This is a genomic window from Protofrankia sp. Cas3, assembly GCF_963555955.1.
Taxonomy (GTDB): Bacteria; Actinomycetota; Actinomycetes; order Frankiales; family Frankiaceae; genus Protofrankia.
On the sequence record NZ_CAUVXP010000035.1, the window covers coordinates 1 to 41,083 of the forward strand.

General features: G+C 67.9%; 32 protein-coding genes. 14 read left to right on the top strand and 18 right to left on the bottom strand.

What is annotated here, in order from left to right; all coding sequences use genetic code 11:
* A partial coding sequence (locus U9983_RS09265; RefSeq protein ID WP_322753608.1) for an MFS transporter occupies positions 1-695 on the bottom strand: 695 nt, incomplete at its 3' end.
* A 265-nt stretch (positions 696-960) separates the two neighbouring features.
* On the opposite strand from U9983_RS09265, the gene U9983_RS09270 reads away from it, so the two are divergent.
* The gene (locus U9983_RS09270; protein ID WP_322753609.1) at positions 961-2,169 is read left to right on the top strand and encodes an FAD/NAD(P)-binding oxidoreductase; all 1,209 of its coding nucleotides are present in this window, start codon (positions 961-963) and stop codon (positions 2,167-2,169) included.
* 124 nt (positions 2,170-2,293) lie between these two features.
* Here U9983_RS09270 and U9983_RS09275 read toward each other — a convergent pair whose 3' ends face one another.
* Positions 2,294-2,515, bottom strand: coding sequence for a BldC family transcriptional regulator (locus U9983_RS09275; protein ID WP_322753610.1), 222 nt, complete (start codon positions 2,513-2,515; stop codon positions 2,294-2,296).
* 323 nt (positions 2,516-2,838) lie between these two features.
* On the opposite strand from U9983_RS09275, the gene U9983_RS09280 reads away from it, so the two are divergent.
* Positions 2,839-3,393, top strand: coding sequence for a hypothetical protein (locus tag U9983_RS09280; RefSeq protein WP_322753611.1), 555 nt, complete (start codon positions 2,839-2,841; stop codon positions 3,391-3,393).
* A gap of 63 nt (positions 3,394-3,456) precedes the next feature.
* Here U9983_RS09280 and U9983_RS09285 read toward each other — a convergent pair whose 3' ends face one another.
* Together U9983_RS09285 and U9983_RS09290 are read right to left on the bottom strand one after the other, a co-directional pair.
* Positions 3,457-4,662, bottom strand: coding sequence for an ABC transporter substrate-binding protein (locus U9983_RS09285; RefSeq protein ID WP_322753612.1), 1,206 nt, complete (start codon positions 4,660-4,662; stop codon positions 3,457-3,459).
* Positions 4,663-4,846: 184 nt separating this feature from the next.
* Entirely contained in the window at positions 4,847-5,878 is a 1,032-nt protein-coding gene (locus U9983_RS09290) for a hypothetical protein (protein ID WP_322753613.1), read from the bottom strand.
* A 443-nt stretch (positions 5,879-6,321) separates the two neighbouring features.
* Here U9983_RS09290 and U9983_RS09295 point away from each other — a divergent pair, with 443 nt between their 5' ends.
* From U9983_RS09295 to U9983_RS09310, 4 genes are read left to right on the top strand one after another with little or no spacing between them, the layout of a single operon-like run.
* Positions 6,322-7,209, top strand: coding sequence for an alkaline phosphatase family protein (locus tag U9983_RS09295; RefSeq protein WP_322753614.1), 888 nt, complete (start codon positions 6,322-6,324; stop codon positions 7,207-7,209).
* A 6-nt stretch (positions 7,210-7,215) separates the two neighbouring features.
* Positions 7,216-8,649, top strand: coding sequence for an MFS transporter (locus tag U9983_RS09300; protein WP_322753615.1), 1,434 nt, complete (start codon positions 7,216-7,218; stop codon positions 8,647-8,649).
* Complete coding sequence (locus U9983_RS09305) at positions 8,649-9,704, top strand: TolB-like translocation protein (protein WP_322753616.1); 1,056 nt, start codon at positions 8,649-8,651, stop codon at positions 9,702-9,704. The genes U9983_RS09300 and U9983_RS09305 overlap by 1 nt, the downstream gene beginning before the upstream one ends.
* 28 nt (positions 9,705-9,732) lie before the next feature.
* Complete coding sequence (locus U9983_RS09310; RefSeq protein WP_322753617.1) at positions 9,733-11,115, top strand: M20/M25/M40 family metallo-hydrolase; 1,383 nt, start codon at positions 9,733-9,735, stop codon at positions 11,113-11,115.
* Positions 11,116-11,203: 88 nt separating this feature from the next.
* Here U9983_RS09310 and U9983_RS09315 read toward each other — a convergent pair whose 3' ends face one another.
* The 3 genes from U9983_RS09315 to U9983_RS09325 all read right to left on the bottom strand — a co-directional run bounded on the left by U9983_RS09315 (position 11,204) and on the right by U9983_RS09325 (position 15,890).
* Complete coding sequence (locus U9983_RS09315) at positions 11,204-14,590, bottom strand: pyruvate carboxylase (RefSeq protein ID WP_322753632.1); 3,387 nt, start codon at positions 14,588-14,590, stop codon at positions 11,204-11,206.
* Between the two features lie 144 nt (positions 14,591-14,734).
* The gene (locus U9983_RS09320) at positions 14,735-15,421 is read right to left on the bottom strand and encodes a response regulator transcription factor (protein ID WP_322747140.1); all 687 of its coding nucleotides are present in this window, start codon (positions 15,419-15,421) and stop codon (positions 14,735-14,737) included.
* 292 nt (positions 15,422-15,713) lie between these two features.
* Positions 15,714-15,890 (bottom strand): hypothetical protein, encoded by a 177-nt coding sequence (locus U9983_RS09325; protein WP_322747141.1) that lies wholly within the window; start codon positions 15,888-15,890, stop codon positions 15,714-15,716.
* 264 nt (positions 15,891-16,154) lie between these two features.
* On the opposite strand from U9983_RS09325, the gene U9983_RS09330 reads away from it, so the two are divergent.
* Positions 16,155-16,697 carry a hypothetical protein gene (locus tag U9983_RS09330; RefSeq protein WP_322753618.1) on the top strand — a complete coding sequence of 181 codons (543 nt, stop codon included), beginning with the start codon at positions 16,155-16,157 and terminating at the stop codon, positions 16,695-16,697.
* Between the two features lie 69 nt (positions 16,698-16,766).
* Here U9983_RS09330 and U9983_RS09335 read toward each other — a convergent pair whose 3' ends face one another.
* The gene (locus U9983_RS09335; RefSeq protein ID WP_322753619.1) at positions 16,767-17,609 is read right to left on the bottom strand and encodes a rhomboid family intramembrane serine protease; all 843 of its coding nucleotides are present in this window, start codon (positions 17,607-17,609) and stop codon (positions 16,767-16,769) included.
* A gap of 488 nt (positions 17,610-18,097) precedes the next feature.
* Between U9983_RS09335 and U9983_RS09340 the strand changes: the two genes are divergently transcribed.
* The gene (locus tag U9983_RS09340) at positions 18,098-19,717 is read left to right on the top strand and encodes a metallophosphoesterase (protein WP_322753620.1); all 1,620 of its coding nucleotides are present in this window, start codon (positions 18,098-18,100) and stop codon (positions 19,715-19,717) included.
* Positions 19,718-20,021: 304 nt separating this feature from the next.
* Here the strand turns inward: U9983_RS09340 and U9983_RS09345 are convergent, their stop codons facing one another.
* Complete coding sequence (locus U9983_RS09345) at positions 20,022-20,306, bottom strand: GlsB/YeaQ/YmgE family stress response membrane protein (protein WP_322753621.1); 285 nt, start codon at positions 20,304-20,306, stop codon at positions 20,022-20,024.
* Positions 20,307-20,597: 291 nt separating this feature from the next.
* On the opposite strand from U9983_RS09345, the gene bioA reads away from it, so the two are divergent.
* Entirely contained in the window at positions 20,598-21,917 is a 1,320-nt protein-coding gene (gene bioA, locus U9983_RS09350; RefSeq protein WP_322753622.1) for an adenosylmethionine--8-amino-7-oxononanoate transaminase, read from the top strand.
* A gap of 454 nt (positions 21,918-22,371) precedes the next feature.
* Positions 22,372-23,778 (top strand): GGDEF domain-containing protein, encoded by a 1,407-nt coding sequence (locus U9983_RS09355; RefSeq protein ID WP_322753633.1) that lies wholly within the window; start codon positions 22,372-22,374, stop codon positions 23,776-23,778.
* Between the two features lie 82 nt (positions 23,779-23,860).
* Here the strand turns inward: U9983_RS09355 and U9983_RS09360 are convergent, their stop codons facing one another.
* The 5 genes from U9983_RS09360 to U9983_RS09380 all read right to left on the bottom strand — a co-directional run bounded on the left by U9983_RS09360 (position 23,861) and on the right by U9983_RS09380 (position 28,509).
* Positions 23,861-24,688: a bifunctional 5,10-methylenetetrahydrofolate dehydrogenase/5,10-methenyltetrahydrofolate cyclohydrolase gene (locus tag U9983_RS09360; RefSeq protein WP_322753623.1), complete on the bottom strand. Its 828-nt coding sequence runs from the start codon at positions 24,686-24,688 to the stop codon at positions 23,861-23,863.
* Positions 24,685-25,308, bottom strand: a complete 624-nt coding sequence (locus U9983_RS09365; protein ID WP_322753624.1) for a cyclodeaminase/cyclohydrolase family protein — start codon at positions 25,306-25,308, stop codon at positions 24,685-24,687. Before U9983_RS09365 ends, U9983_RS09360 begins: the two co-directional genes overlap by 4 nt.
* Before the next feature lie 268 nt (positions 25,309-25,576).
* Positions 25,577-27,061, bottom strand: a complete 1,485-nt coding sequence (locus U9983_RS09370; RefSeq protein WP_322753625.1) for a class I adenylate-forming enzyme family protein — start codon at positions 27,059-27,061, stop codon at positions 25,577-25,579.
* A 517-nt stretch (positions 27,062-27,578) separates the two neighbouring features.
* On the bottom strand, positions 27,579-27,980 hold the full coding sequence (gene msrB, locus U9983_RS09375; RefSeq protein WP_322753626.1) for a peptide-methionine (R)-S-oxide reductase MsrB: 402 nt from the start codon (positions 27,978-27,980) through the stop codon (positions 27,579-27,581).
* A gap of 22 nt (positions 27,981-28,002) precedes the next feature.
* Positions 28,003-28,509, bottom strand: a complete 507-nt coding sequence (locus U9983_RS09380) for a DUF4267 domain-containing protein (RefSeq protein ID WP_322753627.1) — start codon at positions 28,507-28,509, stop codon at positions 28,003-28,005.
* A gap of 100 nt (positions 28,510-28,609) precedes the next feature.
* Between U9983_RS09380 and U9983_RS09385 the strand changes: the two genes are divergently transcribed.
* Positions 28,610-28,960 (top strand): RNA polymerase-binding protein RbpA, encoded by a 351-nt coding sequence (locus U9983_RS09385; protein ID WP_239310521.1) that lies wholly within the window; start codon positions 28,610-28,612, stop codon positions 28,958-28,960.
* A 132-nt stretch (positions 28,961-29,092) separates the two neighbouring features.
* On the opposite strand, the gene lnt is transcribed toward U9983_RS09385, so the two are convergent.
* The 4 genes from lnt to U9983_RS09405 all read right to left on the bottom strand — a co-directional run bounded on the left by lnt (position 29,093) and on the right by U9983_RS09405 (position 35,417).
* Complete coding sequence (gene lnt, locus U9983_RS09390; RefSeq protein ID WP_322753628.1) at positions 29,093-31,765, bottom strand: apolipoprotein N-acyltransferase; 2,673 nt, start codon at positions 31,763-31,765, stop codon at positions 29,093-29,095.
* Between the two features lie 11 nt (positions 31,766-31,776).
* Positions 31,777-32,313 carry a multidrug efflux SMR transporter gene (locus tag U9983_RS09395; RefSeq protein WP_322753629.1) on the bottom strand — a complete coding sequence of 179 codons (537 nt, stop codon included), beginning with the start codon at positions 32,311-32,313 and terminating at the stop codon, positions 31,777-31,779.
* An 838-nt stretch (positions 32,314-33,151) separates the two neighbouring features.
* A complete protein-coding gene (locus tag U9983_RS09400) occupies positions 33,152-34,873 on the bottom strand; it encodes an amidohydrolase (RefSeq protein WP_416211328.1) in 1,722 nt (573 codons plus the stop codon).
* Positions 34,874-34,976: 103 nt separating this feature from the next.
* Positions 34,977-35,417: an Lrp/AsnC family transcriptional regulator gene (locus U9983_RS09405; RefSeq protein WP_322747803.1), complete on the bottom strand. Its 441-nt coding sequence runs from the start codon at positions 35,415-35,417 to the stop codon at positions 34,977-34,979.
* Between the two features lie 250 nt (positions 35,418-35,667).
* Between U9983_RS09405 and U9983_RS09410 the strand changes: the two genes are divergently transcribed.
* The 3 genes from U9983_RS09410 (at position 35,668) to U9983_RS09420 (ending at position 40,994) form a co-directional block, all read left to right on the top strand.
* Entirely contained in the window at positions 35,668-38,022 is a 2,355-nt protein-coding gene (locus tag U9983_RS09410; RefSeq protein ID WP_322753630.1) for an HAD-IB family hydrolase, read from the top strand.
* Positions 38,019-39,293, top strand: coding sequence for a zinc-dependent alcohol dehydrogenase (locus tag U9983_RS09415; protein ID WP_322753631.1), 1,275 nt, complete (start codon positions 38,019-38,021; stop codon positions 39,291-39,293). The genes U9983_RS09410 and U9983_RS09415 overlap by 4 nt, the downstream gene beginning before the upstream one ends.
* A 141-nt stretch (positions 39,294-39,434) precedes the next feature.
* Positions 39,435-40,994 (top strand): lactate racemase domain-containing protein, encoded by a 1,560-nt coding sequence (locus tag U9983_RS09420; RefSeq protein WP_416210168.1) that lies wholly within the window; start codon positions 39,435-39,437, stop codon positions 40,992-40,994.
* The last annotated feature ends 89 nt before the right edge of the window (positions 40,995-41,083 follow it).

Consider the following 41,083-nt stretch of genomic DNA (forward strand, 5'->3'; position numbering starts at 1 on the left):
ATCAGGAACAGTGACACCCCGCCGACGAGAAGCGCGGCCCCGAGAATGTCCAGGCGTGCGGCACGCTTCTCATAGTCGATCGTCAGAACCCTGTGTATGACGATGAGCGCGATGACGCCGACCGGGATGTTGACGTAGAACACCCAGCGCCAGGACGCCTGGTCGACCAGGAAGCCTCCGATCAGCGGGCCGAGGATGCTGGAGGCACCGAACACCGCTCCGAAGTAGCCCTGGTACCTGCCTCGTTCGCGGGGCGGGATGACGTCGCCGATGATCGCGAGAGCCAGCGAGATCAGTCCACCGGCACCCACGCCCTGCACGCCTCTGAATATGATCAGCTGAAACATGCTCTGGCTGAGCCCGGCCAGGGCTGACCCCAGCAGGAAGATGACGATCGCGATCTGAAAGATCGTTTTTCTGCCGTAGAGATCACCTAGCTTGCCGTACAGCGGGGTGCTCGCCGTTGCGGTCAGCAGGTAGGACGTCACGACCCAGCTGTAGAGGTCGGGGCGGTGGAAGTCCTCGCTGATCCGGGTGAGTGCAGTGGAGATGATCGTCTGATCCAGGGCCGCGAGTAGTACGCCGAGCATCAGGCCGGACATAATGACCATGATTTGCCGGTGCGAGTAGGGGGTGCTGCCTGCGTCCGGCGCCGGCGCTGATGCCGGGGGTGGCGCCTCGATGGTGGCAGTCATGAAGCGCTGACCTTTCCATCTGCGAGTAGCGCATATTTGTTGCCGCATACAAGTTTACCATGGCGACCCGTTCCGGAGCCGTCGCTGATCTGAACCGGGCGCTCTGTTGCCGGTCGGTCTGAGGATCACACTCGGCGGTACGGGCGACGCTGCTATGATCATTGCGGGAAGAGTGATGGCTGCGCCGCACGCGCCTGATCGTCGGCCCGCCCATCATCACCGATCCGGCCTGACCCCACCTGTCGGTGCACAAGGGATGCTGCCCATGGCTACGACCAGCCACCACACCACGCTCATCATCGGCGGGGGAAGTGCCGGAATTTCCGTCGCGGCCCGCCTGCGCCGCGCCGGTAGCGTCGACGTCGGCCTCATCGACCCGGCCGAAACCCACTACTACCAGCCGCTGTGGACCCTCGTCGGGGGCGGGTGCGCACCTCTTGCGAGCAGCGCCCGCCCGCAGGCCGGGGTCATGCCCGCCGGCGTCGCCTGGATCCGCGACCGCGCCGAGACGATCGACACCGACAATCAGATCGTCACCACCGGTGGCGGTGCGCGGATCGGCTATGACCATCTCGTCGTCTGTCCGGGAATCCAACTCGACTGGACGACGATTCCCGGGATGGGGGAGGCCGTCACCACACCGTGGGTGTCGAGTAACTACACCTACGAGCTTGCACCCAAGACCTGGGAGATGATCCGCTCGCTGCGGTCGGGCACCGCGGTGTTCACCATGCCCGCAGGGCCGATCAAGTGCGGCGGCGCTCCCCAGAAGATCGCGTACCTGGCGTGCGACTTCTGGCGCCGGCACGGTGTCCTCGACGACATCCGGGTCGTACTCGTGCTGCCCACCCCCGCCCTGTTCGGTGTGCCGGAGTTCGCCGACGTGCTGGCGACGGTCGTGGCCCGCTATGGCATCGAGGTTCGCCTCAACAGCGAACTCACCGAGGTCGACCCCGAATCGCGCCGTGCTGTCGTCATCGACCATGCCACCGGTGTCACCGACGACATCGGCTATGACCTGATGCATCTCGTCCCCCCGCAGAGCGCACCAGACTGGATCAAGAAAAGTCCGTTGGCGGACCCAACCAGCCTGGCCGGGTATGTCAGTGTCGACAAGCACACGATGCAACACACTCGCTACCCCAACGTGTTCTCCCTCGGGGATGCCAGCAGCTCGCCCAATGCCAAGACCGGCGCGGCCATCCGCAAGCAGGCGCCCGTCGTCGTCGCGAACCTACTGTCGGTCATGAACGGCCAACCCGCCGCGCGACAGTACGACGGGTACGCCTCGTGTCCGCTGACCACTGCACGGAACAAGATGCTGCTGGCCGAGTTCGACTACACCATGCGTCCCCATCCGACGTTTCCTCCATGGTTGGTCAACGCCCAGCGGGAACGTCGCGACATGTGGTACCTCAAGCGCTACGGCCTGCCGCTGATGTACTGGAATCTGCTGCTCAAAGGCCGGGCCTGAAAGGTCACACCGGCCAAAGGCCGCGCGAGGATGGTTTGTTCGCGCGGCCGGAGGCCTGAAAGGTCACACCGGCCAAAGGCCGCGCGAGGATGGTTTGTTCGCGCGGCCTTTGGCCTGACGGCTTCTAGCCCAGGGTGTCTCCGGGCTGGATGCCCGCGAGGAGCGCCCGGACCTCGGCTTCCTGGTAGCGGCGGTGCCCGCCGAGGGTACGGATCGAGGTCAACTTCCCGGCCTTGGCCCAGCGGGTCACCGTCTTGGGGTCCACCCGGAACATGGTGGCTACCTCAGCAGGTGTCAGCAGAGGAGCGGATTGCGGTGTTCGTGTCGTTGCCACGCAGCCTCCCATCACAGAACGTCGATGTGTAATATACACACGGTTCTTCCTTCGAGGGCAATTCGGGCATGGCACGTCGGGGTCATGTGTTGACTAGTCCGGTCGCATCCGCGGAGTTGAAGTTACTCTCTGTAATGACTTCTCCCTTATAATCAACAGTGTTGACGACATTGCGTTCGCTAGTTGATCTTTAACCAACACCCGTCGTCCACAACCACCAACCTGGACCTTCCGTAGGTCAGCCCTTGTTTTGGATCTTTCTTCGACCAATTAACCTACGGTTCATGCAGCTACGACTCAACGCACCAGATGGGAGACCTGTGGGCAGTGCGGCCATGACGGGCACGTCGATGGGTTGGGCCAGCAGGAAACAGGTGCGGATGGTGACGGTTGGTGCCACGCTGGGTCTGGAGCTCCTGCTCGGTGGGTGCGGCAGCGGGTCAACGCCCGCCAGCGCGCCCGCGGCGTCGGTGCCGGTGGCTGGCGCGTCCGCAGCCGCCATGCCCACCAACCTGCCGACCGACCTCGACCTGGCGCCGACGGCGTCCCCGGCGACGACAGCGACCGCAGCTGCCACCGCGACGGCGGGAATCGCCGCACTGCGGGGAACGGTTGTCCCCAAGCACTTCCCGTTCCCCAAGGGGGCGACGCCGACGGTCGTAGCGTCCGGGGGCCTCGGGGCGACCCTTGCGTTGAGCGGTGTGACCGGGGATGAGGCGATCCGCTACTACCGCCAGGCGATGCCCGCTGCCGGCTATACGTTCCAACACCAGGTCAAGTCCGACAGCACGACGGAACTGACCTTCGTGGGATACAACCAGAGCGTCGAAGTCGCATCGAACGGTACCGGCGCCGCCCAGACCGTGACGCTGGTCTTCGCTCCCCAGTGATCGGGTGACGTGACCGATCGCCGCGATGCCCGCGACCGTCGCGGCCAGCCGAGCCGTCAGCGGTCAGCCGAGCCGTGAGCCGCACAGTGGCGTGGGCGGGACGAGTTGGAAGCGTTTCCCGTCCGAACTGACCTGGAGGAAGGTGTAGCAACGGTTGAGTTGACCGAAACCGGCGGTGAAGTCCACGGGAGCGGGCAGCAGTCCGTGCGCGTCATAGTCGTGCACCGCACGCAGGCCGGTGATGAACCGCTGGCGGGTGGGGCAGGGTCCGGCGTCGGCAAGGCCTCGAAGGAACATGTCCGCTGAGATCCAGCCGGAGAGCGCGGCCTGCTGGTTCGGTGGCTGAAGTTGTGGTGCGTAATAGGGCACGGCCTGGAGAAATTCTCGATGTGCGGGTGTGTCGGATTCAAAGGGGGCGTAGTCGACGAAGATGTAGACGCCGGCAAGGGTGGTTCCGAAGAGGCGCAGAACGTTCTGATCATAGCCGGTCGGGGAGAGGATGACCCGTAGGCCGGCCCGGGCGGCCCGGGCAGCCGCGACGACCTGGCCGAAGGACGCGGCGGTCACAGCACCGACGAGGACGTCCGCCCCGCTGTCCCTGATTCGTCCCCCGATGTCGGCGGCGTCGATGGGGCCGGTCACGTCGAGGGTCGCCACGACACGGACACCCGCTGATCGCAGGCTTGCGGTCAGTTCGGCGGCGACGCTCAGCGATGTAGCGGAGAAGGTCGCCTGGGCCACGACCGCGGTGTGACCGCCGTGAGCGGCGACGAAGTCCCCCCAGGTACTGATGGACGTACCGTTGGCAATCAGGTTGGAGTAGCTGAACATGTTGTCATAGATCGTCCAGGGTGTTTCCAGGGACGTGCCGGTGACCGGTATCCCGCGGTCGTGCAGGAATGCAGCCGACCCGCTGGCCACCGAGGTGGACTCGATGATGCCGAAGACATCGTCGGTGTCGACCAGGCTGTGTGCCGCGGCGAGATTGGCAGTCGCTCGGGACTCGTCGTCGCGCCAGGTGTACACCACCTCGCGGCCATTTATTCCACCCGCGTTGTTCGCGACGCCCAGTCGGGCGTCTACACCCGCGCGGAAGGGCAGGAACAGCGAGGCTGCGTTTCCGGTGTCGGGATACAGCATCCCCAACGTGATCTGGTCCTTGGTTACTCCAGGTTCTCGACAATCGGCGGCCGTGGATGGTCTGATCGGTGTATTTTGGCCGTCGCAGGCGGGGATCATGAGTCCGCATGCGAGGTAAAGTCCGGCCATGGCTGTAGCCAGCCGCCTGTACCCGTACCGGTGGCGTGCTGCCAGCCTCGCAGCACGCGGTCCCGCGGCAATTCGCCTCACGCCACCACGCTAAGCGCTTACCGGCGTCAGCCGTGGTGATTAACACGAATGGCACCTCAGCGCTACACCATCCCTTGATCCATGCCCCTGTGGCCGGGCGCTCTCACGCGAAGTTGCACCGTCCACCGCTGCGGCCGAAGCCGGGACGGGCGACGTCGAAATCCAGGTGGTTGTCCGAACCGGTGATTTTACGAAGATCGTATATGCACTGGTGTCCGGTGGCGGTGTCGTCGACGGTGACCCGCTGTGACCCGGCGTACATTGCGCCGCTGGTCCAGCCGGCGCCGCCGCTGCTGTAAGTGACCGCAAAGGAGGAGATCGGGTATCCCGCGGACGAGCGCGCGTCGCCACCGAAGATCATGAACCTGATCTCGTTCTTGGCTGGCAGCGCCCCACCTCTGGTCACGTTACCGGTGATCTGGGCGGTACCCGGGTCCGCGAGGGTGGCGAGGGCGATGGTTCCCACATAGGCGGCGTAGGTCCAGCCGTTCGCCCGGTGGTTGAAGCTGTCGACGTAGAAACGGGAGTGCACGTACTCCTGGTCGCGGGTGACGTCGGGGTAGAACTCCAGCGAGAGCCCGGCTGTGCGCGCGCCCCAGTCCGTCCGCAGCGAGCCGCCCTCGACCAGGTCCGGCTGCGTGTCGGGCATGAAGTAGCCGTGTGGGAAAAGAATGCCGTTGCCAGCGGCGAACCGCGTGTACGTGGCGTAGCTTCCGCGGACCTCGCAGGCATTCACGAAGGTGTCACCGGTGCCCGTCCGCGGATCGAAGTGCTGGCACGGCAGATACGGCTGGGCGGTCGAGCCGAGAACGAGGTCCGCGCCCACCGCGCCCGAGATCGCGACCGGTTGCCCATTGCGGTCGGTGAAACCGCTGAACGGGATGGCGACCCCGAGGCCGCGGGAGGTGTCGCCGCCGTACTGGGTGGAGTCGGCAGCCTGTGCCGGCGTCGGCTGGGCGAGCACGAGCACGGTGATCGTGCTCAGCGTGAGCGCGGCGCTGCGGACTCGGCCCCTGGTAGCGGTGGTGCCCCTGGTAGCGGTGGTGCCCCTGGTAGCGGTGGTCGCGCCGCCGGCCGCTCGACCGGACGCTGGAAAGTATGCCCGCCGGCTGAACGGCTGGCGCAAGCGTGTCATCCTCCACCTTGTCCCTCGGTCGGAATACCGGGTTCGCCGGTGACGAACCGGAAGTCTGTCGGCGAGATTAGGGCGGAGTTGCAAAATCTGTATTCCGCGATGATGAACAACAGGTGCGCGTCGCCTGCTGTGGCGGGAAAAACAGGCAGCTTCGCGTGCTGATGGTAATTGCCGATTCCTGGCGCCATGCTGGCGTGTTGTTTCGATAATCTGAATGAGCTGTCCACGCCTGACCATACATGATCAGGTCATTATAGGTGTTAACCGTGCATACCGGACAGTGGACTATGAGGTCGGTAACAACCGGAACCACATGCCGACACAACTGTTTGCGTGGTCGTCACGTTCGGTCTGCTGACGGGATGGCAACCGCGCGCTTAGTCTGACGCCCGCCCAGTTGACGCCCCTGTGTTGTTCCCCGAGGCATTTTCCGGAGGTCTGCTGTGTCCGTTCCCGCCCGCCTGCGACGCCCGCGCTGGGCGCTGGCAGCGCTCGGTGCCACCGCCGGTCTGACAGCCGCGGCCGTCGGTCTCCTGCCAGCCAGCGCGCAGGCCGCCGCGCTGCCCACACCCGACCATGTGGTCGTGGTGGTGCTGGAGAACCATTCCTACTCGCAGATTATCGGTAGCTCGAGCGCGCCATACATCAACAACACGCTGAAGAGCGGCGGCGCCAACCTCTCGTCCTCGTATGGCATCACCCACCCCAGCCAGCCCAACTACCTTGCGCTCTTCTCCGGCAGCACCCAGGGCATCACCGACGACAGCTGCTACATCCCGCAGTTCAGCAGTGCGGCCAACCTCGGCTCCGAACTCATCGGAGCGGGTCTGACCTGGGGCAGTTACAACGAGGGCCTGCCCTCGCAGGGTTCGACGGTGTGCACCAAGAGCAGCACGAAGTACGCCCGCAAGCACAACCCGTGGTTCGCCTTCAGCAATGTGCCGCTGAACACTGCCTACACGTTCACGCAGTTCCCGACCGACTACACCACGTTGCCGAAGGTCTCGTTCGTCGTTCCGAACCTGTGCAACGACATGCACGACTGCTCGGTCTCCACCGGTGACACGTGGGTGCAGAACAACCTCGGCGCCTACGCCACCTGGGCCAAGACCCACAACAGCCTGCTCGTCCTGACCTTCGACGAGGACAACGGTTCCAGCAGCAACCACATCGCCACCGTTGTCTACGGGCAGCACGTCATCGTGGGCGGCAGCTCGTCGACGACCTACAACCACTACAACGTGCTACGCACGCTGGAGGACCTCAGCGGCCTCACCACCCATGCGGGTAACGCCGCGACCGCATCGGACATCACCGGTATCTGGAACTAGCAGACCGTGTACGTAGCGGACGCCCGTACTGCGTCCGAGTCGTCCGGCCCGGGTCCGCACCCGGGTCGGACCCTCGGCCCGCTGCCCGCCGCCGACACCCGCGCCGTGGCCCGGCCGGCCGCTCGCACCGTGCTGCGGGCGGTGCCGCACACGGTGCTCGTGCTGGGCACGGTCAGTCTCATCACCGATGTCTCCTCGGAGATGGTCACCGCCGTTCTGCCGCTGTACCTGGTGGCCGAGCTGGGTCTGTCCCCGCTGGGCTTCGGTCTGCTCGACGGCGTCTACAACGGGGTCAGCGCACTGGTCCGCCTCGTCGGCGGCCACCTCGCCGACCGTGGCCGGCGGCACAAGACCACCGCGGCGCTCGGGTACGGCCTGTCCGCCCTGTGCAAGCCGGCCCTGCTCGCCGTCCACAGCGTGCCGTTGATCGGTGCTGTACTCGCCGTCGACCGCACGGGCAAGGGCCTGCGCACGGCCCCTCGCGACGCGATGATCTCACTTGCCGCGCCGCCCGAGGCCCAGGGCCGTTCCTTCGGCGTGCACCGGGCCATGGACACCACCGGAGCGCTGCTGGGTCCACTCACGGCTTTTTTCGTCCTGCGGACGGCTGCCGGGGGCTTCGACGCCGTTTTCGTGGTGAGCTTCTGCATCGCCACCATGGGTGTGCTGGTCCTCCTGCTCTTCGCTCCCGGACGCGTCCCGGCGACGGCCCCGCCCAGCGGTGCCGCGGTCGCCCCGGCGCCGGCCACAGGCCGGCCGGCCGCGGCGGCAGCCACGGTGTCCGTGCGCGCGGCGCTCGCTCTGTTGGGCCGACCGCACCTGCGGCGGCTCACCGGCTGCGCGTTTGTACTGGGCCTGGCAACGGTCAGCGACTCCTTTGTCTACCTGCTGCTACAGCGACGTCTGGATCTGTCCGAGCGCTGGTTCCCGCTCCTGCCGCTCGGTACGGCGGGCGCGTTCCTGCTGCTGGCCGTGCCGCTCGGCCACGCCGCCGACCGGTTCGGCCGTTGGCGGGTCTTCCTCGCCGGGCATCTGGGCCTGCTCGTGGCCTACGGGCTGCTGCTCGCGCCGACCCACGCAACGGGAGAGCCGGTCGGGCCGGTGACGGTAGCCGGCCTGGTTGTAGCCGGCCTGCCGGTCGCGGTGCTCGTCCTGCACGGCGCCTTCTACGCCGCGACCGACGGGGTGCTCATGGCGGCCGCGGCCGGCTCGGTGCCGGCCGAGCTGCGCGCCAGCGGCCTGGCGCTGGTACAGACCGGACAGGCCGGCGCCCGCTTCGGGTGTTCGTTGTCGTTCGGCGTGGCCTGGACGGCGTGGGGGAGTCACACCGCACTGATCGTCGCCACGGTGACGCTGGCGACCTGCGTCGCGGCGAGCGCATTCATCCGGCCCATCGCAGTACCCATCGCAGCACCCAATGCGCCACGGGAGACGACCTAGTGACCGTACGTACCCGACTGCTCGTCCTGCTCGGCGCCGTAGGGCTGCTCACCGCCGTCGCCGTGGGCGCGGTGCGCCATGCCGCCGACCGCGGCGACCGCAGGGATCGCACGGCGTCCGGCCCACCGGTGACCGCAGGGCAGGTCACGCTCACCGCAGCGGGTTCGACCCGGGCGCCGATGCTGGTCTTCCGCAACATGGTCTGGGGTCCGCACCGTGACGAGCTGACATCGGTGCCGTCGGCGGACCCGGACGGTCCGCGTACCGCATCCACGGTTCACTGCCTGCGCTTCTACGCCGCGGTCGGGACCGGTATCTGCCTGCAGGCGGTGCACGCCGCGGTGTCGGACACCTTCGCGGCGGTGATACTCGACGCGGGCCTGCGCGAACAGCGGCGTTACTTCCTCGACGGCATCCCCACCCGGGCGCGGGTCTCGCCGAGCGGCCATCTGGTCGCATGGACGGTTTTCGTCAGCGGCGACTCCTACGGGGTCGGGCAGTTCTCCACCCGTACCTCGATCCTGGACACCCGCACCTGGACCCTTCAGCGCACGTTGGAGGACTACCAGGTCGTGAAGGACGGGCATGCCTACCGCAACGCCGACGTCAACTTCTGGGGCGTGACCTTCGCCGACGACGATCACTTCTACGCGACGCTCGCCACCGGCGGGAGCACCTACCTGGTCCGGGGTGACGTCGCGGCCCGCACGCTCACCACTGTGCGTGAGAACGTCGAATGTCCCTCCCTGGCACCGGACGGGACCCGGCTGGCATTCAAGAAACGGGTGCCGGGCCTTCCCGCCGATGCGCCCTGGCGGCTCTACGTCCTCGATCTTTCGACCATGGGCGAGACACCGCTGGCCGAGAACCGGAGTGTCGACGATCAGGCGGTCTGGCTCGACGACGAGACACTCACCTACGCGCTGCCCGGGGACTTCGGCAGCGATATGTGGACGGTTGCGGCCAACGGTGGCGGCAACCCACGGCGGTTGCTGACGGCGGCGATGGCGCCGTCAGTAGTCAACGGTGTTGACGGCAGCTCTCGTCATAATTGATCTTCAACCACACTGGCAGACTGGTCTGATGGCGAGCAATCACCCGGTCTCCAATGACACGACAACCTCCCCGACGTCCCTGTCGACCACATCTGACCTGGTTCCGATACGCAGCGCAATCGCACAGGATGAGGCTGTCGAGATCTGCCGGGACCTGGTGCGGATCGACTCGGTGAACCGGGGCAGTGGTGACGGGAACGAACGGGCCATCGCCGAGTACGTTGCCGCCACACTCGCCGAGGTCGGCCTGCAGACGACCCTGCTGGAATCCGAACCGGGCCGTACCAGCGTCATCGCCAGGGTCGAAGGCCGCGACCCGAGTCGGGCGCCGCTTCTCATCCACGGTCATCTCGACGTGGTGCCGGCGGATCCGGCGGACTGGCGGGTGCACCCCTTCAGCGGCGACATCGTCGACGGGTGCCTGTGGGGGCGGGGCGCTGTCGACATGAAGGACATGGTCGCGATGACGCTCGCGGTCATCCGTGATCTTGTCCGGTCCGGTCGCCGTCCACCGCGTGATCTGGTCCTCGCCTTCGTGGCTGACGAGGAGGCTGGCGGAACCCTGGGCGCCCGCTGGCTGGTCGACAATCACCCACAGCTGTTCGCCGACTGCACCGAGGCGATCAGCGAGGTCGGCGGCTTCTCCTACACGGTCTCCGACGACCTGCGGCTGTACCTCATCGAGACGGCCCAGAAGGGCATCGCCTGGATGAAGCTCACCGTTGCCGGCCGGGTGGGACACGGATCGATGATCAACGATGACAATGCGGTCACGGCGCTGTGTGAGGCGGTCGTGCGCCTGGGCCGCCATCGTTTCCCCGTGGTCCTGACCCCGACCGTGCGCATGTTCCTCGACTCCGTCGGCGACGCGCTCGGCATCGACGTGCACGCCGAGGACCTGGAGACCACGATCGCCAAGTTGGGGCCGATATCGCGCATGATCGGCGCCACCATCCGCAACACGGCGAACCCCACCCAGCTCAACGCCGGTGCGAAGGTCAACGTCATCCCGGGCGAGGCCACCGCCTACGTCGACGGCCGCTTCCTGCCTGGCCAGGAGGAGGAGTTCCTTCGCCAGATCGACGAACTGATCGGCCCGGCGGTCCGCCGTGACTGGGTCGTCTACGACCAGGCACTGGAAACCGGGTTCGACGGACCGCTGGTGGACGCCATGGCCGGCGCGTTGCGGGCCGAGGACCCGGCCGCCCGGGTCGTCCCCTACATGCTCTCGGGAGGCACGGACGCCAAGTCCTTCGCCCGGCTCGGGATCCGATGCTTCGGCTTCTCCCCGCTGCTGCTACCCGCGGACCTCGACTTCGCCGGGATGTTCCACGGTGTGGACGAACGGGTGCCGGTCGAGTCGCTGCGTTTCGGTGTCCGGGTCCTGGACCGCTTCCTCGCAGCCGCATAGGGCAGCGCCATGGGGCAGAGCCCATGGGCCCGCCCGCGCGATCCCGGGCCCGAGCGGTCGATCTCGGGTCCGGGATCGGCGTCCTGCGTCAGCTGCCGGTCGGGTCCGGGGTGACGACGAGCAGCAGGTCGCCGACCTCGACCGAGACACCGGACGAGCGGAGCAGCTCGGTGACGGTTCCCGCGTGTGGGCTGGTGACGGCCGCCTCCATCTTCATGGCCTCGATGGTCGCGAGCCGACCACCCTGGCTGACCCGGTCGCCGGCGGCGACTGCGTAGGTGACCAGGCCGGGTAGCCCCGCGGGGATCTCGGCCGGATCGCCCGGATCGGCACGCCGGGCGGCATTGGACGCCGGCGCGATGGAGTTGTCCCGTACCGACACCGGCCGTGGCGCTCCGTTGACCCGCAGGTAGAGGGTGCGCATACCCGCGTCGTCCGGTCCACCGATGTCGTGCAGCTCGACGATGGTCTCGACACCCGGTTCGACCGTGATGACCACCGGCTTACCCGGGGTGAGGCCGTAGAAGAACTCCTCGGTGGGGATCGCCGAGCTGTTGCCGTACGCGGCCAGGGCCGCGGTGTAGTCCTTCCACGGACCCGGGAACAGCAGCCGGGACAGGGTCTCCCGCCGGCCGGCGCCGGCCAGCGCCGCGGAGTCCGCCGCACTGAGCTCGGCCGCGGGTGCGGCCGGGTGCCGGCCGGCGAGTGCGCGTTCGCGGAACGGCTCGGCGAAACCTGCCGGCGGGGTACCGAGTTCGCCCGCCAGGTAGCCCAGGACGCTCGCCGGCAGGTCGTAGCGTTGGGGGTTGTCCCGCAGCGCGGCGACGTCGATGTCGCCGCTTGCGATGAACAAGGCCAGGTCCCCGACGACCTTGCTGGTCGGAGTGACCTTGATGGGTTTGCCGAGCAGGTCGTTGGCCAGGGCGTAACACTCCTGCACCTGTGACCACTTCGCGCCCAGTCCGAGCGCGATCGCCTGCTGGCGCAGGTTCGTCAGCTGCCCGCCGGGGATCTCATGGCGGTACACCGCGCCGGTCGGCGCCCGCAGGCCCGCCTCGAAGGGCGCGTAGAGATCACGCGCAGCCTCCCAGTACGGCTCCATGGCGGACAGTGCGGCCAGGTCGATCCCGGTCGCGCGCCGGGTGTGGTCGGTGGCGGCGACCAACGCGGACATGTTCGGCTGGCTGGTCCCACCCGACAGCGGCGCGGCCGCAGCGTCGACGGCGTCCGCGCCGGCGTCGGCCGCCGCGAGCAGGGTGGCGAGCTGACCGCCGGCGGTGTCGTGGGTGTGTACCTGGACGGGCAGGTCGAAGTTCGCCCGCAGCGCCGTCACCAGGATGCGCGCCGCGGCCGGTCGCAGGAGCCCCGCCATGTCCTTGACCGCGAGTACGTGGGTGCCGGCGGCTACGAGTTGTTCGGCCAGGCGGAGATAGTAGTCGAGGGTATAGATCGATTCTGCCGGATCCGCCAGGTCACCGGTGTAACACAGCGTGCCCTGGGCGACCGCGCCAGCCTCGATGACCGCGTCGATCGCCGGCCGCATCTGCTCGATGTCGTTCAGCGCGTCGAACACGCGGAAGATGTCGATACCGGTTGTGGCCGCCTCGGCGACGAACGCCCGGACCACGTCATCGGGGTACGGGGTGTAACCGACCGCGTTGCGTCCGCGCAACAGCATCTGCAGGCAGATGTTCGGTACCCGCTCGCGGATGGCGGCGAGACGTTCCCACGGGTCCTCCGCCAGGAACCGCAGCGCCACATCGTAGGTCGCCCCGCCCCAGCACTCCAGGCTCAGCAGCTCGGGGGTGAGCCTGGAGTACGCGGGCGCCGCCGCGAGAATCTCAGTGGTCCGCAGGCGGGTGGCCAGCAGCGACTGATGGGCGTCACGCAAGGTGGTGTCGGTGACCGCGAGCTGCTCGGACGCCCGCAGCCGCGCCGCCCATTCCCGTGGTCCGAGCTCGGCGAGAAGCTGACGGGACCCGGCCGGCGCCATGGCGGGGGGCAACGACGGCAGTACGGTCACCGGGTCGACCAACGCGCCGGCCGGTCGCTTGTGGCCGTTGACGGTGCTGTGCGCGAGCCGGTCCAGCAGGCGGCTGGTCCGGTCGGTTCCGCCGTCACCGACCGACAGCGCGGGCCGGTCGTCCAGGAAGGACGTGGTCACCCGTCCGGCCAGGAAGTCCGGCTCTGCCAGCAACCGGCGCAGGAACGTCAGGTTCGTGCGCACACCGCGGACCCGGAACTCCGCCAGCGCCCGGCGGGCCCGCCCGGTGGCCTGCTCGAAGGTGGCGCCCCGGGTCGTCACCTTGACCAGCAGCGAGTCGAAGTACGGGGTGACCTGCGCACCCTCGTAGGTCGCCCCGTCCAGCCGAACTCCCGGGCCGCCCGGGGACTGGTATCGGGTGATCTTCCCGATGTCCGGGCGGAAGCCGTCCGCCGGGTCCTCGGTGGTCACCCGGCACTGCACCGCGGCCCCGCGGATCGTGATCGATTCCTGGGTGAGGCCCAGGTCGGCCAGAGTCGCACCGGCGGCGATCCGCAGCTGGGCCGCGACCAGATCGACACCGGTGATCTCCTCGGTCACGGTGTGCTCGACCTGGATGCGCGGGTTCATCTCCATGAAGGTGTGTGAGCCGTCGGCCGCGACCAGGAACTCGACCGTGCCCGCATTGACATAGCCGACATGCCGGGCGAACGCGAGCGCATCCACGCACAGCTGGTCACGTACGGCCGGATCGAGCAGCGGCGCGGGCGCCACCTCGACGACCTTCTGATGGCGGCGCTGTACCGAACAGTCCCGTTCATAGAGGTGGACGACTTTTCCGGTCGTGTCGCCGAGAACCTGCACCTCGATGTGGCGGGGCCGGTTCACCGCCTGCTCAAGGAAGATCGTTCCATCGCCGAACGCCGCCGCCGCCTCTCTGATCGCGCTTGCCGCCGCATCGGAGAGATCATCGGCCCGGTGCACCCGGCGTAGCCCACGACCGCCACCACCGGCCGAGGCCTTCACGAACAGTGGGAAGCCCACCGACGCCGCGGCGTCGGCGGCCGCGGCCGGGTCCGTCAGTGGCGCCGAGGCCCGCAGCACCGGCAGGCCCGCGGCTACCGCAGCCTCGCGGGCGGCCACCTTGTCGCCGGTCAGGCGCAGCACGTCCGGCGGGGGACCGACAAAGGTGATGCCGGCCAGCACGCACGCTTCGGCCAGCGCCTCGCTCTCCGACAGGAAGCCGTAGCCCGGGTGCAGCGCGTCCGCGCCGACCCGTTTCGCCACGGCCAGCAGAGCGTCGACATCCAGATATCCCCGGACGGGATGCCCCGGTTCGCCGAGTTCATATGCTTCATCGGCTTTTATCCGGTGTAGCGAACCCACGTCTTCGGGCGTGTAGACGGCGACAGTACGTAGGCCCAGTTCGTTCGCGGCTCGGAAGACACGGACAGCGATCTCGCTGCGGTTCGCGACCAGGACCTTGTTGATCAAAGTGGCACCCCTCCACGACGCGGACTAGCGTCCCCTCACTGGGTCGACCCCGGACGGCTGTCAACCCGGATGAATTGTCGCAGTGTTTTCGGGCACGTGCCGTTGTTGTCTCCGGCGGGCAACCGTGGTCAAGGTGCCGTTCTAGCCGCCGAGCCTGGTGGCGAACACCGCCGCCTGGGTCCGACTCTCCAGCCCGAGCTTGGACAGCAGGCTGGACACGTAGTTCTTCACCGTCTTCTCCGCCAGGAACATGCGGGTGGCGATCTGTCGGTTGGTGAGCCCTTCGGCGATGAGCGCGAGAATGCGACGCTCCTGGTCGGTCAGGCCGGCAAGCCGCCCGCCCTGGTCGGACCCCTGCCGGAGCCGACAGAGTACACGTGGCGTCACTGTGCGGTCCAGCAGCGACTGGCCGGCCGCGACCCGCCGCACGGCGTCCACCAAGGCGGTGCCACGAATCTGTTTGAGCACGTATCCGGCGGCTCCGGCCATGATCGCGGTGAACAGCGCGTCCTCGTCGTCGAACGAAGTGAGGATCAGGCAGCCAATTGTCGGGTCCTGCGAGCGGACCTGCCGGCACACCTCGATCCCGCTGCCGTCCGGTAGACGTGCGTCGAGGATCGCGACGTTGGGCCGCGTCGCGAGGATCGCCTGGTCCGCACCGTCAGCGCGATCGGCTTCGCCGATCACATCGATGTCGCGCTCACCGGCAAGAAGATCGCGTAGCCCGCGTCGGACCAACTCGTGATCATCCAAAAGGAACACCCGGATCGTAGTCGCGTCCGGTGTGATCCCAACCGGCCCGGCCACGTTCGCAGATTTCTCCGACACCGTATTCTCCGCCTGACCGGGGTTGTCTGTCACTACAAGTCACATTATGTAAACAGATTCTAACCGAGTCGGTGGAGCCCGACCCCCCGCTCCCGCCTAATCGGCGGCTGCCGGTTTCCGCGGCAGCGCGTCGTGTGCGGCAGATCTCAGTGCGGCAGCATCCGGTGGTGTCCCGGGTTGCCGGGTCGTCGCTTCGACGACCCGGCAAGACCGTCACCATAATGACCGTCACCAAAAAGACAACGTTAAGTTACATTACGTCGTATCCAACTGACCGGCGAACTGGATGATCTCAGAACTGGACTGTAATGGTTCCGCCGAGTAGTGGGATGGGCCAGAGGATCACCGCCAGGATGAAGGTGACCACCTGGGAGCCGGTATGAACCTCGTAGGTCTTGCTGACTGCGATGACGATGCCTACGACGAGCCAGACCAGGGCGACGATGGGAACCTGTGCACGGGTACGCATAGTGGTCCTTTCTGGGTCAGGGTTCCGACGATGTCCGAGGTGGCGTGGGCGTCATCTCCGGCGCCCACGCCGCGCCGCGTCTCTGATCAGACCGATTAGCGGATCTTTACCCTGGTCGCGGTGTTGAAACACCCCATGAACGGATGTGTCGCCAATGTCTCGTGAGCACCCCGGTGCGGGAAGCGACCAGGGCATCCGGGAAGATGCGCTACCGGATTCCCGCGAGGTTGCTCGCGGCCGCCACGGTCCGGAGATTGTTCACGTGTGAGGGAGGACGTCGCCATGCGGTTGGGTAAGAGCAGTGGGGATTCAAGGCAGGCATCTGTCGAACGGGTTGTCAAGATCCTGGAAGAGTATGTCGGCGGCCTCCCGGTGGCCGGCCCGGACGAGCCGTTCGTGTTTGTCCGGACCTGGACGCTCACGCGGACCGGTTCGGACGCGCCGCTGTCGCAGACATCACCCGCGACAGCACCCGCGGATGTGTCGTTCCAGGTCCGCTGCGCGGTGTCGCAGCGGACCACCGAGGACGACAGCGCGGACGAAGTCGACGACCAGCGGACCTACGAACAGCTCATCGGCGCGGCCCGAGCGCTGGCCGCGAACGGGTTCGGGACCGAGGAGGTCTTCGAGGGCTGGCGGACGGTCGCCCTCGAGGTTGCGTTGCCATCGGTCGCGCGGGCCGCCGAGGCCATCGGCAAGGCAAAGAAGGTCGAGAAAGCGGTGGAAGTGGAAGCTGAGAAGGGCGAGAAGGGCGAGAAGAAGCGGCGGCGTGGACTGCGCCGGCCGGAGCCCGTTTCGGTTTCCTAGCTTTCCCTGAGGCCGCCGGCCGCGCGAGGGGAACGATGATCGCGCGACCGGCGGCTGGCGGGGAACTCGTCAGGACCAGGGCGTCCGGCGGACCCAGCGGTGGTCGGGGGCGTGACGCCGAGGGGGCCCCGCGGCCCGCAGTTCGCGGACGAACGGGAGGACCGCCACGGCGCCGAAGACGAACCCGACCACATGGGCGCCATAGGCCACGCTGCCGCCGTCGGCAACGCCCATCCCGGTGAAGTACACGTACTGCAGCACGAACCAGAAGCCGAGCACGAGCCATGCCGGCAGCCAGAACGGCAGGAAGAACAGGAACGTGACGAGCCCGATGACCCTGGCCCGCGGGAATACCACGAGGTAGGCGCCGAGAACACCGGCGATCGCACCGGACGCGCCGATGAGTGTCGTGGTCGACTCCGGTTCGAACAGTGCGAACCCGTATGCGGCCGTGTAGCCGCACACCACGTAGAAGATCAGATATAGCAATCGTCCCATGCGGTCCTCGATGTTGTTGCCGAAGACGCCAAGGAACAGCATGTTACCGAGCAGGTGCAGCCAGCTTCCGTGTAGGAACATCGACGTCAGTACCGACAGCACCGGTGACTTGACGAACGACGGCGGGGACTCCAGCTCGCAGAGCACCTGACCCTGGGCGTTCCGACCGGGGGAGCGGCCGCTCGGTACCGTCTCAAGGCGCCGGTTCTCCAGCATCTCCACGGGAATCGCTCCCCACTGGTCGAAGAACCGCTGCTGTTCACATACCTTCTGCGCGGCTGACGTGCTGGAGCCGGCAACCGAGGACACGATCGGCTCGAAGAGCACGAAGACGGCGACGTTCACCGCGATCAACAGCCAGGTCATGATCGGCCGGCGGCGAAGTGGGTTGATGTCGTGAATCGGCAGGACCACACGCTCATCCTGCCCGTGGCGCCTGCCCGGCCCACCACCGCCTCCCGCCTCTGTGCGGCTCAACCGGAACCGTACGGAAGTTTCATGATCGATATTGTGGGTGCGGCCAGCCTGCGACGGCGACACGCCGCCGCACCCACCGCGCCGAAGGTTCCCGCCACCGGATATCCGAATCCGAAACGGCGGTCGATAGCGGCCGATATATGACTACGATTTTCCCGTTTTTCTCATCACGTAGTTTCCACGCTAATCGGAGACACCGTCCGCCGCTTGCGGTGAACGGTCGTCGCCCTCTACCGTCTACCCCGTCGGGAGGTTGTTTATTGAAATGGGTCGGCCGCCCGCGCTGAAAACAGTGGCTTCCGAAGTCGGCAATCTACTGTATGTATGGCGCCTTCCGGGGTGCAGGATGGATGAATTTCCATCGTGGCCGGCGTGCCCCCTGACGCGGGAAACGGAAAGGCTGGGGAGTTGCGATCAAAAGGATCATGAACAGAAGGATCGCGGTGACGGGCATCGGGGTACTGCTCGTCACCGCCGCACTCGGCACGGCCGGGGGCGCAGCCCGGGCAGACGGGTACCCACCGACGGCGGAAGCGGTCGGTGGCGCCACACTCGCAGACCTTCCGGCCGGGCAGGACACCGGCTATACCGGCCATGACGATGGCCTCGACATCAATGTGGGCGATACCCACGGCGACTGGGACGGAGCTCCGGGCCCAGGCCTCCCGGTGCCCCAGGAGGCGTGGGCGTGGACCCAGCTGACCGACCGTGGTGCCGAGATCCGTTATGTCACGCCCGTGAACGGCGCCTGCCCCTTTGTGACGTTCACCCCAGGGGGTAGGCAGCAGATGACTCATCCGTCGCAGGCATTCGTCAGCACTCCGGCGGCGTTTCCCAGCACGGCCACCGTGTGTACTCTGCCAGTCCCGCCAGGGACCACCGGCGCGCAGATCGACCCTGCGACGGCCGGCGCGGTTACGATCCGCCCCACCGCGAACGGGACGGTACCGGTGCCGAAGTGGCCCACTACCGGGCGTCCCGCTCACATTGCGGTGATCGGTGACACCGGGTGCCGGGTGCCGGTATCGGGGCCGGCGCAGAACTGCACACCAGAGCCGCAGTACTGGCCGATGCGGGGTGTCGCCGACAGCGCGGCGACCAGGCCGACTCCACCTGATCTCGTCATCCACGTGGGTGACTACATCTACCGGTCGAATCTCTCCATGTCGCAGGCACAGACGCCGACGTGTGGCCCGGCAACCGGGGGAAACCCGCACACCTGGGGATGCCTGATCGCCGACTTTTTTGAGCCGGCGGCAAACCTGGTGGCACAGGCCCCGATCGTGTTCGTTCGGGGCAACCACGAGACCTGCAACCGCTCGGGCAATGTGTATTTCCGCTACCAGGCGGATACCTTGAATGCGACGGCCTGCAGTCTCCTCCCTCCGCAGTATTACACTCCGCCGGTACGGATCAACGCCGGCGCCCTCGGCCTGCTGCTCCTCGACTCATCCTGCGCCGCGGCGGAGTCCATGGCCGACTGTAACCAGACACCACAACAAAAAATCGACGAATATACTGCAGAATTCAACCGGGTGAACGCCGGTCTGGTTCAGCAGGGCGACAATTTTCTCCTCAGTCATTCACCGATCTGGACGATCAATGGCGTCACCCCGCATGGCAACCCCGAGTGGGTCGACCACAACCTCGAAACGTCAATCACGAACACCACAGCGCATCAGCTGGATCCGAGAATCAACCTGGTGCTTTCAGGCCATGTGCATCTGTATCAGATGCTCGACTTCGGGAGCCTAACCTCACCGCACCGTCCCCCCCAGGTGACCGTGGGCTCGTCAGGTACCGAGCTCGACCAGCAGACCTGGTTGGACAACCAGATGATCAATAAGGATGTCGACGGTTATCCGGTCAGACACCTGGTCACGCGTCCGGAGTTCGGCTATGCGGTACTCCGCTTCATCCCCGGAGCGACAACTCCTCCAATGACCTCAGATACCTGGAACCTCCGGTACTTCGACCAGTTCGGTAACCCGTCGACGGGTACGAACTGCAACCTCGTGGGAGCGCAGTTCCCCAACTGCGAATGACCGACTGACGTCGGACGTCATCCCTACCGTCACCGCGGTCGCCCGTTCCGGCAGCCGCGGTGACGGACTCGGGGGAGCATCAGCATGCGGTCATCGCATGGCGTTCTTGGTGAACGGGTTGGGTCAATAAGAGCGCCCGGCAATAGGGGCGTGGATCAAGGAACAGGGCTGGAGTACGTAGATCGCGATGCGGAGGAGGGAGTCACCCTGGTGTTGGGTGCCGACCGACGACAACGAAGGGAGGTGCGTGCCCCAGCCCTGCGACGCCGCGTCCCCAATTGCCGGGCGCTCTAAGGACCGTGCGTCAATAACGACTGTCGCTGTGCTGGGACTGTCGGTTCATCCACACGGGTGTTATGAGGACGACGAGCCCGGCGGCTACACCGACCTGCAGGATGTGACGTATCCAGTCGACGCCACCGGTGTGGGCGACGCCGATCGCCCCGGCGATGATGTTGCCAACCAATGCGCCGATAATCCCGATGATTACTGTAAGCCACAAAGGGATCTTCTGCGGGCCCCGGACGACGAGGCGGGCCAGCAGACCGATGACGAGACCTGTGAGCACGATCCAGATCAGTTGAAACACGGTGACCTTCCTCGGGCGAGACCGATACCGCTGCCGGTGATGGTCTTTCCGGGTATCGACCCCCACAAACGCCGCCGCTCCCGGCGGCAGGCAGGCAGCAGGCACTCAGATTGCCAGGAGTGCACCGATATCGATCATGACGGGGTAGGGGAGCGGAACCGACATCGCAGCGTCGGACCGGCTGCTCTACCGCCTCTGTCCTCTACCGCCTCTGTCCGCCGTCGGTGCCTCCAGTGTGACAGGTTCGTGCAGGCTACCGGGGCCGGTCGTGCTGCGCGGTAGACATGCGGTATGGGGCACAGCGGGTGGGGATCAGGCCGGTACAGCGACGTGGGGGAGCTGCTCGCCGGCGACCGGGCGCATGTGTGGCATCCGTACGCGTCGGTGACCGACCCGCTGCCGGTGTTCCCGGTGGCGTCGGCGGCCGGGGTGCGGCTGCGGCTGGCCGACGGCCGGGAGCTGATCGACGGGATGTCGTCGTGGTGGGCCGCGATTCACGGATACGCCCACCCGGTCCTCGACCAGGCCATCCGTGCCCAGCTTGACGACATGGCGCATGTGATGTTCGGAGGACTCACCCACGCCCCCGCGGTGACGCTCGCGCAGACTCTGGTTGCGATCACCCCGGCACCGCTGGCAAAGGTGTTCTTCAGCGACTCCGGGTCGGTCGCCGTCGAGGTGGCGATCAAGATGGCGTTGCAGTACGCGCGGGGGACCGGACGGCCCGGGCGGACGAGACTGCTCACCGTCCGCCGTGGGTACCACGGTGATACATCCGGCGCCATGGCCGTATGCGACCCCGACACCGGCATGCATCACCTGTTCACCGGCCTGCTCCCGCGTCACCTGTTCGCGCCGGCACCGCGACCGCGTTTCGACGAACCCTGCGCCGAGCACGATGTCGCCGACATCGCCCGGTTGCTCGACCAGCACCAGCACGAGATCGCCGCTGTGATCGTCGAGCCGGTCGTTCAGGGAGCCGGGGCGATGCGCTTCTACGCGCCCGGCTGGCTCACTCGCCTGCGTGAGCTGTGCGACGCCCACGGCGTCCTGCTGATTGCGGACGAGATCGCCACCGGTTTCGGTCGGTCGGGGGAGCTGTTCGGCTGCGACCACGCCGGGATCAGCCCGGACATCATGTGTGTGGGAAAGGCCATGACCGGCGGCTACCTGTCGATGGCCGCGACCGTGTGCACGGATGAGGTGGCACGTGGGGTGTGCGCGTCCGAGGCGGGCGCGTTCATGCACGGGCCGACGTTCATGGGTAACCCGTTGGCCGCGGCTGTCGCGAACGCCAGTATCGACCTGCTGTCGGCGAGCCCGTGGCGACAGCGTGTTCGTGATCTTCAAGTCTGGTTGGAACAGGGGCTGGCGCCCGCTCGCGAGCTTGCCGGTGTCGCCGACGTCCGGACGCTCGGCGCGATCGGGGTGATCGAGACCCGCGAACCCGTGGATCTGCGGGTGATCCAGCCGTTGCTGGTGGAGCTGGGGGTCTGGGTCCGCCCCTTCGGCCGGCTCGTCTACGCGATGCCGCCGTACGTCATGACGTGTCCCGACGTGGCCGCTCTGACCGCGGCGATGGTCGAGGCGGTCGCTCGCACAACCGGTTGATCGACTCGCTCATCCACGCGCTGACCTGCGCGAACAGGTTGTCGAGGGGATGGGGGCGTGGTGCGGATCGGTTCGCCCCCACACATCGCCCGACGGCCTGCATGTCGGGACATCATCGAAAGTGGTTGCGGTTGCGGGTCGATCCTTCGTACTCTTTGTTTCCAAGGGCGCACTGTGAGTAATAGACCGGGACGGGTCGAACCGGGACGGAGCGATCGAGGAAGGTCAACCCCAGATGATGTCACGCATTGCGTTACCTCCGCACGTGAGAATGACGCACTCTGCCGGAACAGCTGACCCTCTTGGAACGGTTGATTCGGCTAAAATGGTTGAAACCGTTGAAACGATCGAAGTCGTTGGAACGGTCGGAACAGTAGGAACGGAATCCGTCGATCGGCGCGAAGGCCGCCTGCCGTCCCATTCCGGATGGGCCGGGAGTCGGGCGTTGCGAGGTGTGCGGGAATGGCTGGCCGGCCATACTGCGGACTTCGAGATCCGATCTCTTCCCCCGCTGCTGGTCCGTTACGTCATCAGTGTTGATCTTCTGTGTTTGGCGGTCGCGCTGGTGGGCCTCGTCGAGTTTCCCCTCCGATTCGCGGATCTGCTCGCGTTCGGGGCCTTCGTCCTCCTCGGCCGGCTGGCCATCGAGACGTCGCGACATCTCGGTGCGCCGGGTCACCGGGAAGAGGAGCCGCACCGGGATCTGCTGTCGACCTGGACGCTGCCCGTCGTGCTTCTCCTCCCACCGGTGTACGCGGCCGTCCTGCACCTCCCGCTCTACTGCCTCTTCCGGGCCGGGATCGGCCCGCAGCCACGGTACAAACAGCTTTTCAACGCGGCGGCTCTAGGCGTGTCCGGTTTCTGCGCATCCATCGTGCATCTCGCACTTGCTCCAACGCAGGGACCATACCGAATTGAAACGCTGGTCGGTTCCGCCGGGCGCATCGGCGCGTTGTTTCTCGCTGTCGTCACCTACACGGTGATCAACAGAGTTCTTCTGCACGGCACGCTGCGGCGCAGGCATCCCGTTCCGGCACATTCCAATACCGTAGGTTCTAATACAGTACGTTCTAATACAGTACGTTCTAATACAGTACGTTCTAATACTGTAGGTTCTAGTACGGTATGTTCCAGTATGGTGCGTTCGATTCCGGTAGGTCGCCCGTTCGGGGGCGGTGGCCGCGAGATGCTCACGGTCGCCGCCACCGAGATGTGTTCCGCGATTGTCATCGCGGTGCTGTGGACCGCGCATCCGCTGCTCATGCTCGCGGCCACCCCGCCGGCACTCCTGCTCCAGCGCGGTCTGCTGCACGCGGAACTGCTCGCGGCCGCGCGTACCGACGCCAAGACCAGGCTGGCCAGCCCGGCGTACTGGCGTGAGGTAGCCGAACGTGAGGCTGCCCGGGTCCGGCGGGCGGGCCGGCCGATGTCCGTACTCATTGTGGACATCGACCATTTCAAGAGGGTCAATGATCAGTTCGGCCATCTGACCGGCGACGTCGTTCTCGCGTCGGTCGCCGACGCCCTGCGGGCGGCCACGCGCCCTCGTGATCTGGTCGGCCGCTTCGGCGGTGAGGAGTTCGTCGTCCTGCTCTGCGAGGTCGACCTGGACAACGCCGCCCATGCCGCGGAACGGATCCGACGCCAGGTGGCTGGAATGCGCTGCCGCGTCGATGGCCGGTCCGCGGGCGCGGTCATCGTGTCGGTGACCGTCTCGGTCGGTGTGGCCACGGCCAGCGGCACGGAGGTGGACCTACCCGTCCTGCTGGAGACCGCCGACGCGGCGCTCTACCGGGCCAAGGCCGACGGACGGAACCGCGTTCGTCTCGCGGCGCAGGTACCGGCCGCCCGTACCGCCTGAACGCGCTACGGGCGGTACGGGCGCCACGGGGTCCGGTGGCGGGTGGCCGGTGAGGCGGGTGGCCGGTGGAGGCGGTGTCGAACTACCGGGTGGCCGCGCTCGTGGTGTTCGCCAGCAGCAACATCGTCGTCACCGGTCCCACGCCACCCGGGACGGGGGTGAGCGCTCCCGCCACCGATGCCACCGCATCGGCATCCACATCGCCGACCAGGCCAGATTCGGTGACGTTCGTGCCAACGTCGATCACAGTGGCGCCAGGCCGGATGAACCCCTTGCCGATCATTTTGGGTCTGCCTACCGCGGCGACCACGACGTCCGCCTCATGTGTGATCGAGACCAGGTCGGTTGTGCGGGAGTGGCAGACCGTCACGGTTGCGTCCTCGGCCAGCAGCAGCAGGGCCGCGGGCTTGCCGACCACCGGGCTGCGTCCGATCACCACCACCCGGGTGCCCTCCAGCTTGATGTCGCCCCGGTGCAGGATCTCCAGGACCGCGGCGGCGGTGGCCGGGGCGAAGCCCGGCAGGCCGAGGGCCAGGCGGCCCAGGCTCAGCGGGTTCATCCCGTCCACGTCCTTGTGCGGTGGGATGTGGGTTCCGATCTCACTGGCGGACAGCCCGGACGGTAGGGGAGTCTGCACGATCAGACCGTGCACCTCGTCGTCGGCAGCGAGCCGGTCGACCGTAGCCAGGAGCTCCGCGCGGTCACCGGAGAGCTCGTGGATCATGCAGCGCACACCCACCTTGGCGGCGCCGCGCTCGATGACCTTCACGTAGGATCGGGCGGCCGCGTCGGTTGTCGGCAATACCACCGCCAACGTCGGCACGACCCCTTTCTGGCGCAGCCGTTCGGTGTTCTCGACCACGCCCCGGCCGACTTCGGCGGCTATGGACCGCCCATCGAGCAATCTCATGATCCGATTCGCTCCCCGACGATATGCACGATTGCGTCCGCTGCGGACACAGACGTCAGATGGTCTGCGAGGACGGCGGCGGCACGGTCCCGGTTCACCGCGTCCGTCATCGCCGCGGTGTTCACCCGCACATTGATCGCGGCGCTGTCCAACGCGGCGCGTGCACACGCGGCAGCCACCCCCACGTCGCTGAGGACGTTGACGTTTGCGCCGTCGACAATCGCCGCGCACAGCCCCACCACGTCCGCCGCCACCGCCGCCGTCCGCAGCGGTACCTCGGCCGCTCCGACCAGCGCGGCCTGGATCGCCCGACTGCGTTCGGCACGTTCGCCGTCGGTGTCTTTCGGCAGCTTGTAGGCGTCGCTGACGGCCGCGAACGCCCGGGCGTCGGCGTCGGCGAGCGCCAGCGCCTCGACCCGGGCCTTGTCTGCGTCGGTCCGAGCCGCGAGCATCGTCGCCTCGTGCGCGGCGTAACGGGGCTTTCCGATCGTCAGATTGCAGACCATGCTCACCAGCGCCGCGCCCAGCGCGGCCTGTAGAGCAGCGGCTGCTCCGCCACCCGGCGCCGGCGCGGGTGAAGCCAGGTCGGCGAGGAATCCCGCGAGTGTCCCGTCGTCCATAGCACCCTCTTTGCCTTTTACCTGTCGATGATTCCCAAGGTTGCCCATCCCCATGAGGTTGCCCATACCCACGCGGACGCCGTCCGGGTCGGGATGGACGACGGCCGGTCTGTACAGCCGACCGGACTGCACCGTAGCAAGCCGACGGGACACCGGTGGCGACGAAACAGCGATGATCGGTATTCAGTGTCGGGTCAATCGGGATGTCGATGCGACCGGGATGTGGATGGGAGGCGCGGATGGGAGGGTGGATGGGAGGCGCGGATCGTCAGGCGGCCGCATGGGAGTGTCCCGTGGTCGGCCCGGCCCGACGCTCCCGCCGGCTCAGGTCGGCAGGTCTGGCCGGAAGGTCCGAGACGATCTCGATGCTGGTCGGCCGTTTGAATTTGGCGAGGCCTTCCTCGCAGCGTTCCGCCAGGTCATAGCGCAACGTGGCGTCCGGGATGTCCACCGGTACGACGAGCGCGACGGGCACCTCGCCGAGAACGGCGTCCGGCCGGCTCACGACCGCGGCGTGGCGCACCCGTGGGTCGGCGAGCAGGATCGCCTCGACCTCGCGAGGATACACCTTCTCACCACCACGGTTGATCACGTCGTCGGTGCGGCCGGACAGGAAGAGATAGCCGTCCGAGTCGAGAAAACCGATGTCGCCGGTGTCGAGCCAACCGTCGTGGGTGAATCTGTCGCGGCCGGTCGGACCCGCATAGGCGCGAATCACCCCTGGCCCGCGGACCTGCACCGTGCCGACCATGTCGGGCGGGCATACCGTGCCGTTGTCATCGACGACGCGGACCTCGCTGTCGACCGGCACGCCCACCGAACCCGGCTTGCGGGTCCCATGCGGCGGATTGGCCGTGATCAGGCTTCCGGCCTCGGTCATGCCATATGTTTCCAGTACGGGAATACCGGTTGCGGCCTCGAATGCCCGTAACACCTCGACGGGCAGGGGAGCCGCGGCGGACCGCACGAACCGGACGCGGCAGTCATGGGCTCGGGCCACCTGTGGATCTATGGCCAGTAGGGCCAGGATCGCCGGAACGGCGTTGATCCAGGTCACCCGCTGTCTGTCGATCATCCCCCAGAAGCCGCGGCGGCGGAACCGGCGGTCGAGAACGAGGGTCGCGCCGCTGCACAAGGTGGCAAGCAGCCCCACCACCTGTGTGTTGACGTGTACCAGCGGCAGGGGGTTGTAGCCGATGTCGCTGTGGCCCAGTTGGTGGTGGCGGGCGACGGTCGCGGCGACGTGCGAGAGCTGATCGATGTCGAGAAAGACCTGAGTGGCGGGTCCGGCTGTTCCCGAACCCGCCAGCAGGACTCCGCCCCGCATCCCCTGACATTGATCAAAATTGGTGGCGGCCGGTCGGCCGACGTCCTCGAGCCGGTTACCCGCCAGGCGCGGGTTGAGCTGCCGCACCTCGGCCGGAATCGGTAGTGACCGATCGGTCACCACCAGGTCGGGCCGCGCACGTCGAAGGGCACGCTCCAGTTCCGCGGGCGGCGAGTCCGGATCCAGCGGTACAGCGTGCCGCCCGCTGGTAATTGTCGCCAGGAAGACGACCGCGAAGTCGAGCGGGTCGGACACGCCGATCGCGATCCGGCGTCCGGCCGGTGGGCCACACGCGTCCAGATCGGCCCACCAACCGTGGACCAGAGCCAACATCTCGCTGTATGTAATAGAACGGTTGCCGTGTGCCTCCCTGAGGTATGTCTGGCGCGGTTGTTCGCGAGCGCGTGCGTCCAACCAGTTGATCACCGATGTCACGTTCACCGCCGTTGTCAACGTTCAGTGTTCAGTAAATGAGCTCGCCCCGGTATCGAGGACTCCTCGTTCCCGCGGTCCGCGATTAGCGTGCCGCTCGTAGGACCTGTCCGGATCGGGCGTCCCAGATCGCTATATCAATTATGGTGCGCCTGATAAACCAGCGTGTCGGGTGTCGCGAGTCACACGGGTGAACTCCCGCCCGCGCGGAGCGATTTATCTCACACATCCGGCAGCGCCCTAACACGAGCTTAAGGCTGTTTCCACCCGTTTGGACGGCGCCTGTCCGGCGCAGGACCATCGGCCCGATTTCCCCGCGGTGTCCGGAGGTCTTTTCACCGGATCAGTCGTTGGCCGACGCTGCGGAACCGCGGGGGGCTTGTGTGCCTTCTACTTGACATAATGTCGATTATCGGCGCTTTGGACACCCGGGGGGGGGGGAGGGCCGAGCAGGCGCCCGGATCGCGGCGGCGCGTGCTCGGCCCCGCCACGACCCGTCAGCGTTGCGGTCTCAGGGCGCCACGTCGAGATCAAGCGCGAGGGAGTTCATGCAGTACCGCTGACCGGTCGGTTCCGGACCGTCGTCGAACACATGTCCGAGATGTGATCCACACCGTCGGCACCGCACCTCGGTCCGGATCATGCCGTGCGACCTGTCCTCCACCAGCTCCACCGCCTCGGCCACGGCCGGCTGGAAGAAACTCGGCCAACCCGAACCGGACTCGTACTTCGTGGACGAGTCGAACAAGGCGTTGCCGCAGGCGCCGCAACGGTAGATTCCCGTTTCCTTGCTGTAGGTGTATGCGCCGGTGAAGGGTGGTTCGGTCGCCGCGTCACGCAGCACGGCGTACCGCTCCGGCGAAAGCTCCCGGCGCCACTCCTCGTCGGTCTTCACGACCTGCTCCGCTGTCACGGTGCCCTCCCTGTCATCGGTGTCAGGCTTCGCCGACCGGCGCGCCGAGGCCTTCGGCGCGTAGCGGCCCCCGATGTGTGACGTCTGATGTTTCGGCTTTGTTCCGGGACGCTGCCACGGCAACCGGACCTGCGCCCGCCAGACCACACGCGGCTGCCGCCACCGCGACCGCCGCCGACAGCGGAGCGACCTGATGGCGTGCCCCTGCGGCGACCAACAGGGCCGCGTCGGCCGCGTCGACGAGCATTCCCGCCCACAACCAGGTCCGAATCTGTTCGGGTTCCCCTCGGGTGGACGCCGTGAGCAACCCGGCGCCGAGGGCCAGATCACGGACGGCCGCCACTCGTGTTATCCATGCCGTCCGTTCGGCGGTTACCCGGTCTATCCCAGCGATTCGCGCGAATCCGGCCGGACGTGTCAGCAAGCCGACACCGATCGCGCACCGTGTGACGCCAAGCAGTGCCACACGCGGACTGTGCGTGGCGGAAATCGGCGTCACGGCGATCGTTCTTCTACGTAGTGTGAGCACGATCTCGTTACCCGCCTTGTCGTCGTGGGAACGTCGAACAGGGTCTGTGCGTTGGTGATTCTGAGTTCCTCACTGGTACCGACGCTCGGGAGGGTTTTTTATGGGCGAGCGCATCCTGCGAGGCAGCCGGCTAGGTGCGGTGTCCTACGAGACGGATCGCAGCACTGAACTCGCGCCACGCCAGACCGCGTCCTACGACTGCCCGAACGGCCACCAGTTCACCATGCCCTTCGCCGCCGAGGCCGAGGTCCCGGCGGTCTGGGAGTGCCGTGTCTGTGGTGCCGGGTCGGTCATCGTCAACGGCGAGGTCCCGGAGCCGAAGAAGAGCAAGCCCCCGCGCACCCATTGGGACATGCTCATGGAGCGGCGTACCACCGACGACCTCGAAGAGGTCCTGGCCGAGCGACTTGCCGTTCTGCGGGGCACCGGTCAGGACCGCCGCTCCGCCTGACGCGACCTTCGCGGCGGCGGCAGCAGTAGTCGACAGATGATGTGGCCGACCGGGTCCGCCGGCCGGCCACACCCATGTTCGCCCTGTTCGCAGGGGGCCTGTTCACGAGGACACGGCTTACGAGGACACGGCTCACGGAGACACGCCCGTCGTTGAGCGGTCGGAGTGGCCCGCGCCGTCTGCGCGCGCAGCGGGAACGTAGCCGGTATCCGCACTGGCCAAGCGGTGGCGCTCGCCGGGCGCGGCCGGCCGGCCGTGACGGGTCGTCAGAGCCCACCAGGTTACCCGCCACAGAGCTTCCGTCACGATCGCGCGGTTCATCTTCGATCGTCCGTGTTCGCGTTCGACAAAAGTGATCGGAACCTCCAGAATCCGGAACCCCGATCGCCAGGCCTGCCAGGTGAGGTCTACCTGGAAACAGTACCCCTGTGATGCCACCTGCCCAAGATCGCGGCTTTGCAGAACCGGTGCCCGGTACGCCCGGAAGCCGGCGGTCGCGTCCGCCAGCGGCATTCCGAGGACGGCCCGCACGTAGACGTTGGCTCCGCGTGAGAGCAGCAGGCGTGAACGCGGCCAGTTGCGTACCTCTCCCCCGGTGACCCACCGGGAACCGATCACCAGATCGGCGTCTCGCAGGGCGGCGAGCAGCCGCGGGAGTTCCTCGGGCTGGTGGGAGCCGTCAGCGTCCATTTCGACCAGGACGTCGTAGCCGTGGCGCAGTCCCCAGTCGAAACCGGCCACATAGGCTGCGCCGAGGCCGTTCTTGGCGTCGCGGTGGAGCACGTGAACGCGCGGATCGGCCGCTGCGATCCCATCGGCGATCTCCCCGGTGCCGTCGGGACTCGCGTCGTCGATGATCAGAAGGTCCACGTCCGGGTTGGCCGCGCGTAGCCGCATGACCGTGTTGTGAAGGCTCTCCCGCTCGTTGTAGGTCGGAACACACACGAGAACGCGCTCGTCGTCCACGCGTCTCCTTTCGGTGTCGCCAGCGGTGTCGGCGTCATCAGCGGTGTCGGTGTCATCAGCGGTGTCGCCGGTGGCGTCGCCGTCTGGGCCCCCCTGCCCACGGGAAGGCTGCCCCGCCCGCAGGCCGAACGCTACAGCGAGTAGTCCAAGAATCACCAGCAGCATCTCCGGGGCGACGCCGACGCGGTCGGCGAGCGTTCGGCTCGTGCGCAGCGGGAGCGAGGCGGTCAGGACGGCGGTCTCGTACAGGCCGGACTCTGCGACGATCCGGCCGTCAGGTGCGATGATCGCGCTCTGACCGCTGGTGGACACTTGGACGGCGGCTCGCCCGTGTTCCACCGCTCGTAGTCGTGTCATCGCCAACTGTTGCTCGCTTTCGCCTTTGCGCCCGAACGAGGCGTTGTTGGTCTGTACCACCAGTAGCCGCGCACCCGTGTTGACGGCATCGCGAACAAGACCGTCATAGGCCACTTCGAAGCAGATGACGTCGCCGATCGTGACTCCGCCGATGGTGACCGTTCCGACGCCGTTGCCGTGCACGAAGTCGTTGGGCATTTCGGTGGCGAACCGCTTGACGAGCTTTTCCAGGACGGTCCGGCCCGGCAGATACTCCGCGAACGGCACCGGATGCTGTTTGACGTATATCTGGCCGGTCCAGCCGTCGGCGTCCCACCCCAGACCCGCGTTGCGCACCTTTCCCCTCCCCGGCCCGTCGAGGACCGCGCCGACGAGGATGGGAGCGCCCACTGCCCGGGCCGCACGGTCGAGCATGGCGGCGGCGCGGGCGTCCGCGAACGGGTCGACGTCGGAGGCGTTCTCCGGCCACAGGACGAGGTTCGGACGCGGGGTGCGCCCGGCCGTGACATCTGCCCCGAGGCGTTCGGTCGCTGCCACGTGGTTGGCGGTGACCTGGAACATGCGTCCGAGTGCGTCCAGGCCACCGGACCGCGGGACGTTGCCCTGGACGGCCGCGACCTGTGCCGTGCCGACCTGTGCGGCGCTGGGCAGCGGTACGGCGAGCCCGAGCAGCGCCACGGCTACGGCGGCGCCCAGCAGGCCAAAGGGCGCGCGACGATCGTCAGATCGCGCGCCCGCAGGCCGCAGTCCCCGGAGCAGCAGCAGGCCAAGGGGCGCGGTGATGGCCCGCCGTCCCGCCTGGACGCGCCTGGCAGCCACCATGGATGTGCCGAGCGGGCCCAGGGCGAGAACGGCGGCGGCCAGCAGCGCCCCGCAGCCGGCAACGGCGGCGGTCACCAGCGGGGAGCCGCCGAGCGCCGCCAGGGGTGTCAGTGGTGTATCCCCCTGGCTGAAGGCCAGCTTTCCCCACGGGAACCCGCCGAACGGTGCGCGTCCACGCAGCGCTTCCTGGCCGACCCACACCGCGGCGACCCACAACGGCCAGCCACGCACGCGAGTGACCAGCGTCGTCGCGGGCGCCACCAACGCGAGCAGGGCGGCTTCGCCGACCGAGAGCACGACCCAGCCGTCAACCCCGACGAAGATGACAAACCGCAGCATCGACAGCATGAAAGCGAGGCCGAACAGCATGCCCAGACCGGCCGAGCGCGCCAGCGGCACGCCGCGTACCAGCAGGGTGATGGCGGCTACCGCGACCGGCGCCAGCGGCCAGAGCCCCACCGGGGGGAATGCGAGGTACAGCGCGATTCCGGCCGCGACGGCGAGCGCCGGCCGGGTCAGGCGGCGGGCCCGGGCGCCGGCCGTACGCATCAGCGGTGAGCCTTCGCCGGTGCGACCCGCGGTCGGCATGTCCTGGGCTGTCACAGTCCCAGTGTCGGTCACCGCTGCGCCGGGGATCGACCGGGTCGGCGGATTGCCCACCCGCGATCGTGTTAGCCGGTCCCGGTCCCGGTCCCGGTCCCTGGATGGGCGGTGCCCGCGCGTTGGGGAGCCGGTTGTCCGGGGTCGGTCCCGTGGTGACCTACGGCATCCCGGCGGTCGGCAAGTGGCAACAGCGCCACGCCGATGATGATCAGAGTGAGGGATCCGATTTTGATCCAGTTTGCGGTTTCCGTACCTATGACAATGCCGATGACGGCGACCGACGCGGTGCCAAGTGCGCCGAAAGCCGCATAGGAAATACTCGGGCCCAACCCGGTGAGCGCGATCGCGAACAGGTAGGTGGTCAGGAGAAATCCGACCACGGCAAGCATCGAGGGCATCAGGTTGCGGAATCCGTGGGACGCGGCCAGCGCATAGGTGGCTGCCACGTCACAGGCTATCGCGGCCAACAGGGCCAGCCAGGTCATCGGCGTCCTCCGGGTATGGTCGGGCTTTTTCTTGTGGCGGGCGCCGCGGCGGCGGGCGGGGGCGCCACGGGTCGCGTTGGAGTGGGTGGTGCCACCGCAGGTGATGTCCGTGATGGTCATGACTGCTCCTGGGTCACGCGAGGTGATCGAGCATTCGGGCCGGCGGAATCCCATACACGCAGAACCTCGGGTACCCGCAGAACTACGGGTACCCGTAATCCCGGGTATCGGGAATCCGGCGTCCCGCGGATCGGATCCGGCTGGAACAGGCACCGACGCTACTACGCACAGCATGCAAACATGTGCTCTACGTGTCTTCACATCTCATGCGCCGCCGCCGTGGCCGGATTGAGGTAAGTAGCCAGGCGTTGCGGATAGTGGGCAAACAGTGGTCAACGAAGGCCCGGTTATCGCGCTGAGTAGTTAATTAGTTGTGGAGTTGTTCTGTCTGCGATGAGGACGACCGTGTCCAGACCGCGACACGCCCAGGTCGCCAACAGCACCAGCGCAACCGCCGTTCGCAGCGGAGAGGTCGCCGACCTGGGGAAACAGGAAATAGACGCAGATGGAACGCCCGGTTGACACCAGCGGAGTCGGGGCGGGTACGGTCCATGTCGTCCACTCGTGAGGCGGCTGCGTCAGCGCCTTCCCTGTCGGCAGACCGGCCGGTGGTCGTCGGGCGCAGGTGCGTCCGACGACCACCCGGTACCAGGCCCGGTCGGCGGTGGGGTCGGACAGGAAGTTCGTCACCGCCGGCGAAGGGGGAGCTGTAAGGCAGCCCGAAGGGTCCCGGTCGTCCCCTAGACAACGATCCCCTGCCCGCATCCGGCGCGCCGGGGATCGGTCCGAAGGACGGTCCGGGGCTCTTCGAAGTCCCTGCTGCCGAAGTCCTTACTGTCGGCGCCCGGGTTGTCGGCTTGCGATCATCCAGGTGGGGCCATCCCGGTTCCGGGTGAGGTCACCCCGTCCGGGCCAACAGATCGTGGACGACCGTGCCGCGCACGACCGTGCGCAGACATGTCGGGTCCGGGCCGTCAAGGTCGGGGAGCCCCGCTATGCCCGCTCGTGGATCGGTCGACCATGCCGTGACCCGGTCGTCGGGCACCTGGACGACCAGCTCCCCCGCTACCTGCCACACAGCGAACGTCGCCGGCGCGCCGGGCGTGAGAACCCCGCTGCCGTCACCGTCCGCGCGGGCCGCTCGCCAGCCGCCTCTCGTCGCGGCCGAGAAGGCCGCCCGGGCGCTGAGCGCGGAGGCCGGCGTGTGGTGTGCGACCGCGGCGCGCACACCACCCCACGGGTCCAGCGGGGTCACCGGAGCATCCGAGGACAGCGCCAGGACGACTCCGGCGGCGGCCATCGCCGCCAACGGGTTCATCGCCCGGGCGCGGTCGGCTCCCAGCCGCCGTGTGTACATCCCGTCCGGACCCCCCCAACAGGCGTCGAACGCGGGCTGCACGCCGGCTACCAGGCCGAGGCGGGCCATCCGGGCGATCTGGGTGACGTCGGCCATCTCGCAGTGTTCGACGCGGTGGCGTGCGGCCAGGACCAGGGACAACCCGACCTTGTCGGCCGCTCGTTCACAACCGTCCAGGACGATGTCGAGGGCCGCGTCGCCGATGGCGTGGAAGCCGGCCTGCAGACCCGCCTCACTGGCCCGGACCACCACCTCGTACACCGCGTCCGCATCCAGCTGCGCCACGCCGTGGTCGCCGGGTGCGTCGGTGTATGCGACCCGCAACGCCGCGGTGTGTGATCCCAGCGAGCCGTCGACGAACAGGTCGCCGCCGAGCCCGGCCCCGAGCGCCACCGCGGTTTCGACGTCCCCGGCCCAGTATCCGTAGATGGCGGGGCCCGCCTCGGCGGACGCGAGCGCGAGCAGGTTGCTCAGGTCGTCGGCGCTGGAGACCTCCGGCCCCGCCATCTCGTGCAGCGCCGCGATGCCCAGCGCGGCGGCGTGGGCGCGCACGCGCCGCTGGGCGGCCCGCCGCTGCCGGGCGGACACGCTGTCGTACGCGGCGCTGCGGGCAACGTGGTGGGCTTCGCCCTGGCAGTGGCCATCGCCGAGCCATCCCGACACGCCGGCGGCGCCACAGCGGTCCGCCAGCGCTGAGGACACGACGGCGCGGTGGCCGTCGATGCGGGCGAGGTAGACCGACGCTCCTGCGGCCGCCCGGTCGAGCTCGGCGGCGCTGGGCGGGCGGTCTTCCGGCCAGGCCGTGTCATCCCAGCCGGTGCCGAGCACCGTGGTCGCGGGATGCCGCCTGACATGGTCGGCGAGCTGGTCCAGCGCGGCCGCCAGGGATCGCGCTGAGCTCAGGTCGAGACCGTCGAGCGCGAGTCCGGTCGCGGTCATGTGCACGTGGGCGTCCACGAATGCGGGGGTGACCAGGGCATCGTCGAGCTCCACGATCTCCTCGACGGTCTCGTCGAGGGTCATCGCCTCGGCGGCCGCGGCCGAGCCGACCCAGGCGACCATGTCGTGGTCGACCAGCATCGCGGTCGCGAACGGCGTGGCCGGGCTGTGCACCCGGCCACCGCGATAGAGGACGCGGTTACCATCTGCGCTTCGGGGACTGCGGCCTGCGGGCGCGCGATCTGACGATCGTTGGGCGCCCGTTGGCCCTCCAGATCCCCGGGCCGGCCGCGGCCCCCCGACTGCACCTGGGTTCGACGACATGTCGGTCACGGATGCCAGTCTGCCCGCTGTGAACTCGTTGTGGTCGCCTGCGACCTGTGAGGCCGTGGGTCGGGTGGCCACTCTCGCGGCCTTTGGCCGGGTGTTACAGCGCGGGTGGCCGGGCCTCGTACGGGGTGGACAGGACGACCATGGTGCGGGTGGAGACGTTCGCCGCGGCGCGGATCTCCTGCAGCAGGCCCTCAAGGTTGCCCGGACCAGCGACCCGGACCTTGAGCAGATAGCTCTCCTCGCCGGCCACGCTGTGGCATGCCTCGATCGCGTCCAGGCGGCGCAGGCGGTCGGGTGCGTCGTCCGGCTGGCTCGGGTCGATCGGTTTGATGGAGATGAATGCGGTGAGCGGGAGCCCGACCTGGGAGGTGTCGATCAGGGCCGCGTAAGAGGTGATCACGCCCCGTTGCTCAAGCCGTCGCACCCGCTGGTGAACCGCGGACACGGACAGACCGGTGGCCCGGCCCAGATCGGTGTAGCTCATCCGACCGTCCCGGCACAGCAGACGGACGATCTCGCGGTCAAGGTCTTCCAACACGATCAGGAGCGTACGCAGCTCGCCGATGATCGACGCGCCGCGCCCTCGTCCTCCCCCGATCCGTGGCCGGCCGTTGGACGTCGCGGGGTCCGTGGAACGAACCTCGTGCGATGTCCAACGGTAGGTAGTACGTGACCATCGGTGTTGCCTGGTTGGATGCAACTACCTGGGCACGAGGCGGCTTCGGCCCTGGACACCGACGTCCCTTACTGTGGCCCACCGGTGTTCATTACGGAAGAGGTGAGGCGTGGGGCTGGCCGAGCGGCTCGCGGGCAAGCGTGTCCTCGTCACGGGAGCGACCGGTTTCGTGGGCGAGGCACTGCTGGAACGGCTGCTTTCCGACCTGCCCGACACCCGGGTGGTCGTCCTCATCCGTCCCCGCGCAGGCAGAAGTGGGCAGGCCCGCCTGCGGAGTCTCGTGGCCAAGCCGGCCTTTGCCGCATGGCGTGAGCGCCTGGGTGCCGACGGCGTCGAGCAGGTGCTACGCGACCGGATCACGGTCCTTGAAGGCGATCTCGAACGGATCCCGGCCATTCCGGCGGATGTCGACGTCGTCGTCCACTGTGCCGGCGAGGTGTCGTTCGACCCGCCGATCGACACGGGTTTCGCCACGAACCTCGGGGGCGTCCAGGAGCTGCTGCGGGCCATTGGAGACAGCGGTGCCAGACCTCATCTGGTGCACATCTCCACGGCATACGTGGCCGGGCTGCGATCGGGGCATGTGGCTGAGGGCCGCCTCGTGCACAACGTCGACTGGCGGGCCGAGCAGGCCGCCGCGCAGCGAGCCCGGCTCGCGGCCGAGGACGCCTCGCGGACCCCGGCGGAGCTGCGCCGGTTCCGGGCCGAGGCCGAGGCCGAACACATCCGGGCCGGCGCGCAGACGGTCTCCCGGGAAGCCGAACGCCGCCGCCGCAGGTGGGTGGAGCGCCGGCTCGTCGACGCGGGCGGCGAGCGGGCCCGGGTTCTGGGCTGGACGGACTGCTACACGTTCACCAAGGCCCTCGCCGAGCGTTATCTGGAAGCCGAACGTGACGGACTGCCGCTGACCATCATGCGTCCGTCCATCATCGAGAGCGCGTTGGCCCGCCCGTTCCCGGGCTGGATCGAGGGCTTCAAGATGGCCGAGCCGCTGATCCTCGCCTACGGCCGTGGGGAGCTGCCGGATTTCCCCGCCTCTCCGGACGGGATCATCGACATCATCCCCGTCGATCTGGTCGTCAATGCGATCTTGGCTGCGACCGCGGCGACGCCGCCGGCATCGACCCCGGCTTATTACACCGTGTGTTCGGGTTTCCGTAATCCGCTGTTGTTTCGTGACCTTTATGAGAATGTCCGCGAATACTTCGGGCGCCACCCGTTGACCAAGCCCGGTCGTGGCGCCATCGCCGCCGCCGACTGGCGTTTCGCCGGGGCCGCCACGGTCGAGAGCCAACTGCGGCGCGGCGAGCGTTTCGCGGAGATCGCGGGAAAGGCGCTCGGGTACGCTCCGCGCTCGGACCGGGTCCGTCAGGCCGCCCGGGACCTGGAGCAGCTCGATGAGCGGCTGGCGTTCCTACGGCGCTACCAGGACCTCTACCGTTCCTATACCAAGGCGGAGCTGGTCTACGTCGACGACGCGACCCGCGCGCTGGCCCAGAGCCTCGACCCGGGCGACGCCGAACGGTTCGGCTTCGATCCGGCCTGCTACGACTGGCGCACCTATCTACAAGAGATCCACTTTCCGAGCGTCACCTCGACTTTCCGCGGTCCGGACAAGCCCGCGGCCGCGGCCCGGCGGGCGTCGCACGCCCTTGTCGGCGGCCCGGACACGCTCGCGGTGTTCGATCTGGACGGGACGCTGGTGTCCTCGACCGTGGTCGAGTCGTATCTGTGGCTGCGCCTGACCGACCAGAGCCTCGCGGCGCGCGGACGCGAACTCGCCCAGCTCGCCCGCGCGCTGCCCGGATATGTGCGGGCTGAGCGGCGCGACCGGGGACATCTCATCCGGGCGGTGTACACGCGCTATGCCGGCGCAGACCCTGACGAGCTCGCCCGCCTCGTCGACGAGGTCGCCGGTGACATCCTGCTGCGCCGGGTGAAGGCGGGAGCGATCCGCCGGATCCGCGAACACCGGGACGCCGGGCACCGGACCGTCCTGCTGACCGGCGCGGTCGAGGTCCTCACCCGTCCGCTGGCACCGCTGTTCGACGAGGTCGTCGCCACCCGGCTCGCAGTCGGGACGGACGGGCGCGCCACCGGCCGTCTGGTCTCGGCACCGCTGGTCGGTGACTCCCGGGCCGCCTGGCTGGACCACTATGCCAAGCGAGTGGGAGCGGATCTGTCGGCATCCTGGGCATATGCGGACAGCCAGTCGGACCTGCCGATGTTGCGTGCCGTCGGCAACCCGGTCGCGGTCAATCCGGACCTGCCGCTGTACCGGGTGGCCCGCCGATCCGGCTGGCCGATCGAGGAGTGGGCCTCGACCCGTGGCGAACCACGTGCAGTGGTCGGCAGCCGGCGTGAGCGCAACGCTCATGCCGGCGCAGCTCATGCCGGCGTCGGCGGCTCGTCCGCGGGCGGCCCGGTTCGCGTCCGCACATCACGGCTGGGAGCCGACCGGTGAGCCGCGCGTTGGAGCTGTACCGTTCCATGCCCCGCTACCTGGCCACCCGGGCGGTGTCGGGTCGGCTGCCCGCCCTGGCCGGCGCCGCGGCCGCGACGACGGCGCCGCTGCGGTTGACCGACGGGCCCGTCCCGGCCCTGCCGGGCGAGGGATGGGTCACGATCCGTCCACGGCTGTCGGGGATCTGCGGTTCGGACCTCGCCACCGTCACCGGCCAGTCGTCGTTCTACTTCACGTCCCTGGTGTCCATGCCCTTCGTCCCCGGGCATGAGATCGTGGCCGACACCCAGACGGATGTGACCCTTGAGGACGGCACCGAGTTGCCGGCCGGCAGCAGGGTGGTACTCGACCCGGTCCTGGGCTGCGCGGCCCGGGGCGTCGCGGCCTGTGCCGGCTGCGCCGCCGGACACACCAGCCGCTGCGATCGGGTCACCTCCGGTCACCTGTCCCCCGGGCTGCAGACCGGCTCCTGTGCGCAGACCGGCGGCGGGTGGAGCCGGGCGCTGGTCGCCCACCGTTCGCAGCTGTACCCGGTGCCGGCGGACCTGCCCGACGAGCGGGCGGTACTGGTCGAGCCGCTTGCGTGCGCCGTGCACACCGCGCTGCGGGCCCGGGTCGCCGACGGCGATCGGGTTCTGATCATCGGCGCCGGTTCGGTGGGGTTGTTGACCTTGCTGGCGCTGCGCGCCTACACCAGGGCCGGCCTGGTCACGGTCGTGGCCAAGCACCGTCATCAGGTGGAGCTGGCGCGGCGGTTCGGAGCGGATGAGATTCTGCCCCCTGCGTCCGCGGTCGGCGGCGTGCGCCGCGGTACCCGCGCGCTCAAACTGGAGCCGGACGTCGGGCCGCCGTATCTGCTCGGCGGTGTGGACGTCGCGATCGACTGCGCCGGCAGCGCTTCGTCGCTGTCGACGGCGCTGCGCGTCACCCGTGCCGGTGGGCGGGTGGTGCTGTCGGGGGTTCCCACCGGTTCGGTCGATCTGACCCCGCTGTGGTTCCGGGAACTGGAGCTGGTGGGTACCTACGCCTCCAGCGTCGGTCGACCCCGGCCCGCGGACGGGTCCGCGGACGGACCCGCGCAGCGGCCGGAGGACCCGGCGTCGGATCGTCCGGACTTCGTCCGGGCACTGGAGCTCGCGGCAACTGCCCCGCTGGACGGGGTTGTGTCGGCGACCTACCCGTTGGACCGTTGGCGGGACGCGTTGGACCACGCGCTCGGCGCAGGGCGTCTCGGCGCGGTCAAGGTCGCCTTCGACCTGACGGCGGCGTGATGGGGCGCGGTGTGATGGGGCAAGGGTGAGATCTGTTCACTGGGACGTTCACTACGACGTTCACTGGATGGCGGCTGGCGACGGCAGTGTCGCCCGGCCGCAACCGCGTGTTAGGGGATCGCACAGGTGAGACCGGGGTTCGTGCTCGAGGTCGATGAGCGGACTCCTCCGCTTCTCGTACACCAGGGTGAGGGGTTCGGGCTGGAACGCTTCCCGCTCGGCACCCGGGTGCTCTACCCGCCGGAGTCGCTGCCGGAGCTGGCTGACGTGGACGCGGCGATCAGCCGGGCGTTGGCCGAGCCCGAGAACAGCGAGCCGCTGCGGGCGTTGCTTCGGCCGGGGATGCGTCTGACGATCGCCTTCGACGACCTGTCGCTCCCGCTGCCGCCGATGCGCCGGCCCGACATCCGCCAGCGGGTGATCGAGCAGGTGCTGACGATCGCGGCGCAGGTCGGTGTGGACGACGTGGTACTCATCGTGGCGAACGCGCTGCATCGCCGGATGACCGCCGCCGAGATCGAACGGGCCGTCGGGGAGCGGGTGTTCCGCTCGTTCTGGCCGAACAACCTCTACAACCACGACGCCGAGGACAGGGACAACCTGACCCACATCGGCCTGACCGAGAACGGCGAGGACGTCGAGATCAACCGGCGGGCCGCCGAGTCCGACCTGCTGGTCTACGTCAACATCAACATGGTGGCGATGGACGGTGGCCACAAGTCGGTGCCGATCGGGCTCGCGTCCTACAACAGCCTGCGCCACCATCACAACAGTCATACAATGGTGCACTCGCGTTCGTTCATGGACCACACCCGCTCCGCCATGCATTCCTCGGCATGGCGGATGGGTCGGATGCTGGCCGACCACCTGAAGATCTTCACGGTGGAGACGACCGTGAACAACGCGTCGTTCCCGTCCCGTTACGGCTTTCTGATGAAGCGGGAATGGGAATGGTCCGTGCGCGACCAGGCGATGGCGTTCGGAATGTCGCGGGGGCTCGCGGCCATGCCGGTGCGGTCCCGCCGCAAGCTCTTCCACGATCTCGTAGCCGACTACGGGGTGACCGGCGTGCACGCCGGCGAGACCGAGGCCGTGCACGCCAAGACGATCGCGAATGTGCACCGCCAGCAGCTCGTCGAGGTCAACGGGCAGAGCGACGTGCTGGTCGTGGGCCTGCCCTATCTGGGGCCGTACAACGTGAACTCGGTGATGAACCCGATCCTCGCGATGTGCCTCGGGCTCGGTTACTTCTTCAACATGTACCGGGGACAACCGCTGGTTCGGCGCGGCGGAGCGATGATTCTCTACCATCCGGTGACGCCGGAGTTCTCCCAGCTGCACCATCCGTCGTATGTGGACTTCTTCGAGGAGGTTCTCGCCGAGTCCACCGACCCGGCGACCATTGAGGCCACCTTCGAGAAACAGTACGCGACCGACCCCTGGTATACCCACCTGTACCGCACATCGCACGCTTACCACGGCGTGCATCCGTTCTACATGTGGTACTGGGGTGCGCACGCCATGGACCACCTGGAGGATGTCGTGTGGGTCGGCGGTGACCGGGCCGCCTGCGCGCGGATGGGTTTCCGGGCCGCCTCCACCTTGGCGGACGCCTTGGAGATGGTGTCGGGCACGGTGGGCCGCGATCCATCCATGACGTATCTGCACTCTCCACCGCACGTCATCGCGGACGTGCGGTGATGGCGTCCCGCCCGGCCCGCCCAGTCGGGGTCGGTCTGCGCGAGGTGGCCCGTGGCTGGCGCTGGGGTGCCCGGCCGCCGGTACCGCGC

Excerpts from the sequence above, each read along its gene's own strand:
- U9983_RS09270 (WP_322753609.1), top strand. The coding sequence starts at position 961 with ATGGCTACGACCAGCCACCACACCACGCTCATCATCGGCGGGGGAAGT.
- U9983_RS09275 (WP_322753610.1), bottom strand. The coding sequence starts at position 2,515 with ATGGGAGGCTGCGTGGCAACGACACGAACACCGCAATCCGCTCCTCTG.
- U9983_RS09280 (WP_322753611.1), top strand. The coding sequence starts at position 2,839 with ATGACGGGCACGTCGATGGGTTGGGCCAGCAGGAAACAGGTGCGGATG.
- U9983_RS09285 (WP_322753612.1), bottom strand. The coding sequence starts at position 4,662 with ATGGCCGGACTTTACCTCGCATGCGGACTCATGATCCCCGCCTGCGAC.
- U9983_RS09290 (WP_322753613.1), bottom strand. The coding sequence starts at position 5,878 with ATGACACGCTTGCGCCAGCCGTTCAGCCGGCGGGCATACTTTCCAGCG.
- U9983_RS09310 (WP_322753617.1), top strand. The coding sequence starts at position 9,733 with ATGGCGAGCAATCACCCGGTCTCCAATGACACGACAACCTCCCCGACG.
- U9983_RS09325 (WP_322747141.1), bottom strand. The coding sequence starts at position 15,890 with ATGCGTACCCGTGCACAGGTTCCCATCGTCGCCCTGGTCTGGCTCGTC.
- U9983_RS09340 (WP_322753620.1), top strand. The coding sequence starts at position 18,098 with ATGAACAGAAGGATCGCGGTGACGGGCATCGGGGTACTGCTCGTCACC.
- bioA (WP_322753622.1), top strand. The coding sequence starts at position 20,598 with ATGGGGCACAGCGGGTGGGGATCAGGCCGGTACAGCGACGTGGGGGAG.
- U9983_RS09360 (WP_322753623.1), bottom strand. The coding sequence starts at position 24,688 with ATGAGATTGCTCGATGGGCGGTCCATAGCCGCCGAAGTCGGCCGGGGC.
- U9983_RS09365 (WP_322753624.1), bottom strand. The coding sequence starts at position 25,308 with ATGGACGACGGGACACTCGCGGGATTCCTCGCCGACCTGGCTTCACCC.
- U9983_RS09385 (WP_239310521.1), top strand. The coding sequence starts at position 28,610 with ATGGGCGAGCGCATCCTGCGAGGCAGCCGGCTAGGTGCGGTGTCCTAC.
- U9983_RS09395 (WP_322753629.1), bottom strand. The coding sequence starts at position 32,313 with ATGACCATCACGGACATCACCTGCGGTGGCACCACCCACTCCAACGCG.
- U9983_RS09400 (WP_416211328.1), bottom strand. The coding sequence starts at position 34,873 with ATGTCGTCGAACCCAGGTGCAGTCGGGGGGCCGCGGCCGGCCCGGGGA.